Below are 55656 nucleotides of genomic sequence, written 5' to 3' on the forward strand. Positions count from 1 at the left end.
CATGGTTCTCCCGGCCGGGCCCTTTTCTTTATACCCACCCACAGGTCGTGTCGACCCGGCAATCACACGCGCCGACCTTCCGATCACGTGTCGGCTTCCGAATCACGCGTGTTGACCCTTCAATCACAAGTGTCGACTCCGCAATCACGCGATTCGGCCTCGCAATCACAGGTGTCGGGTTCGCAATCACGCGTGCCGACCCCGCAAACACACGAGTCGGCCCTTGCGAGCATGCGTGTGTCGGCCTGCCGGTGAGGTGTTCGGGTCTCGGATCACAGGTGCCGGCCTGCTGGCCAGGTGTCAGCTCCCGGATCATGGGTGTTGGCCTTCTGATCACAGGTGTCGGCTCGCTGGGTCAGGCGTGCCGACCGTGCAGCCGCGCGAGCTGGCTTCCCATCCCGCAGCCGTCCCTCCAGGTGCGCGAACCGGCCCTTCGGGTGCGTGAGTTCTGACTTCGATCCCGCGAGTCTCGTGTCCGGGCGCCGAGTGATGCCCGCCTGATCACGCGTGATGCCCCGCGGATCACGCGAGATGCCTCCCCAATCACACGTGATGCCCCTGTGAGCACGTGTGATGCCTCGCCTGTCACGTTGGCGAGCCGCGGAAGCCTCTCGCGCGGCGGCTGACCAGGCACGGCAAAGGCTGGCCTGATCCGCCGGGGCATGAAAAAGGGCCGGGAGCAGCAAGCTCCCGGCCCTATCTCAAAGCCAGACCAATCACTTCACGGCCGAGCCGGCCTGCCAGTCGGCCCAGGACTTGGACCAGTCGCCGTACAGGTCCCAGACCGGGAGCTGGGGGCCGCCCGAGTTGGTTACCTCCACTACGTCGCCCAGGCCCAGGTTCTGGAAGAACCACTGGGCGTTCGCCGCGTTCAGGTTGATGCAGCCGTGGGAGACGTTCGAGCTTCCCTGCTGGCCCACGCTGTTCGGGTTCTCGTGGACGAACTCGCCGTCGTTCGAGATGCGCTGGGAGAACTTCTCGTCGGAGCGGTACGCCTTCGGGTCGGGTGGGCAGACGCCGTACGTGCACGAGTCCATCGTGTAATTGGCCTGCTTGTCCGAAATGACGTGCGCGCCCAAATGCGTCGGGGTTGCGTCCTTGCCCATCGAGATCGGCATGGACTTCACCATCGCGCCGTTGTGGAAGATCTGCATCTGCTCGGTGTTCCCGTCCGCTTTCGCGATCCAGGAATCGTGCACCTTGTACGTCTCGGTGCGGTCCTCCGCGCCGAAGACGCCGTTGCCGAAATCGACGCCGTAGATCTTCGCCGTGACCTTCAGCGTGGTGCCGGCCTTCCAGTACTCCTTCGGCCGGTAGTGGACGTTCGAGTCGTCGATCCAGTACCAGCTGCCCTCCTGCTTCGGCGACGACTCCACCGTGAGGGCCTTCTCGACGTCCGCCTTGTTCTTGACGGCGATCTTGCCGAAGCTGAAGACGATCGGCTGGCCCACGCCGACACCCGTGCTCGCCACCGCGGACGGCGCCGGGATCAGGTTGGCGTTCGCCTGCTTCTTCGGGGCGACCGTGCTGATCTGGTTGTCCTGCTCGATCGGCTTCCCGTCGGTGCCCTGGGCGTGCGCGACGATCTTGTACGTCGCGCCGTAGCCGAGCGGCTCACTGGACGTCCAGCTGAGGGAGTCCGCCGCCAGCTTGCCGGCCACCGTCTTCCCCTTCGCGGTGTTGGTCACCGTGACGTCGATGAGCTTCCCGTTGGCCGCCTTGACGACGACGGGGGTCGCGGGGTTCACTCCTGTGCCGCCCGCCGGCTCGAACGTCACCGCCACCGGGGTCGCGGACGGCGCCTCGGATCCGGACGTCGGCGCTCCGCCGGCAGGCGAACCACCGTCGTCACCGGACGAGCAGGCGGAAAGCAGCAGTGCTCCGGCGAGAATCCCGGCCACCGAAAGTAAAGTCTTCTTGGGGAGCATATTGTCTCTTTTTGAGGAATTGGGATCGGCGGGCATTACCATCAAAACTACGCGATAGCGATGACGTCCTTGCGACCGCATCGGTGCATCGTCGTGACGTGGATCACGTGACGACCAGACCAGGAGCGCCGTAAAGCCCCGCACCGGACACCGCAATCCCCTCGAGGAACTCCTTCGCCGCGTCGTACGCCTCGGCCGCCAGCGCGTCCGTGTGGCCGAAGTCCAGCGGGTTCACCCGTGACGGCGCCGGCCCCGGCAGGTAGACCACCGGCACCTGGGACGCCGCGAGCGGCGCCTCCAGCACGGCCTGGTTCCGCATGCTGATCATCGCGGTGAACATCATCACCTCGGCGAACGTCCGCGGCGCACTCGGCAGCTTCCCGGGGAACGCGCAGTCGAACACCACCAGCGACTGCGCGCCCATCGCCAGCGCCTGCCGCATCGGCACGTTCGCGACGAGCCCGCCGTCGTACAGCAGCCGTCCTTCGTACGAGACCGGCGGGAAGATCCCCGGGATCGCGCAGCTGGCCAGCAGCGGCTCCAGGAGCGGCCCGGACCGGATCAGCAGCGGCTCGGCCGTGTCGACCTGCGTCGTGACGACGCCGAGCGGCAGCGCCAGGTCCTCGAACCGGCGATCGGCGCCGACGTGCTCGTTGATGATCCGGGTCAGCCCGCTGTTGGGGAACAGGTGCGTCTTGCTCTGCGTCAGCGTCCGGACCCGGCTCAGCACGCCGCCGGGGAACGCCTCGTCGCGCGTCATGTGCGCCCAGATCCCGCGCAGTCGCTCGATCGGGTCGTCGTGGGTCAGGGCCAGCACGGCCGCGTTGAGCGAGCCGACCGACGTGCCGACCGCGAGGTCCGGGGTGATCCCGGCTTCGGCGACCGCGCGCAGCATGCCGACCTGCATGGCGCCGAGACTGCCGCCACCGCCGAGGACGAAGCCGATCGGCCGGGGAAGATCCGCGAAACTCATACCGCCGAATGTAGTAAGCCCGACTTTCGCAGGTCGTGCCGGCCGTGAAGGCGGCGTTAACCTGCTGGACGTGGCCGAGCTGGAACTGCGCCATCTCAGGGCCGTCCGGGCGGTGGCCGACGGCGGCAGCGTGAGCCGCGCCGCGACCGTGCTCGGCGTCAGCCAGCCCGCCCTCACCGCGCAGCTCAAGCGCATCGAACGCATCCTCGGCGGCGACCTGTTCGTCCGCGAGCCCAGCGGGGTGCGCCCCACCGAGCTCGGCCGGTTCGTGCTCGCCCGCGCCGACGCCCTGCTGTCCGACATGCAGGCCCTCGTCGCCACCGCCCGGCGCCACGGCGAGAGCGTCGCGGAGACGCTCAAGATCGGGTACGTGCCGCTGCTCATCATCGGCCGGTTCATCGAAGAGCTGGGGGAGACGCTCGACGTCCAGACCTACGCCGAACCGGCCTCGCTGACGCTGCTGAAGCTGCTCTCGACCGGGCGGGTGGACGTCGCCCTGCTCGAACGGTTCGACGGGGCCGAGGCGCACCACTACTCCGGGCTGACCGTGCGGACCCTGGCGACCGAGCCGATCTTCGTCGGGATCGCGCAGGGGCACCCGGCCATCCAGGGTGGCGTCGTCGACCTCGCCGATCTGGCCGACGTCGACTGGATCCTGCCGCCGCCGCACGAGAACTGCGTGCGCGTGCGGTTCCTGCAGGCCTGCGCGGCCGCCGGGTTCACCCCGCGGGTGCGGCACTTCACGTCCGAGGCGGGCACCGCGGGCACGCTGATCGCGCAGGGTGCGGTGTGTCTCGCTCAGGCCGCGTCGGCGCCGCCGCCCGGGCTGGTCGCGCTGCCGCTCGCCGGGGACCCGCTCTGGACGACGCTGCTGTTCGCGACGCGGGAGGACGACGCCCGGACGCCGGTGACCGACGAGGTGTTCCGCTGCGCGGAGGTCGCGTACGAGGCGTCGAAGCACCGGAACCCGCACTTCGCGCGGTGGTGCCGGCAGCATCCGGAGGAACCGGGCGAACGGCTCGTCTCCGCCCGATAGGCGGCATAACGCCGGTGTTATCCCCGCTGGGATTACTGCCCGGCGCGGCAACGGGAGACGCTCGGCGAGTCCCCACCTGTTGCCGACAAGGAGCAACGAATGCACCTCAGACGATCAACGGCGATCGGCGTGCTGTGCGTGGCGCTGGCCGGCCTGTTCTCCCCGCCCGTGACGGCCGCGCCGCGGGCCGCCACCACCCTGGCCATCAGCCAGCTCGTCCAGGAGCAGAACCAGTGGTGCTGGGCCGCGAGCGGCCTGACCATCGCGCGGTTCCTGGGCTACGGCTCGAACGTCAGCCAGAACACGTTCTGCGACTACTCCCGCGGCTACCCGGCCGGCTCGCAGTGCCCCAACCAGGCCGGTGAGCTGACGTACGTGCAGCGCGGCTACCAGGCGCTCGGGCTGCGGCCCGGCACGGTGACCAGCGCGCTGAGCTTCGCGTCCGTGCAAAGCGAGATCGGGGCGCGGCGCCCGATCGAGACCGGCATCTACTGGACCGCCGGCGGCGGCCACGCCCAGGTCATCTACGGCTACGACACCAGCGGGCTCGTCTACTACGGCGACCCGTGGCCGAGCAGCCAGCGCTACAGCGCGATGGCGCACTCGAGCTACGTCCGCAACGGGCAGTTCCAGTGGGCCCAGTCCCTCTACCGGATCGGGGCGTGACATGAACGTCTTCCGCGGACTCGTCACCCTCCTCGCCGGCTCCGCGCTGGTGCTCGGTTTCGGTGGGACGGCTTCGGCTTCGGAGCCCACGAACACGGACGTCGCGGCGGCCAAGCAGGCCCTCGCCTCGGCGGACACGACGGCGAAGCTGTCGTCGTTCTTCGGCCAGCTCGACAAGCGGTCCGGTGTCGCGCGGGCCGATGTGGAGCAGGCGCCGAAGGTCGCCGGTGAGCCGTTGCGCGTCTACTCCCTCGACCCGGCGTTCGTCGCCGGGACGCCGGACGCGACGCCGGCGGCGTTCGCCTACTTCGCCGTGCGGACGCAGGCCTCGACGGGCCGCCAGGCGACGGTCTGGCTGACGCCGGAACCCGCCGGCTGGGCCGCGACCAACTTCACCACCGGGACCGAGGAGCTGACGTACCCGGCGCAGGCCCACGGGGACGTCGTGTTCACCGAGCCGCAGGTCAACGCGTGGTACCGGATCCGCGAGGGCCGGGTGCTGCCGCTCAACGACCCGGCGCGCTCGCGGGTCGGTGACGGCCTCGCGCTGCCGGCGTACCAGCAGCTGGTGCACCGGCTCTACGGCGACAAGCTGCCCGGTTCGGCGTACCGCGCGCAGGGCAAGCTCGGCGGGTACGACCTCGCTGCCCCCGCGCCGGCGCCGTCCGTGCCGGGCACCGGTTCCTGGCCGTTCGTCGCCGGTGGGGCGCTGCTGGCGCTCGGCTTGATCGGCTGGGCCACCGGCAGGGCGACGCGCGCCCGTCGCTGACGCCGGGAGGGTGCGGCCCGGCGTCTCGGGCCGCACCCTCAGGGGACGCGTTCGGGTTCGCGTTCGGCGGCGAGGGCCTTGCGCTTCTTCAAGCGCAGCAAGAAGAACACCGCGACCGCCGCCAGCACGCCGACCACGATCAGGCCGCCCGTGTTCAACGCGCCCTCGATGCGTTTTGCCGCTTCACCCAGGGCCGCGCCGATGCTGATGTGGACCAGCGACCAGCAGAACGCGCCCGCCGCGGCGGCCGGGAGGAACTTGCGGAACGGCAGTCCGGACGTCCCGGCCGCGGCCGGGGTCAGCGTGCGGATCACCGGCAGGAACCTCGCGAAGAACACCGCCCACGCGCCGCGGCGTTCCAGCACCGACGTGGCCTTGTCCCAGCCTTCGAGGCCGTACTTGCGGATCAGTTTCGTCTCGCGCAGGCGCGGCCCGAAGCGGCGGCCGATGACGTAGCCGAGGGCGTCGCCCGCGGTCGCGCAGAGCGTGACGACCGTCCACAGGGCCAGGAACCGCGCGACGGTGTTCGCGGTCGTCGCGGCGATGAGCAGCCCGGATTCGCCCGGGGCCAGGAAACCCAGCCCGATCGTGCACTCGGCGAACACCAGGCCGCCGGTCGCCGCGACGAGCCCCGGTTCCGGGAGTCCTTGCAGCCAGCTCAAGAGATCCGAAACCAGGGCCATGCGCGCCACTTTACCGATCCTTTAAGGTCGGTGGTGTGGCGTCGGTCACCGCGCCAGCAGCGACGCGGCTTCCTGGGCGGCAGGGCCTTCGACGGCGAGGTGCTGGAGGTTCTCCGGCAGGACCTCACCGCGGTGGGCCTTGGTCTGGGCGTAGAGCCGTCCCGCGCGGTACGACGACCGCACCAGCGGACCCGCCATCACACCGGCGAAGCCCATCGCCTCGGCGGCCTGGGAGTGCTCGACGAACTCCTCCGGCTTCACCCAGCGGTCGACCGGGTGGTGCCGCGGGGAAGGCCGCAGGTACTGGGTGATCGTCAGGATCTCGCACCCGGCGTCGACCAGGTCCTGCATGGCGGGAGCGACCTCGTCGGGCGTCTCGCCCATGCCGAGGATCAGGTTCGACTTCGTCACCAGGCCCGCTTCGCGCGCCTTGGTGATGACCTCGAGGGAACGCGCGTAGCGGAAGCCCGGGCGGATGCGCTTGAAGATCCGCGGGACCGTCTCGACGTTGTGGGCCAGCACTTCCGGCCGCGCCCCGAAGACCTCGGCCAGCTGCGCGGGGTCGGCGTTGAAGTCCGGGATCAACAGCTCAACACCGGTGCCGGGGTTCAAGTCGTGGATCTGACGGACGGTCTCGGCGTACAGCCACGCACCGCCATCGTCCAAGTCATCGCGAGCCACACCGGTGACCGTCGAATACCGCAAACCCATGGCCTGCACGGACTCCGCGACCTTCCGCGGCTCCGTCCGATCCAGCTCCGCGGGCTTACCCGTGTCGATCTGGCAGAAATCACACCGGCGCGTGCATTGGTCACCGCCGATGAGGAACGTGGCTTCGCGGTCTTCCCAGCATTCGTAGATGTTGGGACAGCCCGCTTCTTCGCAGACGGTGTGCAGACCTTCGCGGCGCACCAAGCCCTTCAGCTCGGTGAACTCCGGGCCCATCCGCACCCGCGTCTTGATCCACGGCGGCTTCTTCTCGATCGGCGTTTCGCTGTTGCGGACTTCCAGACGCAGCAGCTTCCGGCCTTCAGGCGCAGCACTCACGCCCTCAACCGTACGCCCGTCCGGACTACGCGGGGTCGGGGGTGATGCCCGTCAGCTTCGCGGTGAGATCCCACAACGCGGCCCCGATCGCCTCGCTGCGCGCGGGCGTCAGCGGGTTCACCTTGACGGGGTAACCCCGCAGGCCGCCGACCCCGCGCGGGCCGAGGTATTCGCCGCCTTCGACGCCGTCCGCGGTGGCCGCGTACAGCTGGGGGAGCGCGCCCATGCGGGGGCCCTGGGCCAGCAGGATCTCGCCGAGCCGGTTGCCGCCGCCGATCACGGCGCGCAGCACCGGGTTGCGGTACGAGCGGGCCATGCCCTGGCCGAGGCCGGTCCACGTGTAGCCGGGGTGGGCCGCGACGCTGAGGATGTCTTCACCGGCGGCACGCAGCCGGCGGTTCAGCTCGAGGGCGAAGACCTGGTTGGCCAGCTTCGACTGGCCGTAGGCGGCGCCCGGGTTGTAGCGGCGGTGCTCGAAGTTCGGGTCGGCGAAGTCGATGCGCGCGCCGGTCGCGGCGACGCTCGACAGGGTGACGACGCGGGAGCCGCTACCGCCGCGCAACGCGGGCAGCAGCAGCCAGGTCAGCGCCGCGTGGCCGAGGTGGTTGGTGCCGAACTGGGTCTCGAAGCCGTCGGCGGTCTTGCCGCGCGGCGTCATCATCAGCCCGGCGTTGTTGACCAGGACGTCCAGCCGGTCACCGGTGAGCTCGCGCACCGACGCGGCGGCCTCGCGCACCGAGCCGAGATCGGCCAGGTCCAGCTTGACGAGCTCGGGTGCGGCGCCCGACGCGGCCGCGCGCACCTGGCCCAGGGCCTTCGCGCCGCGTTCGGCCGAGCGGCACGCGAGGAGCACGCGGGCCCCCTTGCCCGCGAGCACCTCGGCCGTGCGGAGGCCGAGGCCGGAGTTCGCGCCGGTGACCACCGCGGTGCGGCCGGTCTGGTCGGCGATGTCGGCTTCGGACCAGCGCTGAGTCATGCGCTTACTTAACCCTTGTTACGCGCTCGGCGCGAGCAGGCGCCGCAGGTGTCCCATCACCGGGTGGCGCGGGCGGAGGGACTCCTGGCGGCTCGTGCGCAGCAGCGCCTCGAGCGCGTGTCCCACCTTGGTGATCTCGTCGGCGGGTTCGCGCGGGTCGGCGAGCCCGGAGGTGACGGCGAGCATGCGCAGCTCGCCTTCGTGCATGCGGCGCAGCGACGCGTGGCGCTCGAGACCGCCGTCGAGCACCGCGCGCAGCGTCTCGTGCTCGTCGACGGTGGCGCGCCAGGCGCGGGTGACGGCGTCGACGTGGTCACCCAGGCCGTCGGCGTCGTCCGGGTCGGTGACCTCGGTGCGCAGCCGTCCGCTCAGCACCTGCGTCCACTTGTACTGCAGGGCGGCGAGGACGTTCTCCTCACAGCCGAAGTGGTCCGCGGCACCGGGGACCTCGTCGAGCGGCAGCGGCGCGCCCGGGTTCCGGCCGCCCCGGCGGACGGTGGCTTCGAGGATTTCCTGACGTCGGTAGAAGTCGGTCCAGCTCATGGTTGTGGCTCCCCTTCCGTGGCGAGGGTCATACCGCGGGTCTGCGGCATACTCTCGGTACGGACCTGACACGGTGAACATACCATGGGTATGGAGAGATCCTCCGGGCGTAAAGTTGTGAAGGTGGCGACAATGAGGTCCAGGCGACTCGACTATTCCGAGTCGACGCGGTCGGCGCTGGTCGACAGCGCGGTGGAACTGATCACCAAACGCGGCTACGCGGGTACCTCGCTCGACGAGATCGCCAAACGCGCCCGGGTGACGAAGGGTGCGCTGTACCACCACTTCAGCGGCAAGCAGGCCCTTTTCGAAGCCGCGTTCGACTCGGTCGAAAGCCTCGTCTACGACCGCCTGGACAAGATCATGAACGGCGACGGCACCCCCTGGGAGCGGGCCCTCGCCGGCCTCAACGCGTTCATCCGCGCCTGCCTCGACCCCGCCTACCAGCGGATCGCCATCCACGAGGCGCCGGTCGTGATGGGCTGGGAGCGCTGGCGCGAGGCCGAGGAGCGGTGCAGCTTCGGGCTCGTGCGGTCGGGCCTGCAGTCGCTGATCGACGCCGGCGAGGTCGAGCCGGTGCCGGTCGAGGTCACCGCGCGGCTGCTGTTCGGCGCGCTGTCGAGCGCGGCCACCGAGATCGCCAGCTCGCCCGACCCGAAGAAGGTCGGCGCCGAGATCGAGGACGTGATCGTCCGCATGCTGGTCCGGCTGCGGCGCACCGACGGCGAAGAGGCCACTCCGTCGATAGGCTGACGCAGTGGACTTGAGGATCTTCACCGAGCCCCAGCAAGGGGCCAGCTACGACGACCAGCTGCGTGTCGCGAAGGCGACCGAAGCCGCCGGCTACGACGCCTTCTTCCGCAGTGACCACTACCTGAAGATGGGCTCGGCCGACGGCCTGCCCGGCCCGACCGACGCCTGGATCTCCCTGGCCGGCCTGGCCAGGGAGACCAGCCGGATCCGGCTCGGCACGCTCGTCACCGCGGCGACCTTCCGGCACCCCGGCCCGCTCGCGATCTCCGTCGCGCAGGTGGACCAGATGTCCGGCGGCCGCGTCGAGTTCGGTTTCGGCGCCGGCTGGTACGACGCCGAGCACCAGGCGTACGGCCTCACGCTGCCGCCGTTGAAGGAGCGCTTCGACCGCTACGCCGAGCAGCTCGAGATCATCACCGGGCTGTGGAAGACGCCGGCGGGGGAGACGTACTCCTTCAAGGGCGAGCACTACACGCTGACCGACTCGCCGGCGCTGCCGAAGCCCGCCCAGTCGCCGGCGCCGCCGGTGATCATCGGCGGCTCGGGCAAGAAGCGCACCCCGGCGCTGGCCGCGCGGTTCGCCGACGAGTTCAACCTCCCGTTCGCCGACCAGGAGACCGCGGCCGCGCAGTTCGCCCGCGTCGAGGCGGCGGCCCAGGAGATCGGCCGCGACCCGAAGGAGATCCTGCGCTCGGTGGCGCTGGTCGTCGGCGTCGGCCGCGACGACGCCGAGGTCGAGCGCCGCGCGTCGGCGATCGGGCGCGACGCCGAGGGGCTGCGCAAGAGCGGCTTGGCCGGCACGCCCGCCGAGGTCGTCGACCGGATCGGGCAGTGGCGCGAGAAGACCGGGATCACCCGCGTCTACCTGCAGCTGCTGGACCTGTCCGACCTGGACCAGATCGACCTCATCGCGTCCGAGGTCGCCCCGCAGCTGGACTGAGGTTCAAAGCCGTGAAGGCCACCTCGAGGTGGCCTTCACGGCTTTCAGTTCTGGAGGGCGAAGGTGACGCCTGCGGCCTGCGGGGCCTCGGGGCGCGGGAGCCAGCGGTCGTCGCTCACCGGGAGTTCGCCTTCGAGGGCCGCGAGGACGGCGTCGCGGGCCAGCGGCAGGACCGCTTCCACGCTGACGTCCTTCTGCAGCTCGTACGACAGGGACGTCACGCCCGCGTCGCGGATGCCGCACGGGACGATGCTGTCGAACGCGCCCAGGTCGGCGTTGCAGTTCAGTTCGAAGCCGTGCATGGTCACGCCGCGCTGGACGCGAATGCCGATCGCGGCGATCTTGCGCTCGATGCCGCGTTCGTCGGCCGGGATCCAGACGCCGCTGCGGCCCTCGACGCGCCCGCTGCGCACCCCCAGCTGGTCGCACACGTGGATCAGCGCCTCCTCGAGCCGCCGCACGTAGTGCACGACGTCGATCGGGTCGGCGAGCTTCACGATCGGGTAGCCGACCAGCTGGCCGGGGCCGTGCCAGGTGATCTTGCCGCCGCGGTCGACGTCGATCACCGGGGTGCCGTCCGTGGGCCGGTCTTCGGGCTCGGTGCGCTTGCCGGCGGTGTACACCGAAGGGTGCTGCAGCAGGAGCATCGTGTCGGGCGCGGTGCCGTCGGCCCGGGCCGTGAGGCTGCTCCGCTGGAGCTCCCAGGCCTCGGTGTAGTCGATCGTGCCGAGCTCCCGGACGTCGACGGGCTCGGTGCTGGCGCGGCAGGAAGTGCGGGAAGAACTCACGCGTCGAGGCTACGCCCGTCACCCGCCGGAAGCAGGCGCAAGGCACAGGCTGAGAGCAGCCCGACACCGGTCACGGCCAGCACCGCGCCGATCGTGTCGGTGACCCAGTGCACGCCCAGTACGACGCGGAAGACGGCGATCAGCACGGTCGCCACGACGACGGCGACCGCGACGCGCTTCACCAGCCGCGGCCACAGCCACGCGCACAGCAGCAGCACGACGAACCCGGTGCTCGCCACCGACGTCACGTGCCCGCTCGGGTAGCTCAGGTCCGGGTAGTCGCGGGGGCGTTCGCGCAGGAAGACCGGCTTGAACACCAGGCTGGTCAGCCGGCAGAGCACCAGCACGACCGCCAGCCGGACGCACAGGCCGACGTGCTCGCGGCGGCGCAGCGCCAGCGCCACCAGGGCCGTGCCGAGCACGAACGGGAGCACCGGCCCGAGGACGTCGCTGCCGGCCTGGGCGATCCGGCCGAGCGGCTGGGCGTAGACGCCGTGGAGGGCGTCGGCGACCGCGACGTCCAGGGCGAGCGGCTGCCGCGCGACGCTCAGCCCGAGCAGGACGAACGCGGCCGACAGCACCACGCCGACGACGAGCCAGCGCCGTACCCGGACGGTCATGCCGCGGCGAGCGCGCTGTCCAGCGTCGGGTGCCGGAACGCGTAACCGGAGTCTTCCAGCGCGGCCGGGACGGCGCGCTGCCCGAACAGCGCCATCTCCTCGCCGGCCTGGCCGAGCACCCCCTTGAGCGCGAACCCGGGCACGAACCACGGCGCGGGCCGGTGCACGGCGCGGCCGACCGCGCGGGTGAACTCGGCGTTGGTCACCGGCGCCGGCCCGGTCAGGTTCACCGGGCCGGACAGCGAGTCGTGCGTGAGGGCGTGGACGATCGCGCCGACCTCGTCCTCGAGGGCGATCCACGGCATGTACTGGCGGCCGTCGCCGAGACGCGCGCCCAGGCAGAACCGGAAGAGCGGGCGCAGCAAGCCGTACAGGCCGCCCTTCGACGACAGCACCAGCCCGGTCCGGATGTGGACGACCCGCGCGTCACGCGCCGCCGCCGTCGCCGCTTCCCAGCTTTCGCAGAGTTCGGCCAGGAAACCCTGTCCGCGCTTCGCCGATTCGTCCACAGTGGACGGTCCGGGATCGCCGTAGTAGCCGACGGCGGAGGCGTTCACGAAGACGCCGACCCCGTGTTCGGCGACGGCTTCGGCGAGCACCTCGGTCGGTTCTACCCGGCTGTCGATGAGCTCCTGCTTGCGCATCGCGCTCCAGCGGCCGGGAAACAGCGGCTTGCCACCCAGGTTGACGACGGCGTCGACACCCTCGAAGGCACCGTCGGTGATGGTGCCGGCCGGCGGGTCCCAGCGGTGTTCGCCCGCCGCCCGGGTTTCGCGCCGCACCAGCGTGCGGACGTCGTGGCCGTCGCGCCGCAGGCGTTCGCCCAGCGCCGATCCGATCAACCCGCTCGCCCCGGCGATCAGTACTCGCATGGGTCGATCGTCGCCTATCCGGTGCCCGGCCGCATTCCCGGCCCGGAAACGGCGATGGCCGCCACGGGAGTCCCGTGGCGGCCATCGCCGGGGTGAGTCAGAGACCGAGCTCGTCCTCGAAGTTGCCCTCTTCCAGACGCTGCTTGATCGTCATCAGGAAGCGGCCCGCGTCGGCCCCGTCCACCAGGCGGTGGTCGTAGGTCAGCGGGAGGTACGCCATCGACCGGATGGCGATGGTGTCGTTGCCGTCGGCGTCCGTCGCGACGATCGGGCGCTTGACGACCGCGCCCGTGCCGAGGATGCCGGACTGCGGCTGCACGATGATCGGCGTGTCGAACAGGGCGCCGACGCTGCCGATGTTGGTGATGGAGAACGTGCCACCGGACAGCTCGTCGGGCTTGATCTGGTTGGCCCGCGCCCGGCCCGCCAGGTCGGCGATGCGGTGCGCGAGACCGGCCAGGCTCAGCTCGCCGGCGTCGTGGATCACGACCGAGAGCAGGCCGCGCTCGGTGTCCACCGCGATGCCCAGGTGCACGGCGCCGTGGTAGGTGATCTCCTTCGTGTCCTCGTTGTAGGACGCGTTGACGTTCGCGTGCTGCTTCAGCGCCTCGACGGTCGCCTTCGCGAAGAACGGCAGGAACGTCAGGTTGACGCCCTCGCGCTCCTTGAAGGCACCCTTCGCGCGCTGGCGCAGCTTGGCGATCTTGGTCACGTCCACTTCCTGGACCTGCGTGAGCTGCGCGGCGATCTGCAGCGACTCGCGGGTCTTGGTGGCCGTGATCTGCCGGATCCGGCTGGCCTTCTGCACGGTGCCGCGCAGCGCCTGGACCTCCGGGGAGACCGAGACGGCCGTCGGGCGCGGAGCGGCCGGGGCCGAAGCCGCGGGAGCCTGCGCCGCCGGGGCGGCAGCGGCGGGCGCCGGGGCGGCCGCCTTCTGCTTCTCCTCGGCCGCGGCCAGGACGTCCTGCTTGCGGATCCGGCCGCCGACGCCGCTGCCGGTCAGGCTCGACAGGTCGATGCCGTGCTCCGACGCGAGCTTGCGCACCAGCGGCGTGACGTACGGGCCGTCCGCCGAGCTTTCCTTCGCCGCGGCGGGAGCCGGCTCGGCCTGGGGCTCGGGCTTCGGTTCCGGCTTGGACTCCTGGACCGGCTCGGGCTTCGGCTCCGGCTTGGGTTCCGGCTTCGGCTCGGGCTTGGACTCCTGGACCGGCTCCGGCTTCGACTCCGCCTTCGGCGCGGCGTTCGCGTCGCCGATCACGGCCAGGACGCCGCCGACCTCGACGGTCTCGTCCTCGCCCGCGCGGATCTCCAGCACCGTGCCGGCGACCGGCGACGGCACCTCGGTGTCGACCTTGTCGGTGGAGATCTCGAGCAGCGGCTCGTCGACCTCGACCGAGTCGCCGACCTGCTTCAGCCACCGCGTGACGGTGCCCTCGGTGACGCTCTCGCCCAGCTCGGGCAGCTTCACCTCGGTGCCTTCGCCACCGGCGGCCGGCGCGGTGTCCGGCTTGCTCGGCGCGCTGTCCTGTGCGCTCTCCCGGGCCTCGGGCTCGGGGGCCGATTCGGGCTCGGGCTCCGGCTCGGACTTCTGCTCTTCCTGCGCAGGGGCGGAAGACTCGGGCGCGCCGCCGGAACCGTCGTCGATCACGGCCAGCTCGGCGCCGACCTCGACGGTCTCGTCTTCGGCGGCGCTGATCTTCACGACCGTGCCCGCCACCGGGGAGGGCACCTCGGTGTCGACCTTGTCGGTCGAGATCTCGAGCAACGGCTCGTCGACCTCGACGGTGTCGCCCTCCTGCTTAAGCCACCGGGTGACGGTGCCTTCGGTGACGCTCTCCCCGAGCTCCGGCAGTGTGACGGAGTAGGCCATCGTTCGCTGACTCCTCTTTCAAGATTCTGCGTGGTCTGGATTCTGCTGGTGAGACGTCAGCTGTGCACGTGCAGCGGCTTGCCCGCGAGGGCGAGGAACGCTTCACCGAGGGCCTCGGTCTGGGTGGGGTGCGCGTGGATGAGCGGGGCGACGTCCTCGGGGAAGGCCTCCCAGCTGTAGATCAGCTGCGCTTCGCCGATCAGCTCGCCGACGCGGTCACCCACCATGTGTACACCCACGACCGGGCCGTCCGGGGCCTTGACCAGCTTGACCCCGCCGGAGGTCTTGAGGATCTGGCTCTTGCCGTTGCCGCCGAGGTCGTAGGTGAACGTGGTGACGTCCGAACCGTACTTCTCCTTGGCCTGCGACTCGGTCAGCCCGACCGACGCGACCTCCGGGTGCGAGTAGGTGACCCGCGGGATGCCGCTCTCGTCGATCACGCGCGGGGCGAGCCCGGCGATCTCCTCGGCGACGAAGATGCCCTGCTGGAAGCCGCGGTGCGCGAGCTGCAGGCCCGGGACGATGTCGCCGACGGCGTAGACGTTCGGCAGGTTGGTGCGCAGCCGGTCGTCGGTGAGCACGAAGCCGCGGTCGATCTTGACGCCGGCCTCCTCGTACCCGTGGCCGGCCGAGTTCGGCCCGCGGCCCACGGCGACCAGGAGCAGGTCGGCCTCGAGGGTCTCGCCGGATTCCAGCGAGACGCTCACGCCGTTGTCGTCCTGCTTCGCGCCGGTGAACCGCACGCCGGTCTTGAAGGCGATCTTGCGGCGGCGGAAGGCCCGCTCGAGCTGCTTGGAGGCGAACTCGTCCTCGTTCGGGACCAGCCGGGGCAGCGCCTCGACGATGGTGACGTCCACGCCGAAGGAGGCCCAGACGCTGGCGAACTCGACACCGATCACGCCACCGCCGAGGACCACGACCTTCTTGGGGACGTAGTCCAGGGCGAGGGCCTGCTCGCTGGCGATCACGCGGCCGCCGAGCTCCAGACCCGGCAGCGTGCGCGAGTAGGAGCCGGTGGCGAGGATGACGTTCTTGCCGGTGTAGCGGGTGCCGTCCACCTCGACGGTCGTGCCGCCGACGAACGTGCCGCTGCCCTCGACGAGGTTCACCTTGTGCGCCTTGGCCAGGCCCTGCAGGCCCTTGTACAGCCGGGAGACGATCCCGTCCTTGTACTTGTTGACCCCGGCGATGTCGATGCCCTCGAAGACGGCCTTGACGCCGACCGCCTCGGCTTCGCGGGTTTCGTCGGCGACCTCGGCTGCGTGCAGCAGGGCCTTGGTCGGGATGCAGCCCCGGTGGAGGCAGGTCCCGCCGAGCTTGTCCTTCTCGATCAACGTGACGGAAAGGCCCAGCTCGGCCGCGCGGAACGCCGCGGCGTAGCCGCCCGATCCGCCTCCCAGGATCACGAGGTCGGCGGAGGTGTCGGTCACTTCAATAACTCCTCGGCAAGCAGTGGGGTGATGCTCTGTCGTCGCCCGTTCCCGGTATAACCGCGCGCGCGACTCCGCCATCTTGTCACTACGCCGGACGGGGCTGCGACCTAGCCGGGTGTGCGACACCGACCACACGGGGAGTCCGGGATAATGAGGAGGCAAAGTACCTGGAGGAGAGGTGGTCGCGGTGGGGCTCTTCGACTCGCTGCGCAGGCGCGCCAAGGGCGGTCAGCGGGCCGGTACGCTGCGGAAAGCCAATTCGGACGACACCCGGCACCTCGAGGAGTGGGCGGCCACGCGGCGCGGGGTCGAGGCGTTCGTCGAGCCCAAGACCAACGTCACGGAGACCACAGTGGTCTTGGTCGCTCACGACGGCGAGTGGACCCGGCGGCGGATCGGCAGCCTGGAGTCGGCGCAGAGCTTCGGCCAGCGCCGCTCGATCCCGGTCTACGAGGTCGCGCGGATCGGCTACCCGAAGCGGATGCGCGAGTACACGGAGCGAAAGAAGCGCGGCCAGGTCTAGCGCACCCGTCGTGAGTGGCCAGGGCTTTTGGTGACCTGCCGGGTTCCGGCCGGCGGTCTGTGGCTGTCGGATCGTGGTCTGCCGTGGCTTGTCGTGAGTGTTTAGAAGGGTTAGAACCCTCCTAAACACTCACGACCGGTACCGGCGTGGCGCGTGTGACTTCTGGTGCGGGCGGGTTGGCCTGCGGTGTTCCGGTAGGGGGCCAGACGCTGGTCTGCTGGAACCGCCCTGAACTCTCACGACCGGCCGCGGCATACCTCAGAGGTCGATCCGGCCGACGACCTCGCCGTTGAAGGTCTGGCCGGTCGGCTTGAAACCCAGCCGCAGGTAGAAGTTCTCCGGGCCGCCCTCGGCCGGGAGCCACAGCACCGTCGCGGCCCTTTCGCCGCGTCGGCGGGCCTCGTCGAGGACGGCTTCCACGGCGAAGCGGCCGTAGCCGCGGCCCTGGACGCCGGCGCCGACGTTGAGCCGCCAGATCCCGCAGCGGAAGAAGTCCAGCTCCGCGCCGGGGTCGAACGCGCCCATCACGAAGGCGGCCGGCTCGCCGTCGGCGCGGATCAGCCGTGGCCAGGCGACCTCCGGCCGCGTGTAGGCCTCGGCGAGCGAGACGGCGACGGGCGCGACGAAGTCCTTCTGGTGCTCTTCGACCGCCAGCTGGCAAGTGGCCGCGACGTTCTCGGGAGTGATCTTCTCCACGGTGAGGGTGGTCACTGCGCCGACGCTAACAGGGTGGCGTGGTGTTCGAGCACCGCGCGGAACGACGGGTGCACGGTGGTGCCGAGCACCGGGTCGACCTCCACGACGTGCGACGCCGACAGCAGCAGCACCGCCGGTTCGGCCAGCAGCACCACGCCGTTCTCGGCGCGCAGGTCCGCCGTGCCGAGCAGGCGCGGGAAGACGACGTCGGCGGGCAGGCCGTCGCAGGTGCGCAGGAACTCGCGCAGGTCGCCGGGCAGCTCGACGCCGAGTCGTTGTTCGGCCGAGCGGATCGCCGCGGCCGACGCCGGGGGTGGCGCGGTGACCCCGCCGCGCAGGCGCAGGATCTCCGCGACCAGCTCCGGCATGGTGCCCAGGTCCGGCGGGTAGCGCTCGTTCAGCGCCGCGACCAGCGCGCCCGCGCCCGCCTCGGCCCAGCCGCCCAGGCCGAGCGGGTCCGCGCCGGCCACCAGGGCCGGGGCCAGGGCGCGGGTCGCCGCCAGCATCGCGACGTCGGGACGCGGGCCGGCCAGCTCGGCCCAGCGGGCGAGGTCGCCGTCGGCGAGCGCGGTGCGGACCTTGTCCGGCCGGGACGGCGCGACGTGCTTGACGACCTCGGCGATCACTCCGGGCGGGAGGACACCGTCGAGATCGGACACCGGACGGCGCAGGGACGTCATGTGCGCGCGCTCTTCGGCGTCGAGGTCCAGCGGCGGCAGGCCCTCGGCCCACGCGGGACGTCCGCCGCGGGCTTCGAAGAGCATTTCCCAGGCACGGGCCCGGATCGGGTCGCCGGCCAGTGCGCTGACGGGCCGTTCCGTGCGGGCCTGCCAGTGCGTCACCAGCCGGTCGGCCTCGCCGAGGGCGCCGGCGGTGGCGAGCAGCAGGGCCGCGTACCCGACCTGGTTGTCCACAGTGGACGAAGCGGCGGTCAGGATGTCCCTGACCGCCGCTTCGAGGTACTCGCCCGCGTCCACTCAGCCGTTGGCGGCGATGTCCGCCAGCACGGCGGCGATCGTGCGGACCGGGACACCGGTGCCGCCCTTGCCGGTGTAGCCCCACGGCGCGCTGGAGTTGAACGACGGGCCGGCGATGTCGATGTGCACCCAGTCGAGGCCGTCGGCGACGAACTCGCGCAGGAAGATCCCGGCCGCGAGCATGCCGCCCCAGCGGTGCCCGGTGACGTTGGCCAGGTCGGCCAGCCGCGAGTCGAGGTCGGCGCGCAGCTCCTCGGGCAGCGGCATCGCCCAGCCGTTCTCGCCGGTGGCCCGCATGATCGCGGCGACGCGGTCGCGGAAGTCGTCCGAGCCCATGACACCCGCGGTGCGGTTGCCGAGCGCGACGACCTGGGCGCCGGTCAGCGTCGAGGTCTCGATCAGGTAGTCCGGGTTCTCCTCCGCGGCGCGCACCATCGCGTCGACCAGCACGAGGCGGCCTTCGGCGTCGGTGTTGAGCACCTCGACGGTCTTGCCGCCGTACATGGTGAGGACGTCACCCGGGCGGTACGACGTCCCGGACGGCAGGTTCTCCGCCAGCGGGATGTGCGCCACGATCTCGAGCGGGTACTTCAGCTTCGCGGCCAGGACGACCGACGCGAGCACGCCGGCGGCGCCGGACATGTCCGAGGTCATGTGGTCCATGTTGGCGGCGGGCTTGAGCGAGATGCCGCCCGAGTCGAACGTGATGCCCTTGCCGACCAGCGCGACCTTCTTGGCGGCCTTGGCCGGCTTGTAGGCGATGCGGACCAGGCGCGGCTGGCGCGCGGAGCCGCCGCCGACACCGAGGATGCCGCCGAAACCCTTGCGCTTGAGGGCCTTCTCGTCGAGCACCTCGAACTCGAGGCCGTTGTCCTCGGCGAGTTTCTTGGCGCGCTCGGCGAAGGACGCCGGGTAGAGGTCGTTCGGCGGGGTGTTGATCAGGTCGCGGGCGGTGAGCACGGCCTCGGCGATGCTGCCGGCCGCCTTCAGCGTCGCCTTGTGGTCGCGGGACGTGCCGTCCGCGGGGCTGGCGAAGTCGACCTTCGCGACCGGCGCGTCGCCCTTCTCGGAGCGGTATTCGGTGAAGACGTACGAGCCGAGGATCGTGCCCTCGACGGCGGCCTGCAGGTCGAGCTCCGACAGCGTGACGAACGCGCGGTCGGTGCCGGCGAGCGCGCGGCCGGCGGCACCGGCGGCGCGGCGGACCTGCTCCGGGGTGACGCCGTCACCCTCCTTGCCCAGGCCGACGGCCAGGACGACACCGGCACCGAGCTTGCCCAGCGTCGGCACCTTGACGACCTCTTCGGCCTTGCCGCTCGCGCCGAGCGTGGCGAGCAGGCCGGCGAGCCGGCCGTCGAAGGCGGCGTCCACGGCCGCGGCGCCCGCGGCGAGCACGGGCCCGTCCTCGCCGGCCACGGTGCCGATGACGACCACGTCGGCGCGCGTCTTGGCCAGTGCCTCCCCGGTGTTGTCGGACAGGGCGAGCTTGGGCACGGTCACTTCTGGCTCCTCGCGCGTTCACGTGGTACCGGGCACCGGCCCGGTCGGGATCGTGAGCCATGCTAATGACAGGCGGACCAGGGGTGAACACAGGGAGAGGGAGGGCGGCGTGCGACTGGGTGGCGGGCTGCTGGTCGCGCTGGCGGCCGGCGCGGCGGGGGCGGGCTGGTGGCTGCTGGCCGGCCTGGTGCTGGCGGCGGTGGCCGCCGGGGGGACAGCGCGGGTACCGGAACCGGGGGACGCCCTGGTCGACCGGGTCGTCGTGGCCTCCGCACGGCTGGCCGAGATCGCCGTCTACGCGATCGCCTTCGGGGCCTACGTCTTCCCGCTGCACCGCGAACTCGCCGCGGCCGCCTTCGTCGTCGTGGTCGCCGGGGCCGGGTTCGCCGGGCTCAAGATCCCTACGTTCGTCGCACGCGCCGCGGGCGGGGTGCTCCTGGTGGGCGGTCTGGTCCTGGTCGCGCTCTGCGTGGCCGTGACGCCGGTTTCGACCGTCGGCGGCGGCCTGCAGCCGCCCGACTTCGCCGGGGTGCTCGTCGCGGCCGTGCTCATGCTGCCGTTCCTGCGGCCTCGCGGTCGCGAACACGCGGGGCTGCGGGTCCTGCTGCTCGGCGGGATCGCGGTGCTGGCCGCCTTCGCCGCGCTGTACCAGCTCGGTGCGGTCCGGCTCGGGCTGTCGCTGACGTCGCTGCGCGACCTGCTGTCCGCCGCCGACGCGGACTCGCTGCAGCCGGTGCTCACCGCGTTCGCCGTGGTGGCGACCGTGGTGCCGGCGCTCGCCGCGGGTGTCGAGGTCCGGACCCGGGCGGGCGGGCCCGGCCTCGCGGGCCTGGCCGTCGCGGCGGTGGCCGCGTACTTCCTGCCGGCGCTGCCGGTGCTCGTCGTCGCGGGACTGGCGACGGTGATCGAACTGCTACTGGGCGTGCGCGCCCGCCGGTACAGTGGGGCACGTGAGTGATCGACGCCGGCGGCCCGGGCAGACCGTGCTCGAGCGGTTCCACCGGCCGGACGGCTCGATCGGCCAGGTCCACCCGCTGCGCGTCCTCGAAGACGACGGCCGGGTCCTGCTCGGCTGGATCCCGGCGGGCACCCCGATCGTCGGCAGCAGGCTGGCGGACGGCCGGCACATGGCGGACGCGCCCCTGGAGCAGCGGTTCCGCATCCCGCGCGTGGTGGTCCCGGACTTCTGGCACCGCACGTCGAACCTGCGCCGGATCGCCGACGACGAATGGTCGTCGGTCTGGTGGTTCTTCGACGCCGACGGCCGGTTCACGAACTGGTACGTCAACCTCGAGGTCCCGCTCGGCCGCAGCCCGGGCGCGGTGGACCGGATCGACGGCGTGCTGGACGTCGTCGTCGAGCGGGACGGCACCTGGCGCTGGGACGACGAGGACGAGGCCGAGGTGGCGATCGACGCCGGGCGGCTCACCCCGGAGCAGCTCGACCGGCTGCGCGCCGAGGGCGAGCGGATCGGCACGCTGGCCGAGCGCGGCGCCTACCCGTTCGACGGGACGGGCACCGACTTCCGCCCGGACCCGGGCTGGCCGGCCCCGGAGCTGCCCGCCGGACTGCTGGAGGAGCTCAGCCCGCCGTCAGGATCAGGATCAGCGCCAGCACGGCGTTGACGACCGCGAGGATGACCACGGACTTCGTCGGGATCACCTTCGGGAACACCGTCTTGTCGTGGATGCTCCGCCACCACACGACGCCGAAGACGCCCGCGACGAGGCCGAGGAAGCCGCCGAAACCGCTGCTGAGCACGGCCCAGCCGACCATGCCGAGCAGGCCGACGCCGAAGGTCAGCAGCACCGCGGTCACGAACGTCTTGACACCGGCCCCGGCACCCGTGGCGCGGGGGACCGGCTCAGTGGAGTGAAAGGTCACGGCGTCATCCTAGAGTGATTACGGCGAGGGCGCGGGAGGCCAGGCCGGTCCGGAAAACAGATGGACATCCGACTAACGCCCTTCCGACCAACAGGTATTCTCTGCGCATGACCATCACGACGCAGTTCGCCACTGTCCCGCACTCGAGCCCTGCGAGCCAGGAACGCGTCGCGGAGGTACTCGCCGCCCCCGGTTTCGGGCTGTACTTCACCGATCACATGGTGACCGTGAAGTGGTCCAAGGGCGAAGGCTGGCACGACGCGCAGGTCGGCCCCTACGCCCCGTTCACCCTCGACCCGGCGACGTCGGTGCTGCACTACGGCCAGGCCATCTTCGAGGGTCTCAAGGCCTACCGCCAGCCGAGCGGCGCGATCGCGTCGTTCCGCCCGGACGCCAACGCGTCGCGGTTCCGGCAGTCGGCCGAGCGGCTCGCCATGCCGCAGCTGCCCGAGGAGCTGTTCCTCGAGTCGCTGCGCGAGCTGATCGCCGTCGACAAGCGGTGGGTGCCCACCCGCCAGGGTGACGCGCTCTACCTGCGGCCGTTCATGATCTCGACGTCCACCGGCCTCGGCGTCAACAGCCCCGCCGCCGACTACCTCTACACCGTCATCGCGTCCCCGGCCGGGTCGTACTTCTCCGGCGGCATCAAGCCGGTGAGCGTCTGGCTGTCCACCGAGTACGTGCGCGCGGCGCCCGGCGGCACCGGCGCGGCCAAGTGCGCCGGCAACTACGCGGCGTCGTTCGTGGCGCAGGCGCAGGCCGTCGAAAAGGGCTGTGACCAGGTGGTCTGGCTCGACGCGGTGGAGCGGCGCTGGGTCGAGGAGATGGGCGGGATGAACCTGTTCTTCGTCTTCGGCTCCGGCGAGAACGCCCGGCTCGTCACGCCCGAGCTGACCGGCTCGCTGCTGCCCGGCGTCACCCGCAAGTCGCTGCTGCAGCTGGCCGAGCGGCTCGGCCACAAGGTCGAGGAGCGCCGCATCTCCACCGAGGAGTGGGAGAAGGCGGCGGCTTCGGGTGAGCTGACGGAGACGTTCGCCTGCGGCACGGCGGCCGTCATCACGCCGGTCGGGCACGTCAAGCACGCGAACGGTGAATTCACGATCGGCGACGGGCAGCCGGGCACTCTGACGATGAAGCTGCGTGAAGAACTGACCGGAATCCAGGAGGGCACCCGCCCGGACCCGGACCACTGGATGATCCCGCTCGGCTGATTTGCCCAAGTCCGTGATGGCCACCTTGAGGGACTCAGAGTCCCTCAAGGTGGCCTTCACGGCATTCAGGGTCAGGTGGCGGTGGCGGGGATGAGCGGGCCGGAGACGCCGGCCTGCTCGTGCGTCGCCGTCTCGGCCAGGACGCGCGCGGCCATCGACAGCAGCGGCAACGCCGTCACCGCGCCGGTGCCCTCGCCGAGCCGGACGTCCAGCTCCAGCAGCGGGCCCAGGTCCAGGTGCTCCAGGGCGAGGACGTGCGCCGGCTCGGCCGTGCGCTGCCCGGCGACCCACCAGCGGCGGGAGCCCGGGGCGAGGTCCTCGGCGACCAGGGCCGCCGCGCAGGCGACGAGACCGTCCAGCACCACCGGCGTCCGCCGGGCCGCGGCCTGGGCCAGGAACCCGGCCATCGCGGCGATGTCGGCGCCCGCGGCGGTGCGCAGCAGGGCGATCGGGTCGGCGAGCACGACGCGGGCCCGGCGCAGCGCGTCACGCACCGCGGTGGCCTTGCGCATCCAGGCGTCGTCGTCGATGCCGGACCCGCGCCCGACCACGGCCACCGGCTCGGTGCCGGTCAGGGCCGCGACCAGCACGGACGCCGGTGTGCTGTTGCCGATCCCGAGGTCGCCGGGGACGAGCAGGTCCGCGCCGCCGTCGACCTCGGCGTCGGCGATCGTGATCCCGGCGCGCAGGGCGGCTTTGACCTCGTCGGCGCTCAGTGCGTCTTCGACGTCGATCGAGCCGGAGCCGCGGCGGACCTTGAACTCGCCGATCGAGCGGGTCGCCGGCGCCTCGGCGTCCACGGCCATGTCGACCACGCGGACGCTCGCGCCCGCGGCGGCGGCCAGCACGTTGATCACGGCGCCGCCGGTCAGCATCGTGCCCAGCAGCTGCGAGGTGACCTCGGCGGGATAGGCCGAGACACCCTTGGCGGCGATGCCGTGGTCCCCGGCGAAGACGACGACGCGCGGCCGGGTGAACGGCCGCGGCGGCGACTGGCCCTGGCAGGCCGCGATCCAGACGCCCAGCTCTTCCAGCCTGCCGAGCGACCCGGCGGGCTTGACCAGCTTGTCGTGGAGCGCGATCGCCGCGGACCGGGCGTGCTCGTCGGGCGGGGTGATCTCGGGGAACTCGATGTCGTCCGGCTCCACACCAGGCCCTTTCTCTTGCACGGCAACCCTGGCACCCAACCTACCGGGCCGCCGGAGAACGCCGGTGGGCCGTGCCGCGGAGGCTTCCGGCTTTCGTCGGCGCCGATGGGCCGGTGCGGCGGTGCGAGGTGGGCCGGTGCTGCAGGGCAGCGGTGGCCGGATGCCTCGGAGCGGGCTGCGGGTCTAGCGCGGCCCGCACGGCTCGCTCGCCGCGCGGGCTGCTCGGGTGGTGGCGTCCTTCGGCGCGACTGCACCGGGCTTTCCTCGCCGTGTGAGCCGGGATCCGTCGCTCCCAGTAGTCTCGCCGCTCGTGGAGAAGACTGCGGCCGCGGTGGTGCTGGCCAGCGGCGCGGGCACCCGCGTCGGCGCGAAGGTGAACAAGGTCTACCTGCCGCTCGCCGGGCGGCGGGTGGTCGCCTGGTCGCTCGACGCCTTCGCGCGCGTCCCCGGGATCGGCGTGCTGGTGCTGGTGATCCGGCCGCAGGACACCGAGCTGGCCCAGGAGGTACTCGCCGGCTTCGACGGCAGAGTCGAGGTCGTGCACGGCGGGGACACGCGGCAGGCGTCCGAGCTGAACGCGCTGCGCCACCTCGCCCCGCGCATAACAGGCGGCCGGGTCGACGCCGTGCTGCTGCACGACGCGGCCCGGCCGCTGGTCCACCCCGAACTGGTCGGTGCGGTGCTGGCCCGGACACGCGAGGACGGGGGGGCTGTGCCGGGCCTGGCCGCGGACGACGTCGTCGAGGTGGATGCCGGGCACCTGGTCGCCCAGGTGCCCGGCGCGATCCGCGTCCAGACGCCTCAGGGCTTCCGGGCCGGACCGCTGCTCGAGGCCTACGAACAGGCCGAACGGGAAGGTTTCGTGGGAACGGACACTTCGTCCTGCATGGAGCGGTTCTCCTCCCTGCCGATCCGGTGGGTCCCCGGTGCGCCCGAGAACCTGAAGATCACCTACCCCCACGACCTGGTCGTCGCGGAGCGGCTGCTCGCCCGCTAGGCACACGCCGGCGGCCCGCCGTCGTCCCCCTTCTCGTCGTCGAAGTCGAAGCCCGTGCCGGTCGGCCGGATCGTCACGTCCGCGCGGAGCTCCATCGGGATGTGGCACCCCGGCTGTGGCCGGAGTGCCTGCAGTGGCGCGCCGGGGGTGCCCGGCTCCGCCAGGGTCAGCGCCGCCCGCAGCGTCCAGACCGGGGTGGCGTGGTACTGCCACGTCACCACCCGCGGGCTGAACACGTCGGTACCCGGGAAGGTCGGCACCCGGTAGGCGCTGGCCCGGTGTTCGTCCCGGATCACGACCACGTCCGCGCAGGTCTGCCACTGGAAGACCGCCGCGTAGATCTCCGGCGCCTCCCGGCCGCCGAACAGGTGCAGCACCCATTTGCGGCGCCGGAGCTCCTCGAGCAGTTCCTCGAGGTCCGGGCCGCCTGATCCGGTGTGGGATGTGGGCGGGGACACACTTTCGAGGGTAACTTGCGTACTAGAGCGCAGTCCAGCGCGTGTACTAGTACACCTGGGTGGTTCTGAGCAGGGCTTTGAGGGAGACCCCCTGGCGTGCTAGAACACTTGTGCGTAGTCCTCGTGAGGAGCCGCCTTGCCCACCCTCGACCGTCCTGAGCCGCCGTACCTGCAGATCGCGGGCCGGATCCGTGACGACATCCTGTCCGGCCGGTTGCAGGAGGGCGACGCGGTGCCGTCCGCCCGCGAGATAGCGCGTACCTGGACCGTCGCGATGGCGACGGCCACCAAGGTGCTGGCCACCCTCCGTTCGCAGGGCCTCGTGCGCCCGGTGCGCGGGGTCGGCACGGTCGTCGACCGCGGCGGGCTGCACCGCAGCGCGCTCGACCGCAGCGCCGCGTCGGCGCGGACCGGCAAGATCTACCCGCCCGGCCACTACGCCGTGATCCGGTCGGCCGGCCTGGAACCCGCGACCGAGCGGGTCGCGGGCGCGCTGGGCCTGGAGGAGGGCGCCCCGGCCATCCGGCGGCGGCGCACCACCTACGGGCCGGACTCACGGCCGCTGTCGACGTCGACCTCGTGGTTCGACGGCGCGCTGTCGGCCAAGGCGCCGGCGTTGCTGGTGCCCGAGCGGATCGTCGAAGGCACGTCGGCCTACGCGGCCGTGCGGCTCGGCACGAAGATCACGGTCACGCAGGAACGGCACGCGGCGGGCCGGGCGGACGAGGTGGAGGCGGTCGAACTGGGGCTGCCCGCCGGGTCGCCGGTGCTGCTCGGCCGGAGCACCTTCCTCGCGGCCGACGGGACGGTCGTGGAATACGGTGAGTCCGCCGCGCTGCCCGACCACTGGGTTTTCCACGAGTACACGACTGAGGACGGCGAATGAAGCACATCCACGCGGGCAAGGTCCGTGACCTGTACGAGCTCGACGGCGACCTCCTGCTGGTCGCCACCGATCGCGTGTCGGTCTACGACGTCTCGCTCCCGACGCCGATCCCGGACAAGGGCAAGCTGCTCAACCAGCTGTCCGCGTGGTGGTTCGACCGGATGTCCGACGTCGTCCCGAACCACGTCGTCTCCGCGACCGACGTCCCGGAGGAGTTCGCCGGCCGGGCGATGCGCTGCAAGCCGCTGAAGATGGTCCAGGTCGAGTGCATCGCGCGCGGCTACCTCGCCGGGCTGGGCCTGCGGGAGTACCAGCGCGACGGCAAGATCTCCGGCGTTTCGCTGCCGCCGGGCCTGGTCGAGGGCGACAAGCTGCCTGAGCCGATCTTCACGCCGACGACGAAGATCTCCGACACCGGCCACGACGAGTTCATGACCTTCGACGAGGTCCTGAACGAGATCGGCGAAGACACCGCGAAGCGGCTTCGCGAGCTGACGCTGGAGATCTACGCGAAGGGCGCCGAACACGCCGCGACGCAGGGCGTCATCATCGCCGACACCAAGCTGGAGTTCGGGTTCGACGCCGAGGGCACGCTGACCCTGGGCGACGAGGTCCTGACGTCGGACTCGTCGCGCTTCTGGCCCGCCGACGAGTGGGAGCCGGGCCGCCCGCAGCACGCCTTCGACAAGCAGTACGTGCGCGACTGGTCGCGCAGCACCGGCTGGGACCAGACCCCGCCGGGGCCGGAGATCCCGGCGGACGTCGTCGAGCAGACGCGGCAGCGCTACACCGAGGTCTACGAGCGGATCACCGGGAAGACCTGGCCCCGTGGGTGAACCGCGCGGCTACGACCCGTACCGGCTGATCGACGACGTCGAGAGCCTGCTGGCCGAGCGCGGGTTCACCCCGGAGCGGCTCCCCGGCCGCGGCGGTGACCGCCTGGCCGGGGCGAGCCGCTTGTTGCGCGGCTTCGGCGTCGAACCGCGCGTTTCTCCGGAGGACGGCCTCGACCTGGACGGTCACGTGCCTTACCAGGCCCGGATCAACCAGGACTGAGGGGCGTCAGGGGCTCTTGGTGAGGCTCGCGTCGCGCTCGACGACGTCGCCGAGGACGTCGTCGATGGCGGTGAGCAGGTCGGCGTCGAGCTTCTTGCCCGCGGCCTGGACGTTGTCCACGACCTGCTCCGGGCGCGAGGCGCCGATGATCGCCGAGGCGACGTTCGGGTTCTGCAGCACCCACGCGACGGCCAGCTGCGCCATCGACAGGCCCGCCTGCTTGGCCAGCGGCTCGAGCTCGGCGACGCGCTTGAGGACCTCGTCGTCGAGGAAGCGGCGGACCATGTTGGCGCCGCCCTTCTCGTCGGTGGCGCGCGAGCCCTCGGGGAACGCCGCGCCCGGCTTGTACTTGCCGGTCAGCACGCCCTGCGCGATCGGCGACCAGACGATCTGGCTGAGGCCTTCGCGCTCGGAGGCCGGGACGACCTGGTCCTCGATGACGCGCCAGAGCATGTTGTACTGCGGCTGGTTCGACACGAACGGCACCTTCAGCTCGCGGGCCAGCGCCGCGCCCCGGCTGATCTGCTCGGCGGTCCACTCCGAGACGCCGACGTAGAGCACCTTGCCCTGGCGGACCAGGTCGGCGAAGGCGAGCATGGTCTCTTCCAGCGGCACGCTCCGGTCGAACCGGTGCGCCTGGTAGAGGTCGAGGTAGTCGGTGCCGAGCCGTTCGAGCGAGGCGTTCGCCGACTCGAGGATGTGCTTGCGGGACAGGCCCTTGTCGTTGGGGCCCTTGGGGCCGGTCGGCCAGAAGACCTTGGTGAAGATCTCCAGGCTCTCCCGCCGCTGCCCCTTCAGGCCGCGCCCGAGCACCGACTCCGCGGCGGTGTTCGCGTAGACGTCGGCGGTGTCGAAGGTGGTGATGCCGGCGTCGAGCGCGGCTTTGATGCAGGCGTGGGCCTGGTCCTCCTCGACCTGGGAACCGTGGGTGAGCCAGTTCCCGTACGAGATCTCACTGACGTTGAGGCCGCTGCGGCCGAGACGACGAAACTCCATGGCTGCAGCCTAGGCGGTAATCGTTTGCTTGGCTAACGACCTGGAGCGACTCCAGCTCAGTCCGGGTGTTCGTCCTTGGCCGGTGGTCGTTGGTCCGCTGGGGGGCCGGTTTCGATCTCGATGAACGGCATCTTGAGCCGGAACCGTTCGCCTTCCGGCCGCGGACATGCCCGCGATGCGGGACAGGACGACTTCGAGTGCCACGAGCAGCCCTCACCGCCGACGGGTCCCGGGGCAGTCGGGCGGAGCACCTTGCGTCGTGGTCGATCGGCTAAGAGGCATCCGATCAAACCTGCTGGACCAGGCAGACGGCTGGAAATCGAGCAGGACCCTCTCCGCGCGCTACCGCGCGTCCCGTTAGGCGAGAACGGCGGTGTGCTCCGGGCAGCGAAAAGCCGGGTGAGACGCGTCTCACCCGGCTTATCGAAAACCGCTCAGTTCGGGATCGGGTCGCCCGGCTTGAGCCGGGGCTTCGGGACCCGCAGGCGCCGGATCTGGGAGGCGCGGACGAAGGCGTACCAGCCCACCGAACGGCCGTTCACCGTCTCCTTGGGGTAGCGCTCGCGCACCAGCCGCGCGATCTTGCGGCCGTTCACGACGCCCTCGATGGCCATCACCAGCAGCATCGCCGTGCACAGCAGCGTGATGTACGACTGGACCTGGGGCAGCGGCACCAGCAGCGCGAGGAACACCAGGATGGCGAGCGGCATGAACAGGCCGAGCAGGTTGCGCCGGCTGTCGACCAGGTCGCGGACGTACGCCTTGACCGGCCCGCGGTCGCGCGGCAGCAGGTACTTGTCGTCGCCCGCCATCATGCGCTCGCGGCGGACCTTCGCCTCGGAGCGGCGGTCCTCCTTGCTCTGCGGGTTCGCCTTGCGCAGCTCCTTGTTGCGCTTCATCGCCTCACGCATCGTGGTCGGCGGTGGCGCGACCGGGCCGCGCCGCTTGGCCTCCGCTTCCCGCCGCTTCGGCGTGGCCTTGCCCTTACCGGGCGTGAACGACTTGCCGCCGACGTCGACGGCTTCGGTCGTGGCCGGCTCGTCGGCGGCGGTGTCTGTGGTGCTTCGGCGCAGGAACCTCACGTCACCAGGGTATTGCAGGCGTCACGCCGCCGTTCACCAGGTCGATCGATGTGCGACGATGGAGGGGGAACAGATCGGACGCGACGGGTGTTGGACGTAGGGCACCAGGAGTATCCGCAGTGAGTTCGAACCTATGAGGAGTGCCATGACGACCGCTGAGCACGCCGGCGCGACGCAGGCCGAGACCGCCGAGGAGACCCACGGCGTCACGCTGACCGACACCGCGGCTGCCAAGGCGAAGGCCCTGCTCGACCAGGAGGGCCGCGACGACATGCACCTGCGCATCGCCGTCCAGCCCGGTGGCTGCGCGGGCCTGCGCTACCAGCTGTTCTTCGACGAGCGCACGCTCGACGGCGACCTGTTCCGGGACTTCGACGGCCTCAAGGTCGCCGTGGACCGGATGAGCGCGCCGTACGTTTCGGAAGCCGTCATCGACTTCGTGGACACGATCGAGAAGCAGGGCTTCACGATCGACAACCCGAACGCGACCGGCTCCTGCGCCTGCGGCGACTCGTTCCACTGAGTCCCGCGCGCCGAGCCTGAGCACGGCGCGAGAAGGCCCCGCCTCCGAACGGAGGACGGGGCCTTCTTCGTTGCTGCGGGGTTTCGGGACGGCCGCGCCGGGCGGGCTCAGACGTACGCGTCGAGCTCCGCGACCTGGGCGTGGCACGCCTCGTCGACCTGCCACGGCGGCGCGGTGACCCGCGGCAACGGCACGTTGCCGGCGCGCAGCGTCGTCGGGATGAGGGCGCAGTCGGCGATCAGCTCGGACAGGGTCTCGGGTTCGGTGACGGCGTTCACGATTCGTAACGCTATTGATCGCGGCTCGACTGGTGAAGGAGTACCAGCCGGTAGTCTCGGGTGGTACGCGCGAACTACCCGGATGGGTCATGACCCAGGGGTAGCTTCGTGCCGTTTGCCGTGAGGTCGACCACAAAGGAGCAGCCGGTGGCAGACAGGGCCAGGATCGCAGTGTCCGGCAGTATCGCAACCGACCACCTCATGCACTTCCCGGGAAGGTTCGCCGAACAGCTGGTCGCCGAGCAACTCCACCGGGTGTCGCTGAGCTTCCTCGCCGACGACCTCGTGGTGCGGCGCGGCGGGATCGGCGCGAACATCGCGTTCGGCCTCGGCGTGCTGGGTGTCGCGCCGGTGCTGGTGGGCGCGGTCGGTGCCGACTTCGCCGACTACCGCTCGTGGCTGGAGCGCCACGGCGTCGACACCTCGGGCGTGCACGTCTCCGAGACCGCGCACACCGCGCGGTTCGTCTGCACCACGGACGAGGACCTCTGCCAGATCGCGACGTTCTACGCGGGCGCGATGGCCGAGTCCCGCAACATCGAGCTGGCCCCGATCGCCGCGCGCGCCGGCGAGCTGAGCCTGGTGCTCATCAGCCCGGACGACCCGGAGGGCATGGTCCGCCACGCCGAGGAGTGCCGCCAGCGCGGCTACACCTTCGCCGTCGACCCGTCGCAGCAGCTGGCCCGGATGAGCGGGGAGCAGGCGCGGACGTTCGTCGCCGGGGCGAAGTACCTGTTCAGCAACGACTACGAGTGGGAGCTGCTGCTCCAGAAGACCGGCTGGACCGAGGCCGACGTCCTCGACCAGGTCGGCGTCCGCATCACGACGCTGGGGGAGAAGGGCGTCGAGATCGTCGGCAAGGACGGCGTCGCCCTGCAGATCGGCGCGGTGCCCGAGCGCGCCAAGGCCGACCCGACCGGCGTCGGCGACGGCTTCCGCGCGGGCTTCCTGGCCGGCCTCGACGGCGGTCTCGGCGTCGAGCGGTCCGCCCAGCTCGGCTCGCTCATCGCGGTGCTGGTGCTGGAGACGGTCGGCACCCAGGAGTGGACGTTCGACCGCGCCGACGCGCTCGCCCGCATCGGCGAGGCCTTCGGGCCGGACGCCGCCGACGAGATCTCGGCGGTCCTGCCGGCCTGACCGGCACGAAAAGGCCCCCGCACCACCGGTGCGGGGGCCTTTCGCGTCAAGACCGTCTACAACGGACGGTCAGAGCTTGACCGGGTACACCGGCTCCGGGATCTCCGGCTTGATCCGGTGCTCCACGAAGATGCCGTGCCACAGCATGAACACGATCAGCGCCCACAGCTGGCGGCTGCGGTCCAGCTGGCCCGCCTTGTGCTCTTCGAGCAGCGCCAGGATCGCCTTCTTGTCCAGCAGCTCCTCGGTCTTCGAGTCGCTGATGATGCCCTTGGCCCAGTCGTACATCTCGTTGCGCAGCCACAGCCGGATCGGCACCGGGAAGCCGAGCTTGCGGCGGTTCAGCACGTGCGCCGGGATGATCTTCGCCAGCGCCTGGCGCAGCGCGTACTTCGTCGTGTTGTGGGCCAGTTTCTGGTCCAGCGGAATGGAAGCGGCGACCTTGAACACCTCGGCGTCGAGGAACGGCACCCGCAGCTCGAGCGAGTTCGCCATGGTCACCTTGTCCGCCTTGACGAGGATGTCGCCGCGCAGCCAGGTGTAGAGGTCGACGTGCTGCATCCGGGCCACCGGGTCCCAGCCGCGCGAGACGTCGTACCAGGGCGCCGTGACGTCCTTGAAGCCGACGCCCTCCTGGTAGGTCTTCAGGACCTGGCGCAGCTGGTCGTCGCGGAAGTTGCGGGCGTTGCCGTAGTAGCGGTCCTCCAGCGGCAGCGCGCCGCGGCGCAGCAGGTCCTTGCCCCGGGTGCCCTCGGGGATCTTCGTGGAGACCTTGCCGATCAGCTTCCGCATGCCGTCCGGGATCTTCTCGAACGGCGCCAGCGAGATCGGCTCGTTGTAGATCGTGTACCCGCCGAACAGCTCGTCGGCGCCTTCACCCGAAAGGACCGCCTTGACGTGCTTGCGGGCCTCGCGCGCGATGAACCACAGCGGCACGAGCGCCGGGTCGGCCACCGGGTCGTCGAGGTACCAGACGATGAGCGGCAGGGCCTCCATCATCTCGTCCGCCGACACCGTGCGGACCACGTGCTTCACGCCGATCGCGGCGGCCGACTCGGCGGCGACGTCGACCTCGGAGTACCCCTCGCGCTCGAACCCGGTGGTGAAGGCGATCAGGTTCGGGTTGTGCTCCTTGGCCAGCGTGGCGGTGGCCGTCGAGTCGATGCCGCCCGAGAGGAACGCGCCGACCGTGACGTCCGGGTCGGAGATCATGTGCTTGCCGACCGAGTCGCGCATCACGTCGGCGATGCGCTCGTACAGCGCTTCGGCCTCGGCGGCGCCGTTGACCGGCTTGGTCGCGAACTGCGGGTGGAAGTAGCGGGTGAACTTCACCTCACCGCCGGGGACCACCTCGAACGACGTCCCGGACTCGACGCGGCGGATCGCGGTGTGCAGCGACTCGGGCTCGGGCACGTACTGCAGGACCAGGTAGTGCTGCAGCGCCTTGCGGTCCAGCTCCTGCGCGACGCCCAGGGTGTCCGACAGCTCCAGCAGGCTCTTCTTCTCGCTGGAGAACGCCACGCCGCCGGGGCCGGCCGAGTAGAACAGCGGCTTGATCCCGAACGGGTCGCGCGCGCCGAAGACCCGCTTCTCCTGCGAGTCCCAGATCATGAAGGCGAACATGCCGCGGAGCCGCTTCACCCAGTCGGCGCCGAGGTAGTGGTAGCCGGCCACGATGGCCTCGCCGTCACCCTCGGTCTCGAACTTCGCGCCGTGCTTCTCGGCGAGCTCGGCCCGCAGCTCCTGGTAGTTGTAGATCTCGCCGTTGAAGTTCATCGTGTACCGGCCCGGCGCCTCCGGCGGCCCCCAGACCAGGGGCTGGTGGGAGTGCTCGACGTCGATGAAGGCGAGCCGGTTGAAGCCGTAGACGACCTCGGCGTCGGCCCACGTGTCCTGCTCGTCGGGGCCGCGGTGGCGCTGGCAGCGCATCGCCGCGCCGACGGCGTCACGCGCGTTCGCCGCACCGGTCTCGGTCGCGCAGATCAGTCCAAGCAGGCCGCACACGGGTACTCACACACCTTCAGGGGTCTTCGCGGGGCTGGGGAGCGCCCAGTATGCCGGGCGCGCCGTGGCGAGGACCACGCGCGTCGAGTGTTACCCCTTGGTCAGCGGACCACGCCAACTCGGCTAGGCTCCGCCCTGTCACAAAGATCGGTCGTAGGAGGCTCTGGGTGAAAGGGCGAGGCGCAGTGGGAAAACCCGAGCGCACCCCGGGTAAGCGGACCGTGCGCGTTGCCGCGCTGGCCGTGCTGGTCGCGCTGACCGCGACGGGCTGCTCCGGCGACGAGATCCTCCGGTTCGGCTGGCCGGTGGGCGTCACGCAGCAGGCCGACCAGATGCGCAACCTCTGGACCTGGACCGTGGTCGCGGCGCTGGTCGTCGGCGTCATCGTGTGGGCCCTGATCTTCTGGACCGCGACGTTCCACCGCAAGAAGAAGACGGTGGACGGCGAGCCGGAGGAGCTGCCCCGGCAGTTCCAGTACAACATCCCGCTCGAGCTGTTCACGGTCGTCGTCCCGACGATCATGGTCGTCGTCCTGTTCTTCTTCACCGCGACGACGGAGAACAACGTCCTGAAGAAGATCGACAACCCGGACGTCAAGGTCCAGGTCGTCGCCTTCCAGTGGAACTGGGAGTTCAAGTACGAGAACGACACCGCGAAGAAGGCCGACGGCCAGCAGGTCAGCACGGTCGGCTCCTCGGGTGAGATCCCGCTGCTGGTGCTCCCGGTCGGCAAGGTCGTCCAGTACGACCTGCTCTCCACGGACGTCATCCACTCGTTCTGGGTCCCGGAGTTCCACTTCAAGCGGGACGTCATGCCGAACCCGGACAAGAACAACCAGGACAGCTCCTTCCAGAACACCATCGACCGCGAAGGCTCCTTCGTCGGCCGCTGCGCGGAGCTGTGCGGCACCTACCACTCGGTGATGAACTTCGAGGTCCGCGCCCTGTCTGCGGACAAGTTCGACCAGTACATCGCGCTGCGCAAGCAGGAGAACCCGGCCACCGGCCAGTCGTTCACCGCGTCCGAGGCGCTGGCGAAGATGAACTGCGGCGAGCTGTGCACCCCGCACGCGGTGACCACGCAGCCGTTCAACACCGACCGCACGGCGCGCACCGCGTCGAACTGACGCCAGCAGACAACAGGAGTAGGAAAGACCCATGAAGGTCGAAGCGCGGATTTTCTTCATCGTGGCGATCTTCGCCGTGGTCATGGCGGCCGTGTACTGGGTGATGACCGCGACGCTGACGTTCGACAAGCACGCGGAGCCGGTCGGCATCGTGGCGCTGTTCCTCACCGGCGGGCTCGCGTTCCTCGCGGGCAGCTACATGCAGTTCGTCGCCCGCCGCATCGAACCGCGCCCGGAGGACCGCGAGGACGCCGAGATCAGCGACGGTGCCGGTGAGCTGGGCTTCTTCAGCCCGGGCAGCTACTGGCCGGTCAGCATGGCGGCCACCGCCGCCCTGGCCGCCCTCGCGCTGGCGTTCTTCCACATCTGGCTGCTGGTGATCGCCCTGGTCGCGCTGCTCATCACGATCGGCGGGCTGGTGTTCGAGTACCACACGGGTCCGTCCCACGACTGATCTCAGGCTTTGCTGACCGGCCGTCACGCTGCTCGACAGCGGGGCGGCCGGTTTTCGTGCGCCGGGGTGCCATGGCGGCGGCCAGCACCGCGAGCATGCCGACGGCCTCCGGCCAGGCCGGGCGGTGGCCGTAGAAGGCGATGTCGACCAGCACGGCGACCACCGGGTAGACGTAGGACAGCAGCGCCACCGTCGTCGTGGGCAGCTTGCCGATGCTGGCGTAGATCAGCACGTACATGAGCGCGGTGTGCACCGTGCCGAGCAGCACCAGCCAGAGCAGCCCCGACGTCGTCGACGGCAGCGGCGTCACCAGCAGCACGGGTGCCAGCACCAGCGCGCCCACCGTGGTCTGCACGGCCGCGAGCAGGTGCGGCCGGATGTGCTTCAGCTGCTTCGCGACGAAGGACGCGCCGGCGTAGAGCACGGCCGCGCCGAGCGCGAGGCCGATCCCGGCGAGCCGCACCGGCCTGCCGTCCTCACCGTGGGCGGACAGGGAGATGAGTGCCACACCGCCGAACGCGATCCCGGCCCGGACCAGGGTGCTCTTCGCGAACTTCTCGCCGAGGAACGCCGCCGCCAGACCGACCAGGATCAGCGGCTGGGTGTGGTAGACGACCGTGCTGACCGAGATCGACGACAGCGCGTAGGAAGCGAACAGCAGTACCCAGTTCCCGACCAGGAAGAGCCCGCCCAGCACGGCGAGGCCGAGGTCGCGGCGCGTCGGCCGCCAGGCCTGCAGCCAGCCGCGCGCGAGGCACCAGAGCACGAGCAGCGTCCCGCCGACGAAGCAGCGGGCGAAGGCCACCGCCGGTGCGGCCGCGCCGCTTTCGAGGACGACCGCGCCGATCGTCCCGGACATCGCCATCGCCGCGGACCACTGGAGCAGCGGGCGGGTTTCCGAATTCATCATGGCAACCACGTTCGTCGCGGACGTCGCGCACGACCAGTGTCAGAGATGACAACGGCCGCAAAACTTGTGACACACTCGGCCGATGGACGTCAACCGGGTCGCGGTGGTGCTCGCCGACCACGTTTCGCCGTTCGAGCTGGGCGTCGCCTGCGAGGTGTTCGGCACCGACCGCAGCGCCGACGGCATCGAGGGCTGGGACTTCGCCGTCTGCTCGCCGGGCGGCGCGCCGATCGCCAGCTGGTCGGGGTTCGGGCTGGCCGGGCTGGCCGACCTGGACTTCGCGGCGTCGGCGGACCTGCTGATCGTGCCCACGTGCGCGCCCCGGACCGCGCCGCCACCGGCGCCGGTGCTGGACGTCCTGCGCGACGCGGCCGCGCGGGGCGCGTGGGTGGCGGGGTTCTGCGCGGGCGTGTTCACGCTGGGGTACGCGGGCCTGCTCGACGGCCGCCGCTGCACCGTCCACTGGGTGTACGAAGCGGAGTTCCGGGACCGGTTCCCGACGGCGCTCGTGGATCCCCAGGCGCTGTACGCGGACGACGACGGCATCCTGACCAGCGCGGGCACGGTCGCGGCGGTCGACCTGTGCCTGCACCTGGTCCGCAGGCTGCGCGGCGTCACGGCGGCGACGACGCTGGCCCGCCGCATGGTGGCGGCGCCCTTCCGCGCCGGCGGCCAGGCCCAGTTCGTCCAGGCTCCGGTGCCGTCCTTGCCGGACGACTCGGTGGTGGCCGAAGCGCTGGAGTGGGTGGAGCGGCGGCTGGACCAGCCGTTCACGGTGGCGGAGCTGGCCCGCCGCAGCGGCCTGGGGGAGCGGACGTTCCTGCGCCGCTTCTCGGCCGCGACGGGCACCACCCCGCACCGCTGGCTGACCGAGCGCCGCCTGGACCGCGCCCAGGCCCTGCTGGAGGAGGGCCGGCTGTCGGTGGAGGACATCGCGGTGGCGTGCGGCTACGCGTCGGCAGCCGCCTTGCGGCACCAGTTCACCCGGTTGAGGGGCACGAGCCCGACGTCGTACCGCACGGCCTTCCGCGGCTGACGCGTCCGGCTACTGGAACGCGATCCAGCGGTCCAGCAGGGCCGCTGCCGCTCCCGAATCGATGGCCTCGGCCGCTCGCACCAAGCCCGCTCGCAGGTCGTCTTCCAGGGACGCCGAGAAGCCCGTGAAGGCCGCCAGGGCCGCCGCCGCGTTGATCAGGACCGCGTCGCGGACCGGGCCCGGCTTGCCGCCCACCAGCTCGCGGACCACTTCCGCGTTCGCCGCCGCGTCGCCGCCGCGCAGGTCCTCCGCCGTCGCCCGGGGAACGCCCACCGAGGCCGGGTCGAAGGAGCGCTCGGTGACCTCGCCGCCGTCGACCACCCAGATCGTCGACGTCGTCGTGGTGGTGATCTCGTCGAGGCCGTCGTCGCCGCGGACCACCAGGGCCCGCGTGCCGCGCCGGGCGAAGACCTCGGCCAGCACCCGCGTCTTGTCCTGGTAGGCGCAGCCGATCAGGGCGCTGCCCGGCTGGGCCGGGTTGGTCAGCGGGCCCAGCAGGTTGAACGTCGTCGGCACGCCCAGCTCGGACCGCACCGGGCCCGCGTGGCGCAGGGCCGGGTGGAACGCCGAGGCCAGGAAGAACCCGACGCCGACCTCGGTGAGGCTGCGCCGGACCTCCTCCGGCGGCAGGCTGATCCGCACGCCGAGGGTCTCCAGCACGTCCGCCGCCCCGGACTTCGACGACGCGCTGCGGTTGCCGTGCTTGGCCACCGGCGCGCCGGCCGCCGCCGTGACGATCGTCGCCATCGTCGAGATGTTCACCGAGTTCGAGCCGTCGCCGCCGGTGCCGACGATGTCGACGGCCGGGGTGTCCAGCTCGACGCGGCGGGCGTGCGCCAGCATCGTCGCGGCCATGCCGGCGATCTCCGCGGGCGTCTCGCCCTTGGCGCGCAGCGCGACCGCGAACCCGGCGATCCGGGCCGGGCTCGCCGCGCCGCTCATGATCTGGTCCATCGCCCACGCCGTGTCGTCCTCGGACAGGTCGACGCGTGCGATGAGCTGCTTGAGCAGCGGCGGCCAGGTGCGGGGGACCGGGGTGGTCACCGGGCTCAGCCGTTCACGACGGGGACCCGTCGCGCGCGCAGCACGTCGGCGACGGTCTCCGCGGCGGTCAGCGGGTCCAGCGGGTGCACCAGCACGGCGTCCGCCTGCGACCAGGTGGCCAGCCACCGGTCGTCCCGCCGCCGCACGGCCACCACGATGGGCGGGCAGACCGTGTTTTTGCCGGCCCGGCCCGCCCCCGCCCCGATCTCGGCCTTCAGCTGGCGGCACAGCCCGATGCCGCCGGTGGGCTGGGCCTCGCCGTCCAGGATCGCCAGGTCGACGTTCCCGGCGTCCACCTCGGACAGCACGTCGGCGATGCCGGCCGCCTCGACGTAGTCCACGCGGCCCACGTCGGCCGCCGGGCGCCGGCCGACCGCGTTCACGATCGCCTCGCGCACCTCCGCCTTGTGGCTGAACACCAGAACCCGCATCGACTGCTCGGCCATTGAGCGCGCCTCCGTTTCGTCACCAGCTTGCTGCTCGATCGTATCGGCCGAGACCGACATCACGCGGGCGCCTCCGGCTGGAGCGCGTCCCAGCCGAGAGCGTCGCCGCCCAGTCGTTGCGCGAGGCCCGCCATCCGGGACCGTTCCTGGGCGCAGTGGAGGGCGTCGAGCACCTGGACGCGGACCGCGAGCACCCGCGTCAGACCCCCATCGGGTGACTCTTCTCGCAGCTCGTAGCCGTCCTGGGCGAGGACCGCCGCCGCCTCGGCCAGCCGGCCCGGCGGGAGCAGCAGGTGGTGCCGCAGAACGGCCGGTGCCGCGCTGACCCAGGAGGGTGAACCGGCGAGCACGGCGGAGTCCGCGACGACCGGGTCGAAGGCCTCGGCGACGATCTTCAAACCCGGCGTATCAGGCGTCAGAACAGCGGTTTCGCCCTTCTTGACCAGGTCACGCAGCCGGTCGAGTAAACCCATGAGTAGCTCTCACCTTCCCGGGCATCCGGTGTGATCGGTAACGCAGACGGCTCGCCGTGGACCCACCCGGCGGAGCGGTGGTGCGAGAGGACATAATGCGACGCGTGACAACGGCAGCTCCCACCATCAGTCAGCGGGTTCACTCGCTGAACCGGCCGAACATGGTCAGTGTCGGCACCATCGTGTGGCTGTCCAGCGAACTGATGTTCTTCGCCGGACTCTTCGCGATGTTCTTCACCGTCAAGGCGCAGAACTCCACCGGCGCGTGGCCACCACCGCTGCACGGCGAACCGTTCCACCTCAACGTGACGTACGCGATCCCGTTCACGGTGATCCTGGTGCTGTCGTCGCTGACGTGCCAGTTCGGCGTGTTCGCCGCCGAGCGCGGTGACGTCTACGGGCTGCGCCGCTGGTACATCATCACGTTGATCATGGGCGCGATCTTCGTCGGCGGCCAGGCCAACGAGTACCACAACCTGGTGGAAGAGGGGATGACGATCCCGTCCGGCCCGTTCGGCACGGTCTTCTACCTCGCCACCGGGTTCCACGGCCTGCACGTCATCGGCGGGCTCATCGCCTTCGTGTACCTGCTCATCCGCACCAAGCTGAGCAAGTTCACGCCCGCCCAGGCCACGTCGGCGATCGTCGTGTCCTACTACTGGCACTTCGTCGACATCGTGTGGGTCGGCCTGTTCGGTGTGATCTACCTCCTGCCGTGAGGCCCGCACCGCCAGCCGCCACCACCTTCTCCATCGGCCTGAACTGACAGCAAGGGTTGCCGCAAGATGACCACCAGCACCAAGTCCTCGGAGCGCCGCTACCGCGCGCGGTCGAAGCTGCGGAGGCGGTTCGCCGGCCTGCTCGCGCTCGGTATCGCGCTGGTGGGCGCCGGCGCCCTGTACGCCGTGTTCGCCCCCGAGCCGCAGACCGCGCAGGCCCAGGGCACGCCGGCGCAGCTGCGCCTCGGCGAGCAGGTCTACAACAACACCTGCATCGCGTGCCACGGCGCGAACCTCGAGGGCGTGCAGGACCGCGGCCCGAGCCTCATCGGCATCGGTGACGCCGCCGTGTACTTCCAGACCTCTTCGGGCCGCATGCCCGCCGCGCGCCAGGAGGCGCAGGTCGAGCGCAAGCCGCCGAAGCTGAGCGAGGCCGAGATCGACGCGGTCGGCGCCTTCATCCAGGCGCACGGCGGCGGCGCCCAGCGTCCCGCCGAGAAGGGCGAGGCCCTGCGCGGCAGCGACCCGGCCCGCGGTGGCGAGCTGTTCCGCCTCAACTGCGCCTCGTGCCACAACTTCACCGGCCGCGGCGGCGCGCTGTCGGCGGGCAAGTACGCGCCGAACCTGGACCCGGCCAGCGAAGAGCAGATCTACACCGCCATGCTCACCGGCCCCCAGAACATGCCGAAGTTCTCCGACCGGCAGCTTTCGCCCGAGGAGAAGAAGGACATCGTCGCCTACGTGAAGTCGGTGTCCGACGGCAACAATGACCCGGGTGGTAACGGCCTCGGCGGGGTCGGCCCCGCTTCCGAGGGCGTCATCGCCTTCATCGTCGGGATCGCCGCGCTGATCGGCGTGACGTTGTGGATTGGATCGAAGGCATGAGTGCCGAGGGGCCTAAGCCGCCGACGGAGGCGGAGCTGGCGGACATGGACCGTGACCAGCTGCTCAAGCTGGGCGGCCAGCTCGACGGCGTCGAGATCGCCGAGTACCCGACCCCGTGGCCCGTGGAGGGCACCCGGGCGGAGAAGCGCGCCGAGCGCCTGGTCGCGTTCTGGTTCGCGCTGTCCGCGGTGGCCGGGCTGGCGTTCGTCGTCTCCCTGATCTGGTGGCCGTGGCAGTACGAGGCGCCGGACAACGAGAGCGGCCACTTCTGGTACAGCCTGTACACCCCGATGCTGGGGCTCACGCTCGGCCTGGCCATCCTCGGCCTGGGCATCGGCGTGATCCTGTACACGAAGAAGTTCGTGCCCGCCGAGGTCTCGGTGCAGGAGCGCCACGACGGTGACGGCAAGGGGTCGGCCGAGGTCGACCGCGCCACGATCCTCGCGCACCTGGCCGACGCCGGGAGCCGCAGCACCATCGCCCGCCGCTCGCTGATCAAGCGCTCGGCCATCGCGGGTGCCGGCACGCTGGGCCTCGCGGCCGCCGCGCTGCCGCTCGCGTCCTTCATCAAGAACCCGTGGAAGGACACCGAGGGCCGCGACTCCCTCTGGCACACCGGCTGGCAGCCGAACTTCCCCGGCGAGAAGGTCTACCTGCGCCGCAACACCGGCAAGCCGCTGGAAGAGGGCCAGGAGGTCAGCCTGGTCAAGGCCGAGGACCTCGACGCCGGCGCGATGGAGACGGTCTTCCCGTACCGCGACTCCGAGAAGGACAAGCCGGAGCTGCTGGCCGCCGCGCTGACCCGGGTCGACAACCCGGTCATGCTGATCCGCCTGCGCCCGACCGACGCCACCAAGGTGGTCAAGCGGTCCGGCCAGGAGGACTTCAACTTCGGCGACCTGTACGCGTACACGAAGATCTGCAGCCACGTCGGCTGCCCGACCTCCCTGTACGAGCAGCGGACCAACCGCATCCTGTGCCCGTGCCACCAGTCGCAGTTCGACGCCCTCCACTACGCCAAGCCGATCTTCGGCCCGGCGACCCGTCCGCTGGCCCAACTACCGATCACGGTGGACGAAGAGGGATACTTGATCGCGCGAGGCGACTTCATCGAGGCCATCGGTCCGGCCTTTTGGGAGCGTAAGTCATGAGTTCACTCACCACGCCGACCAAGGGGTCGAGCCCGGTCGAGAAGGCGCTGGGCACCGCCGCGAACGACGCCGATCAGCGGTATCGCCTGGCCAAGGGCCTGCGGCACCAGATGAACAAGGTGTTCCCGACGCACTGGTCGTTCCTGCTGGGCGAGATCGCGCTCTACAGCTTCATCATCCTGCTGCTCACCGGGGTCTATCTGACGCTGTTCTTCGACCCCTCCATGCAGGAGGTCATCTACCACGGCAGCTTCAAGAACATGCAGGGCCTGGAGATGTCCCAGGCGTTCCGCACGACGCTGGACATCTCCTTCGACGTGCGTGGTGGCCTGTTCATGCGGCAGCTGCACCACTGGGCCGCGCTGATCTTCGTCGCGTCGATGGCCGTGCACATGCTGCGGGTGTTCTTCACCGGCGCGTTCCGCAAGCCGCGTGAGGCCAACTGGGTGATCGGCGGTCTGCTGCTGGTCCTGGGCTGCTTCGAGGGCTTCTTCGGGTATTCGCTGCCGGACGACCTGCTCTCGGGTACCGGGATCCGGGCGACGCTGTCGGGGATCGTGCTGTCGGTGCCGGTGATCGGGACCTGGATCCACTGGGCGTTGTTCGGTGGGGAGTTCCCCGGCGACCAGATCATCCCGCGGTTGTACACGCTGCACATCCTGCTGCTGCCGGGCATCATGCTGGCGCTGGTCGGGGCGCACCTGGCGCTGGTGTGGTACCAGAAGCACACGCAGTTCCCGGGGGTGCGCCGCAAGGAGACCAACGTCGTCGGCGTCCGGATCATGCCGTACTTCGCCCTCAAGGGCGGCGCGTTCTTCACGCTGGTCATCGGCGTGCTGGCGCTCATGTCGGGCCTGTTCCAGATCAACCCGGTGTGGAACTTCGGGCCGTACAACCCGGCGCAGGTGTCGGCCGGTTCGCAGCCGGACTGGTACATGGCCTGGGCCGACGGCATGCTCCGGATCTGGCCCGCGTGGGAGGTCTACCTCGGGAACTACACGATCCCGGCGGTGTTCTTCCCCGGCGCGATCGGCATGCCGGTCCTGATCGGCCTGTTCATCAGCTACCCGTTCCTCGAGCGGAAGCTGTCCAAGGACACCGCGTACCACAACCTGCTCCAGCGGCCCCGGGACGTCCCGGTCCGCACGGCGCTGGGCGCGATGGCGCTGGGCTTCTTCATGGTGATCGAGCTGTCGGGCTTCAACGACATCATCGCCGACCAGTTCGACATCTCGCTGAACGCGACGACGTGGGCCGGCCGCATCGGCGTCCTGCTCGTGCCGCCGGTCGCCTACTACCTGACCTACCGGCTCTGCCTGGGCCTGCAGCGGGCCGACCGCGAGGTGCTGGAGCACGGCGTCGAGACGGGCATCATCAAGCGGCTGCCGCACGGTGAGTTCATCGAGATCCACCAGCCGCTCGGCGGCGTCGACAGCCACGGCCACGCGATCCCGCTCGAGTACCAGGGCGCGTCCGTGCCGAAGAAGATGAACAAGCTGGGGTCGGCGGGCCACGCCGTCCCGGGCACGTTCTGGTCGCCGGACCCGGCCGAGGAGACCGTCGCGCTGGAGCGGGCTCATGGCAACGGTCACTCGAACGGCAACGGGCACTCGAACGGTCGCGCGGAGATCGAAAGCGCCGAGACGGCGTCGGAGCGCTCCGACCACTAGGCGGTACTGACGCTGAAGGCCACCTCCCCGGTCGGGAGGTGGCCTTCAGTGCGTTTCCCGCAGTCGGGTGACGGTCTTCCCGGCCCGGGAGACTCGGGTCTCGGGCTTCTTGGCCTCGTCGACCCACTTCGTGTATTCGCGCTGGTGGGAGGGCGGCAGGGCCTCGAACAGCGCGGCCGCGTCCGGGGCCGCCGCGAGCGCGTCGGCCAGCTCCGGCGGCAGGTCCGGGCTCACTCCTCGGCCCCGATCGAGAAGGCCGACTCGGTGTCGGCGCGGGAGTACGAGCGGAACGCGATGTGCGTGACGGTGTCCAGCACCCCCGGCACCTTCCCGATCCGCCCGGGAATCAGATCGGCCAGGTCCTCGTGCGCGGCGACCTGCACGGTGGCGATGAGATCGACGTCCCCGGCGCACGAGTAGACCTCACCAACACCATCGAGGTCGGCGATCGCCTGCGCGGCGTCCGGGATCGCATCCGCCTCTACCTGGATCAACACGATCGCGGTGATCACCTGGGTCCTCCAACACTCGTCTGTGGGTATCGCCCGCGATCCTAGTGAGCCCGCCCGCGCGCCCGCTGAACGATCCTCGACGTGCTGCGGGACGGCGAGCGCTCTGTGGGCGAGCCTGCTGCGTGAACCCGGGCTCGTGACGGTGCGGATCGCGGCCGAGCGCGGGGTGGGGCTCCGAGCCCTGGGTTCCTGGCTGCAAGCTCCCGTGAAAGTCCGGGCAGCGCTGAGCGCGTTACGGCAGGCCGCCGGTTAAGGCGGCTCACTGGGGCCTCCCGCGGAGGTGATCGAGGGCCTGCCCTGCCCTGTCCTGACTCGGGGTGGGCTCTGAGTGCTGGTTTCCGGCTGCGAGGCCGGTGGCGCCGCGCAGCCGGGATGTCCCGCCGAAGACCCCGGCTCTCAGCCGACGTGTTCCAGGGAGTGGGCCTCCGTGACCAGGTCCAGCCATGCCCGCCACCCGGCGACCGTCGTCGGTTCGGACCACGGGCGGGTCGTGCGGACCAGGCGGACTCCCGGGCGGGCCAGCCACCTCAGCAGCACCCCCACCTCCTCCGGAGGCGCGCCGTGCAGGGGGCCCGGGTCCGGCATGACCGTCTCCGCCGAGGCCACCAACGCCTCGACCACCGGCATCGGCGGCACCCCTCGGCGCGCGACGCCCGCCGAGGCGAGCCTGCCGTAGCGGATCACCGACAGCTCCCAGCCGCCCGCGCCGTCCGGGCCTGCTGCGATCAGCTCGCCGATCGAGGCCAGGGCCGCCTGGCGGTGGGCTCGGCCCAGGACCCTGATCAGGCCGGCCAGCTCGTCGCGGTGGCGGGCCGCCTGCTCGTAGTGCCGGCCCTCCGCCAGCCGCTCCAGGTGGGCCGCCGCGGCGTGCAGCGGGGCGCCGTCCAGGCCCGCGATGAGCCCCGAGACCGACTCGACCGCCGGGCCGTACGCCTCGACGCTCTGCCGGCCCGCGCACGGCGCCCCGCAGCGGCCCAGCTCGGCCAGGACGCACGGGGTGCCGCTGGGCGCCTTCGGCGAGATCCGCTGCGTGCACGTCCGCAGGCCCGAGGCGCCGGCCAGGGTGTCCGCCGTCGTGCGGGCGTCGGCCTGGTTGCGGAACGGCCCCAGCACCCCCGGGCGGGGGAGCCGCACCACCGACAGCCGGGGGAACGCCTCGTCGGTGAGGCCCACCCACCAGCCCTGGTGCCGGTTCTTCGAGCGCCGGTTGTAGGCCGGCCGGTGGGCACCGATCAGCCGCAGCTCCCGCACCTCGGCCTCCAGCGAGTGCGCGCACACGACGTGGTCGACGCGCTCGGCCAGCGCGACCATCTCCCGGATCCGGCTGCGCCCCTCCGAGCCGGTGAAGTACGTCCGCACGCGCCGCCGCAGGTCCTTCGCCGTGCCGACGTAGAGGACCTCCTCCTTCGGCCCCCGGAACAGGTAGACGCCCGGCGCGGCCGGAAGGTCCGCTGCCAAGTGCCGTTTCGCGCGCTGGGCCACCGTGACCTCGGGCAGGTAGCCCATCAGCTCTTCGAGTGAATGGACGCCCAGGTTGCCGACGCGCTCCAGCAGCCCGTGCAGCACGTCGACGGTGGCGCGCGCGTCGTCCAGCGCCCGGTGCGACGGCCGGGTGCGGGCCCCGAACAGCAACGACAGGGCCAGCAGGTTGTAGCGGCCCACCTCGTCACGCGGGATCACCCGCCGGGCCAGCCGGACCGTGCACACCACGGTCGCCTTCGGCCAGACGTACCCGTGCCCCTCGCAGGCCGCGCGCATGTGGGAGGTGTCGAACCCCGAGTTGTGCGCCACCAGCACCGCCCCGCGGATGAACTCGAGGAACGCCGGCAGCACCTCCTCGATCGGCGGCGCGTCGTAGACCATCGCCTGCGTGATGCCCGTGAGCGAGACGATCTGCGGCGGGATCACCTTCCCCGGGTTCACCAGGGTCGCGAACTCGCCCAGCACCTGGCCGCCGCTCACCTTCACCGCGCCGATCTCGGTGATCTCGCTGGCCCCGGGGCCCGCCCCGGTCGTCTCGAGGTCGAACACCACGAAAGTCGTGTCCCGCAACGGGGTTCCGAGCTCGTCGAACGCGAGCTGTGCCTGGACCGGACGCATGGCCGCGACCCTAGAGGCCACCTCCGACAATTTTCGGCGACGGGCTGGTCGCGGAGGGTTCGCATGGCGTGCGACGCGGGATCCGGGGCCGGGGCCTACCCTGGACCAATGCACCCGCAGCCGCTCGTGCCGGAGCCGCCCGGGGACCACGCCGGTCCCTCGGGTGTCGCGCCGCGCCCGGAGCAGGCGGGCGACCCCGGCGAGCGGCCCGAACCCGCCTCCTGGCCAGCCCTGCCGGAGCCGGTCCGCGACCGGATCGCCGAGCTGGCCGCGGCCGCCGTCGCCAAGCTGCCGAACACCGACGTGCCCCGCCAGCTGCGGCCCGTCGCCAAGTTCGCGCCGGCCAAGCGCGCCAAGCTGGGCGGGGCCGCGCTGCTGGCGGCGCTGGGCGAGTCGTCCCAGTTCCGCACGGCCGTCATCGAGTGGCTGCGCGAGCACCGCACGGACGCCCTCGACCCCAACGCCGCCGAGTCGGTCGCCGCGGCGGCGGCCGCCGTGCTGCTCGGCGAGTCCGGTGCCGCCGGGCGCGTCCGGCTGGTCGCGAAGAACGCCGAGGAGAACTCGCTGCGCGCGGAACGGGACGCGGCGCTCGCCCGCAGCCAGCGGTTCGAGGCCGAGCTGATCCAGGTTCGCGCCGAGCTCGCCGAGGCGAGGGCGTCCGCCGCGAGTGTTCGTGGCGAGCGTGAAGGCGAAGTCGAGAAGCTTCTGAAACGGCTGCGCGAGCAGGGTGTGCAGCTCCGCCAGGCCAAGGACGCGGCCGAAGTGGCGTCCGCGGAGGCCGAACGCGGTTCCTCCGCGCGTGCCGAGGAGATCGCCGCCCTCAACGCCCAGCTCGCGCGCGAACGCCAGCGCGTCGCGAACGAGCACAAGCGCGCCGAACGCGCGGTCGCCGACGCCGAGATCGCCCGCCAGTCCGCGCGCGAGGCCCGGGAAGCCGACGAGGTGCGGCTGGCCCTGCTCGTCGACACGATCGACGGCGCGGTCACCGGCCTGCGCCGCGAACTGGCCCTGGGCGCCCGCGGCGCCCGGCCGGCGGACATGGTCCGCGGCGCCAGCTCGGGCCTCGGCCAGGGCGGCAAGATCGCCGACGTGTCCACCTTGGACCGCTACCTCGCGCTGCCCAACGTGCACCTGATCGTCGACGGGTACAACGTCACCAAGACCGGCTACCCCGAGCTCGCCCTGGCCGACCAGCGCGACCGCCTGATCCACCAGCTGTCCGCGCTGGCCGCGCGGACGTCGGCCGAGGTCACGGTGGTCTTCGACGGCGCCGGCGTGCTGTCGGTCCCGGCCTCGGTGCCGCGCGGGGTCCGGGTGCTATTCTCCGACCGCGGCGTGCTGGCCGACGACGTGATCCGCAACCTGGTCGCGGCCGAGCCCGCGGGCCGGCCCATGGTGGTCGCGACCTCGGATCGCGCGGTGGCGGATTCGGTGCGTGGCGGTGGGGCGCACCCGACGCCGTCCGCGGTGCTGGTGACGCGCCTCAGCCGCGTCTGAACCAGCCTTGGGCCGCCCTCCGGGGCGGTGGACGCTCGGATCCGGCTGCGAGCAGGCAGGTTGCCGGGTGTCCACTCTGCTCGAAGGCGGTTGTGGCGCCGTCCGTGGTGCTCGTGTCGCGTCTCAGCCGCGTCTGAGGTCTCCGTGCCCCCGGGGACCCGATCGGGTGAATCGGGGGCGCTGGGGGCGATCTGGGCGCCGGAAACTGTCGGTGGTGCCGCCTAACGTGCGGGGCAGCTGTTCCGACGTGAGGAGGACCACATGACCGGCACCCCCGAGTTGTCCGAAGTGGACGTCTCGCACATTTCCGTATCCGACATCGAGAACGTCGTGGTGGATTGCGACCGCTGCGTCGTGCGCGGCATCTCCTGTCACGACTGCGTGGTGACCGTCCTGCTCGGCGCGCCGCCCGCCGTCGTGTGGGACGCCGACGAGCGCCGCGCCGTGGACGCGCTGGCCGAGGCGGGGATGGTGCCCCGGCTCCGTCTGGTGGAGGGACCGGCTTTGCGCACCGCCTGAGACGGCCGTTTCGTGTCGGCGCGCCGAGTGGTCGATCGGATCAGGTGAACGGTCGGTAGTCGAAAAGGCGAAGGGAATATCCCCAGCGTGTAACGCCCATCACATGTTTTCTCCCCTGCTGGTCCGATGGTGTTTAACGGCGTCACGCAGAGTTTTTGCGCCGGGGGTGGTGGACGTGGTGGCGGTCTTTTCGTAACCTGTCCGAGATCTCGTGGCCCCTGGCCGTCGATGTAGGCGGCGACGCGAGATTGCCGCCGGACGCAGCTTTGTCGGGAAGCTGGGAGCCGGAACCACCATCGCGCGCTTCACCTGTTGCGGGAAACCTGTTGCGGGAGAACACGAGCGATCGGCGGGACGAGCGGCGAAGAGGAACCCCCGACCTCTTCGTGCCCCGGTCCCCCTCGGCGGCCGAGACGCAAAGGAGACCCGCGCGACCGTGCAGTCGCATCCAGTCAGGCGCGTGGTGTCAGGTGCCCTCGCCGCGGCTTCGGTGATCACCCTCGTCACCCTGGCCCAGCCGTCGGCCACCGCCGCCCCCATCCCCGTTCTCCAAGCCCCGCCCACCGGTTCGGACGCGCTCGCGCAGTACCGCGATCTCGCGGCCCAGGCCGAGAAACTCAACGAGGACCTGCTCAAGGCCCAGGACGACCTGAAGGCCAAGCAGGGTGACCTCGACAAGGCCACCACCGACGTCAACGCGGCGAAGGACCAGGCCGCGGTGGCGAGCGCCAACCAGAAGAAGTACCAGACCGAGGTCGACAAGTTCGCCGGCGCGTCGTTCACCAGCGGCGTCCAGCTGAACAAGCTGTCGGCGCTGCTGGCCGGGACGTCCACGCAGGACTTCCTGGACCGCTCCTCGGCGCTCGAGGTCATCGCGACCGAGAAGAACGGCGCGATGGGCAACCTCACCGGCGCCGTCCGGCAGGCCACGGACGCCGAGACCAAGGCGAGCGACGCGGCGAAGCGGGCGACCGACGCCCGTGACGCGGCGGCGAAGCTGACCTCGGACATCCAGGCCAAGCAGAAGTCGCTGAACGACCAGATCGACCAGCTCAAGGCGGCCAACAAGAGCCTGAGCGCGCTCGACAAGGCCGCGCAGCGCGACACGGGCTCCGCGCCTCCGGGGCTCAAGGCCCCGACCGCGGACGCCCAGACCGCACTGGACGCGGCCCTGAGCAAGCTGGGCAGCGCCTACGTCTGGGGTGCCACCGGGCCGAGCACGTTCGACTGCTCGGGCCTGATGCTCTGGGCGTACAAGCAGGCCGGCATCACCCTGCCCCGGTCCAGCCGGGAGCAGTCCACCTTCGGCGCCGCGGTGCCGCGGGACCAGCTCCAGCCGGGCGACCTCGTGTTCTACTACTCGCCCGTTTCGCACGTCGGCATGTACGTCGGCAACGGCAAGATGGTGCACGCGCCCGACACCGGTGACGTCGTGAAGATTTCGCCGCTGCAGAGCCAGTACGCGGGAGCGCGACGCCCGACGTCGTGACCCGTTGAGAGCACGTGAAGGGGCGGTACCGCACACGCGGTGCCGCCCCTTCGCCGTGTCATCCGAGGCTCCGCCTCGGGCCGGGGGCTTCGCCACCCGGACCCCCGAACGAACAGAGGTGGCGGCCGCTAGCCTCTGGGGCGTGCTCAAGACCCTGCTCGTGACCAACGACTTCCCGCCGCGGCCCGGGGGGATCCAGAACTACCTGAACTCCCTCGCCACCCGGCTGCCGGCGGACGACCTGGTCGTCTACGCGCCGTCGTGGGAGTCGCGGACGGGATCGCACGAGGAGTTCGACGCCGAGGCGCCGTTCGAGGTCGTCCGGCACCCGACGTCGCTGATGCTGTCGACGCCGGACGTGCTTCGCCGGGCGAAGCAGATCATGCGCGCACGGGACTGCGAAGCCGTCTGGTTCGGGGCCGCCGCGCCGCTGGCGCTGCTGGGGCACCCGCTGCGCCAGGCCGGAGCACGCCGCATCGTCGCGTCCACGCACGGCCACGAGGTCGGCTGGTCCATGCTCCCGGGCTCGCGCCAGGCGCTGCGGCGCATCGGCGACACCGTGGACGTCGTCACCTACGTCAGCCGCTACACCCGCGGCCGGTTCGCCGCCGCGTTCGGCGCGATGGCCGGGCTGGAGCTGCTGCCGTCCGGTGTGGACACCGAGCTGTTCCGGCCGGACCCCGGCGCGCGCGAGGAGATCCGCGCCCGGCACGGCCTCGGCGACCGGCCGACCGTGGTGTGCGTGTCGCGGCTGGTCCCGCGCAAGGGCCAGGACCAGCTGATCCGCGCGATGCCGAAGCTGAAGGAACGGGTGCCCGGCGCCGCGCTGCTGATCGTCGGCGGCGGCCCGTACCGCAAGCGGCTGACCGAGCTGGTCACCGAGTACGGCGTCGAGCGCGACGTCGTCATCACCGGCTCGGTGCCGTGGGCCGAGCTACCCGCGCACTACACGGCCGGCGACGTCTTCGCGATGCCCGCCCGCACCCGCGGCCGGGGCCTCGACGTCGAAGGCCTCGGCATCGTCTACCTGGAGGCCTCCGCGACCGGCCTGCCGGTGGTCGCGGGCAACTCCGGCGGCGCGCCCGAAGCCGTGCTGGACGAGGTGACCGGGCACGTCGTCGACGGCCGGGACGTCGGCCAGCTCGGCGAGACCGTCGCCAGCCTGCTCGCGGACCCGGTGCGGGCCCGCCGGATGGGTGAGGCGGGGCGCGCGTGGGTGACGGAGAACTGGCGCTGGGACGTGATGGCGGACCGGCTGTCCGGTTTGCTGGACGGCGAGCCGGTGGCCGCCGTCCGCTGAGACCGAGCCGTCAGGGCGTGTAGAGCGCCGGGTGCCGCGGGTCGTCGACGCGCACCACGACGTCGGCCAGCGCACTCGGGTCGGCTTCCTCCTCGTAGCGTTCGTAAGCCGGGACCGCCCAGGCGTCCGGCACCCGGCGGCGCAGCGCGGCGGGGGAGAGCCACAGGTGCACGGCCAGGTCGAAGGCCAGACCCGCACCCAGCAGCAGCTCGCCGTCGACGATGACGACACCGCCCTTGGGCACCGCCACGCGGGCGGCGCGGGTCGCGCGGTCGCGTTCGGCGTCCCACAACGAGGGCAGGATCTCGCCGGAACCGCGGCCGGCCAGGGGATCGAGCACCTCGCGGCGGAGAGCGCCGAGGTCGAGCCAGTCGGTGTAGCGGGCGTCGGGGTTCGTGCGGCCGTGTTCGAAGCGCAGCGACGCCGGGCGAAGGAAGTCGCGCGCGGACACGCGCAGGGCCGCGCGGCCGCGCAGGCGCAGGGGCTCGACCAGGGCGTCCGCGAGTTCTGTGGTTTCCGTCGCACCCGCCGCGCCGTCGATCGCGACCGCGATCCGGGGGCGCTCGGTGAGCGCGCCGATGCGCTCGGTCAGTTCTTCGGCCAGGACGGCGGGGGAAATCGGGCGGTAGCGCACGGGAAGAGATCCTCCACCCGGACCGGGGACGGTTTTCGTCGTACCCCGATGGGATGATGCGGGCATGACTTCTTCAGTCAACTCTCCGACGGGCAAGACCGCCGAAGTCGGTTGGAACATAGGGGTTTCCCGCACCCTGCCGCACTCCGGTGCGGAGGTCTGGGACTTCCTGGTCAGCCGGGAGGGCGTCGCCATCTGGCTGGGCCCCGGCGTCGAGCTGCCGCGGGAAGCGGGCGCGGAGTACGAAACCGAAAACGGCACGGTCGGCGAGATCCGCAGTTTCGTGGCCGGCGACCGCGTCCGGCTCACCTGGCGGCCGCAGGACTGGGACCACGACTCCACGGTCCAGGTGCGCCTCAGCGGCTCGGGGGCCAAGACCACGCTGCGGTTCCACCAGGAGTGGCTTTCGGGCGCGGAAGAGCGCGAGGAACAGCGGGCATACTGGCAGGACGTGACCGATCGCGTGGTGGCGGCACTCGCCGAACGCTGACGCGGTCGACTTCCAGGGGGAAGCATGACGACGGTGGAAGTGGCCGAGGACTTCGCGCAGGACGCGCACCTGTTCGCCGAGCTGCTGCGCGGGGGCGGGCCGGTGCGCCGGGTCCGGATGCCGCGTGGCCTGGGCTGTTACATCGTGACGGACTTCGCGCAGGCCCGGGCGCTGCTGGCCGACTCCCGGCTGCGGAAGGACAGCCAGCGCGCGCACGCGCTGTTCGAGTCCAAGCTGCCGTCGGGGGCGACCACCCAGGGCGGCTTCGAGGACTCGCTGGGCCGCCACATGCTCAACATGGACCCGCCGGACCACTCGCGGCTGCGCAAGCTCGTCAACAAGGCCTTCACCGGCCGGACGGTGGCGCGGCTGCGGCCGCGGATCGAGGAGATCACCGCCGAGCTGCTCGACGCGCTGGCCGGGCGGGAGCGGGCCGACCTGCTGCCGTCCTTCGCCGCGCCGCTGCCGATCACGGTGATCTGCGAGCTGCTCGGCGTCGCGGCCGAGGACCGCACGGAGTTCGCGGACTGGTCGAAGACGCTGCTGAGCGCGTCGGAACCGGAGGACGCGCAGGCCGCGGCCCAGAACATGTTCGGCTACCTGACCGCTCAGATCGCGCAGAAGCGCGCCGAGCCGGCCGAGGACCTGCTGTCGGACCTGGTGCACGCGAGCGACGACGGCGATTCGCTGTCCGAGCCCGAGCTGCTGTCGATGGCCTTCCTGCTGCTGGTCGCCGGGCACGAGACCACGGTCAACCTGATCGCCAACAGCGTGCTGGCGCTGCTTCGCCGGCCGGAACAGCTCGCCCTGCTGCGCGACGACCCGTCGCTGCTGCCGAACGCCGTGGAGGAGTTCCTCCGCTTCGACGGGCCGATCCACCTGGCCACGCTGCGGTTCACCGTGGAGCCGGTCGAGGCGGGCGGGGTGACGATCCCGGAGGGCGAGTTCGTGCTGATCTCGCTGCTGGGCGCCAACCGCGACGAGGCGCGCTACGCCGAGCCGGACAAGCTCGACATCACCCGCGCCGCGGGCGGCCACCTGGCCTTCGGGCACGGCATCCACTACTGCGTCGGCGCACCGCTGGCCCGCCTGGAGGCCGAGATCGCCCTGGGCGGCCTGCTCGCGCGGTTCCCGGACATCACCCTGGACGCGAAGCCGGACGAGCTGGTCTACCGGCCCAGCTCCCTGATCCACGGCCTGGAGTCCCTGCCGGTCCGGCTGCGCTGATTTAATCGGCGGATGGACTCCGCCGACCTCCTCGCCCTGGACGCCCAGCACGTGTGGCACCCGTACGCGCCGATGCCGGCGAAGGTGCCTTCGCTGCTGGTGTCCGAGGCGAGCGGGGTGCGGCTGAAGCTCGCCGACGGCCGGGAGCTGGTCGACGGGATGTCGTCGTGGTGGTCGGCGATCCACGGCTACCGGCACCCGGTGCTCGACGCCGCGCTCGCCGGGCAGGCCGGGCGGATGAGCCACGTGATGTTCGGCGGCCTGACGCACGAACCCGCGATCACCCTGGCGAAGACGCTGGTCGACCTGACCCCGGACGGGCTGGAGCACGTCTTCCTCTGCGACTCCGGCTCGGTGTCGGTCGAGGTCGCGGCGAAGATGTGCCTGCAGTACCAGCGTTCCCGCGGGTTGCCGGAGAAGCGCCGGCTGCTCACCTGGCGCGGCGGTTACCACGGTGACACGTTCACGCCGATGAGCGTCTGCGACCCCGACGGCGGCATGCACTCGCTGTGGCGCGGGGTGCTGCCGGAGCAGGTCTTCGTACCCGCGCCGCCGTCCGGCTTCGACACCCCGCCCGATCAGTCCTATGTGGACATGCTGGGCGAGGAGATCGCGCGGCACGCCGGGGAACTGGCCGCGGTGATCGTCGAGCCGGTGGTGCAGGGCGCCGGCGGGATGCGCTTCCACCACCCCGCCTACCTGCGCGCGCTGCGGGGGCTGACCGAGGCGCACGGCGTGCTGCTGATCTTCGACGAGATCGCCACCGGGTTCGGCCGCACCGGCGCGCTGTTCGCCGCCGAGCACGCGGGCGTGACGCCGGACGTGCTGTGCCTGGGCAAGGCGCTGACCGGCGGTTACCTGAGCATGGCCGCGGCGCTGTGCACGCCCGAGGTCGCCGACGGCATCTCGCGCGGCGCGCTGCCGGTGCTCGCGCACGGCCCGACGTTCATGGGCAACCCGCTCGCCTCGGCGGTCGCGAACGCGTCCCTCGGGCTGCTGGCGGACGGGGCCTGGCAGCGGGACGTCACCCGCGTCGAGAATGGCCTGCTCGACGGCCTCGCCCCGGCCCGCGACCTGCCGTCGGTGGTCGACGTGCGGGTGCTCGGCGGGATCGGCGTGCTGCAGCTCGACCACCCGGTGGACATGGCCGTGGCGACCGACGTCGTGACGGCGCAGGGCGCGTGGCTGCGGCCGTTCCGGGACCTGGTCTACGCGATGCCGCCGTACGTCACGAGTGACGCCGATCTGGGTGTGATCACCGCCGCCATGCTGGCGGTGGCGGAGAAGGCGTGATCACCCGCAGGAGACGCCGGGGCCGTGTAAACGTTGGATTTCAGCACATCGGGTGTGACCGCGCGCACAACGAGACCCGAAGGGGCCTCATCGTCGCTGAGCGTGCAAACCCAGGATCCACACCACGCGAACGGCGGAGTCGGCCAGTGTGAAAGGGCGGCTGCACGGAGCTGATCCCGTACCCAGGTAAACGCGAGAAATGCTTGCATAGCGGACTTTTCGCGCGGTATCGGCGATCCTGCCCCCATGATCGAGATCGTTCGTGGAGAGCACGACACCGGACCCCCGTCCCGCACGCCGTTCCTGGAGAACCTCAAGCACGACCTGCCCGCTTCGATAGTCGTTTTCCTCGTCGCCGTACCGCTTTCCCTCGGCATCGCGCTCGCCGCCGGGGCCCCCGTGCTCGCGGGACTCGTCTCCGCCGTCGTCGGCGGCCTGGTCGCGAGCGTCTTCGGTGGATCGCCGCTGCAGGTCAGCGGCCCGTCCGCCGCCCTCACCGTGGTGCTGGCCGACACGATCGCCACCCACGGCTGGCCCGTCACCTGCGCGATCACCGTCGCCGCCGGCCTGCTCCAGATCCTCTTCGGCCTGACCCGCACCGCCCGCGCCGCGCTCGCGGTGTCGCCGGCCATCGTGCACGGCCTGCTGGCCGGCATCGGCGTCACCATCGTCCTGGGCCAGCTGCACGTGGTCTTGGGCGGCACCGCCCAGGGCTCGGCGCTCGCCAACGTCGTCGCGTTGCCGGCCCGGATCGCCGCGCACCACGACCAGGCCGTGCTGATCGGGGTCGTCACCCTCGCCGTGCTGCTCGCGTGGCCGCGGCTGCCGAAGCCCGTCCGCCGCGTGCCCGCGCCGCTGGCCGCGATCGCGCTGGCGACCGGCCTGTCCGTCGCGACCGGCATGGTCCTGCCGCGCGTGGACCTGCCCGCCGGGCTGCCGTCGCTGCACGTCGTGCCGCGGCTGCCCGACGGCGGCTGGGGCGGGTTCGCCCTCGCCGCCGTCACCATCGCGCTGATCGCCGGCCTCGAGAGCCTGCTGTCGGCGGTGTCGGTCGACAAGCGCCGCGGCGGGCCGCGCACCGACCTCGACCGCGAGCTGGTCGGGCAGGGCATGGCGAACGTCGCCGCCGGCGCGCTCGGCGGGTTCCCGGTCACCGGCGTCGTCGTGCGCAGCATGACCAACTACGAAGCCGGCGCGCGCACCCGGATGTCGGCGATCCTGCACTGCGCCTGGATCCTCGCCGCGTGCCTGCTGCTCACCGGGACGCTGCGGCTGATCCCGCTGGCCGCGCTCGCCGGGCTGCTGGTCTACGTCGGGACGAAGCTGGTCAACCCGGCCGCGCTCAAGGACGTCCACCGGCACGGCGACCTGCCGGTGTACGTCGTCACGCTGGCCGGCGCGGTCGCGGTCAACCTCCTCACCGGCGT

The 55656-nt window shown here is 71.3% G+C and carries 59 protein-coding genes (1 of these 59 only partly in view); 30 read left to right on the forward strand and 29 right to left on the reverse strand.

Features of this window, described 5'->3' with window-relative positions:
• Positions 1-716: 716 nt before the first annotated feature.
• Together VA596_RS34065 and VA596_RS34070 are read right to left on the reverse strand one after the other, a co-directional pair.
• Entirely contained in the window at positions 717-1928 is a 1212-nt protein-coding gene (locus tag VA596_RS34065) for a L,D-transpeptidase (protein ID WP_323332508.1), read from the reverse strand.
• Between the two features lie 103 nt (positions 1929-2031).
• Positions 2032-2901: a patatin-like phospholipase family protein gene (locus VA596_RS34070; RefSeq protein WP_323332510.1), complete on the reverse strand. Its 870-nt coding sequence runs from the start codon at positions 2899-2901 to the stop codon at positions 2032-2034.
• Positions 2902-2971: 70 nt separating this feature from the next.
• Here VA596_RS34070 and VA596_RS34075 point away from each other — a divergent pair, with 70 nt between their 5' ends.
• From VA596_RS34075 to VA596_RS34085, 3 genes are all read left to right on the forward strand, one after another.
• Positions 2972-3937, forward strand: coding sequence for a LysR family transcriptional regulator (locus VA596_RS34075; protein WP_323332511.1), 966 nt, complete (start codon positions 2972-2974; stop codon positions 3935-3937).
• 99 nt (positions 3938-4036) lie between these two features.
• Complete coding sequence (locus VA596_RS34080; RefSeq protein WP_323332513.1) at positions 4037-4603, forward strand: papain-like cysteine protease family protein; 567 nt, start codon at positions 4037-4039, stop codon at positions 4601-4603.
• A gap of 1 nt (position 4604) precedes the next feature.
• Positions 4605-5372, forward strand: coding sequence for a hypothetical protein (locus VA596_RS34085; RefSeq protein ID WP_323332514.1), 768 nt, complete (start codon positions 4605-4607; stop codon positions 5370-5372).
• A gap of 38 nt (positions 5373-5410) precedes the next feature.
• Here VA596_RS34085 and VA596_RS34090 read toward each other — a convergent pair whose 3' ends face one another.
• Genes VA596_RS34090 through VA596_RS34105 form a run of 4 tightly spaced genes read right to left on the reverse strand, consistent with a single transcriptional unit; the run spans position 5411 to position 8621 of the window.
• The gene (locus VA596_RS34090) at positions 5411-6055 is read right to left on the reverse strand and encodes a DedA family protein (RefSeq protein ID WP_323332515.1); all 645 of its coding nucleotides are present in this window, start codon (positions 6053-6055) and stop codon (positions 5411-5413) included.
• Positions 6056-6100: 45 nt separating this feature from the next.
• Complete coding sequence (gene lipA / locus VA596_RS34095; RefSeq protein ID WP_323332517.1) at positions 6101-7102, reverse strand: lipoyl synthase; 1002 nt, start codon at positions 7100-7102, stop codon at positions 6101-6103.
• 25 nt (positions 7103-7127) lie between these two features.
• Complete coding sequence (locus tag VA596_RS34100) at positions 7128-8078, reverse strand: oxidoreductase (protein ID WP_323332519.1); 951 nt, start codon at positions 8076-8078, stop codon at positions 7128-7130.
• Positions 8079-8096: 18 nt separating this feature from the next.
• A complete protein-coding gene (locus VA596_RS34105; protein WP_323332521.1) occupies positions 8097-8621 on the reverse strand; it encodes a hypothetical protein in 525 nt (174 codons plus the stop codon).
• A gap of 132 nt (positions 8622-8753) precedes the next feature.
• On the opposite strand from VA596_RS34105, the gene VA596_RS34110 reads away from it, so the two are divergent.
• Positions 8754-9374, forward strand: a complete 621-nt coding sequence (locus tag VA596_RS34110) for a TetR/AcrR family transcriptional regulator (protein WP_323332523.1) — start codon at positions 8754-8756, stop codon at positions 9372-9374.
• A 4-nt stretch (positions 9375-9378) separates the two neighbouring features.
• The gene (locus VA596_RS34115) at positions 9379-10314 is read left to right on the forward strand and encodes an LLM class F420-dependent oxidoreductase (RefSeq protein ID WP_323332525.1); all 936 of its coding nucleotides are present in this window, start codon (positions 9379-9381) and stop codon (positions 10312-10314) included.
• Between the two features lie 44 nt (positions 10315-10358).
• Here VA596_RS34115 and lipB read toward each other — a convergent pair whose 3' ends face one another.
• The 5 genes from lipB to lpdA form a co-directional block, all read right to left on the reverse strand.
• On the reverse strand, positions 10359-11102 hold the full coding sequence (gene lipB / locus VA596_RS34120; RefSeq protein WP_323332527.1) for a lipoyl(octanoyl) transferase LipB: 744 nt from the start codon (positions 11100-11102) through the stop codon (positions 10359-10361).
• Complete coding sequence (locus VA596_RS34125; RefSeq protein ID WP_323332528.1) at positions 11099-11722, reverse strand: phosphatase PAP2 family protein; 624 nt, start codon at positions 11720-11722, stop codon at positions 11099-11101. Before VA596_RS34125 ends, lipB begins: the two co-directional genes overlap by 4 nt.
• Entirely contained in the window at positions 11719-12594 is an 876-nt protein-coding gene (locus tag VA596_RS34130) for a TIGR01777 family oxidoreductase (protein ID WP_323332529.1), read from the reverse strand. Before VA596_RS34130 ends, VA596_RS34125 begins: the two co-directional genes overlap by 4 nt.
• A 97-nt stretch (positions 12595-12691) precedes the next feature.
• Positions 12692-14464: a 2-oxoglutarate dehydrogenase, E2 component, dihydrolipoamide succinyltransferase gene (gene sucB / locus VA596_RS34135; protein WP_323332531.1), complete on the reverse strand. Its 1773-nt coding sequence runs from the start codon at positions 14462-14464 to the stop codon at positions 12692-12694.
• Between the two features lie 56 nt (positions 14465-14520).
• Positions 14521-15894, reverse strand: a complete 1374-nt coding sequence (lpdA, locus tag VA596_RS34140; protein ID WP_323332533.1) for a dihydrolipoyl dehydrogenase — start codon at positions 15892-15894, stop codon at positions 14521-14523.
• 181 nt (positions 15895-16075) lie between these two features.
• Between lpdA and VA596_RS34145 the strand changes: the two genes are divergently transcribed.
• Positions 16076-16420 carry an oxidoreductase gene (locus VA596_RS34145; protein ID WP_323332534.1) on the forward strand — a complete coding sequence of 115 codons (345 nt, stop codon included), beginning with the start codon at positions 16076-16078 and terminating at the stop codon, positions 16418-16420.
• A 258-nt stretch (positions 16421-16678) separates the two neighbouring features.
• Here VA596_RS34145 and VA596_RS34150 read toward each other — a convergent pair whose 3' ends face one another.
• Genes VA596_RS34150 through VA596_RS34160 form a run of 3 tightly spaced genes read right to left on the reverse strand, consistent with a single transcriptional unit; the run spans position 16679 to position 19593 of the window.
• Entirely contained in the window at positions 16679-17131 is a 453-nt protein-coding gene (locus VA596_RS34150; RefSeq protein WP_323332535.1) for a GNAT family N-acetyltransferase, read from the reverse strand.
• A complete protein-coding gene (locus VA596_RS34155; RefSeq protein ID WP_323332537.1) occupies positions 17128-18093 on the reverse strand; it encodes an SMI1/KNR4 family protein in 966 nt (321 codons plus the stop codon). The genes VA596_RS34150 and VA596_RS34155 overlap by 4 nt, the downstream gene beginning before the upstream one ends.
• Positions 18094-19593 carry a leucyl aminopeptidase gene (locus VA596_RS34160; RefSeq protein ID WP_323332538.1) on the reverse strand — a complete coding sequence of 500 codons (1500 nt, stop codon included), beginning with the start codon at positions 19591-19593 and terminating at the stop codon, positions 18094-18096.
• Positions 19594-19702: 109 nt separating this feature from the next.
• Between VA596_RS34160 and VA596_RS34165 the strand changes: the two genes are divergently transcribed.
• Both VA596_RS34165 and VA596_RS34170 read left to right on the forward strand, forming a co-directional pair.
• Complete coding sequence (locus VA596_RS34165; protein ID WP_323332539.1) at positions 19703-20551, forward strand: hypothetical protein; 849 nt, start codon at positions 19703-19705, stop codon at positions 20549-20551.
• On the forward strand, positions 20544-21218 hold the full coding sequence (locus tag VA596_RS34170; RefSeq protein WP_323332541.1) for a DUF402 domain-containing protein: 675 nt from the start codon (positions 20544-20546) through the stop codon (positions 21216-21218). Before VA596_RS34165 ends, VA596_RS34170 begins: the two co-directional genes overlap by 8 nt.
• Here the strand turns inward: VA596_RS34170 and VA596_RS34175 are convergent.
• Entirely contained in the window at positions 21175-21477 is a 303-nt protein-coding gene (locus VA596_RS34175; RefSeq protein ID WP_323332543.1) for a hypothetical protein, read from the reverse strand. The two genes, VA596_RS34170 and VA596_RS34175, sit on opposite strands and share 44 nt — an antisense overlap.
• Positions 21478-21584: 107 nt before the next feature.
• Between VA596_RS34175 and VA596_RS34180 the strand changes: the two genes are divergently transcribed.
• Positions 21585-22688 carry a branched-chain amino acid aminotransferase gene (locus VA596_RS34180; RefSeq protein ID WP_323332544.1) on the forward strand — a complete coding sequence of 368 codons (1104 nt, stop codon included), beginning with the start codon at positions 21585-21587 and terminating at the stop codon, positions 22686-22688.
• 71 nt (positions 22689-22759) lie between these two features.
• On the opposite strand, the gene cobT is transcribed toward VA596_RS34180, so the two are convergent.
• Complete coding sequence (cobT, locus tag VA596_RS34185; RefSeq protein ID WP_323332546.1) at positions 22760-23836, reverse strand: nicotinate-nucleotide--dimethylbenzimidazole phosphoribosyltransferase; 1077 nt, start codon at positions 23834-23836, stop codon at positions 22760-22762.
• 310 nt (positions 23837-24146) lie between these two features.
• Here cobT and VA596_RS34190 point away from each other — a divergent pair, with 310 nt between their 5' ends.
• A complete protein-coding gene (locus tag VA596_RS34190) occupies positions 24147-24833 on the forward strand; it encodes an IspD/TarI family cytidylyltransferase (protein ID WP_323332548.1) in 687 nt (228 codons plus the stop codon).
• Here VA596_RS34190 and VA596_RS34195 read toward each other — a convergent pair.
• On the reverse strand, positions 24830-25291 hold the full coding sequence (locus VA596_RS34195; RefSeq protein ID WP_323332550.1) for a hypothetical protein: 462 nt from the start codon (positions 25289-25291) through the stop codon (positions 24830-24832). The two genes, VA596_RS34190 and VA596_RS34195, sit on opposite strands and share 4 nt — an antisense overlap.
• Positions 25292-25427: 136 nt before the next feature.
• Here VA596_RS34195 and VA596_RS34200 point away from each other — a divergent pair, with 136 nt between their 5' ends.
• Genes VA596_RS34200 through VA596_RS34210 form a run of 3 tightly spaced genes read left to right on the forward strand, consistent with a single transcriptional unit; the run spans position 25428 to position 27233 of the window.
• Positions 25428-26177, forward strand: a complete 750-nt coding sequence (locus tag VA596_RS34200) for a GntR family transcriptional regulator (protein WP_323332552.1) — start codon at positions 25428-25430, stop codon at positions 26175-26177.
• Positions 26174-27013 (forward strand): phosphoribosylaminoimidazolesuccinocarboxamide synthase, encoded by an 840-nt coding sequence (locus tag VA596_RS34205; protein ID WP_323332554.1) that lies wholly within the window; start codon positions 26174-26176, stop codon positions 27011-27013. Before VA596_RS34200 ends, VA596_RS34205 begins: the two co-directional genes overlap by 4 nt.
• Positions 27006-27233: a hypothetical protein gene (locus VA596_RS34210; protein WP_323332556.1), complete on the forward strand. Its 228-nt coding sequence runs from the start codon at positions 27006-27008 to the stop codon at positions 27231-27233. The genes VA596_RS34205 and VA596_RS34210 overlap by 8 nt, the downstream gene beginning before the upstream one ends.
• A 6-nt stretch (positions 27234-27239) precedes the next feature.
• Here the strand turns inward: VA596_RS34210 and VA596_RS34215 are convergent, their stop codons facing one another.
• A complete protein-coding gene (locus VA596_RS34215) occupies positions 27240-28229 on the reverse strand; it encodes an aldo/keto reductase family protein (protein ID WP_323332558.1) in 990 nt (329 codons plus the stop codon).
• Positions 28230-28663: 434 nt separating this feature from the next.
• Positions 28664-29311, reverse strand: coding sequence for a DUF3043 domain-containing protein (locus VA596_RS34220; protein ID WP_323332560.1), 648 nt, complete (start codon positions 29309-29311; stop codon positions 28664-28666).
• Between the two features lie 145 nt (positions 29312-29456).
• On the opposite strand from VA596_RS34220, the gene VA596_RS34225 reads away from it, so the two are divergent.
• Complete coding sequence (locus VA596_RS34225) at positions 29457-29834, forward strand: HesB/IscA family protein (protein ID WP_247062697.1); 378 nt, start codon at positions 29457-29459, stop codon at positions 29832-29834.
• A 107-nt stretch (positions 29835-29941) separates the two neighbouring features.
• On the opposite strand, the gene VA596_RS34230 is transcribed toward VA596_RS34225, so the two are convergent.
• Positions 29942-30112 carry a hypothetical protein gene (locus tag VA596_RS34230; RefSeq protein ID WP_323332562.1) on the reverse strand — a complete coding sequence of 57 codons (171 nt, stop codon included), beginning with the start codon at positions 30110-30112 and terminating at the stop codon, positions 29942-29944.
• Between the two features lie 147 nt (positions 30113-30259).
• On the opposite strand from VA596_RS34230, the gene VA596_RS34235 reads away from it, so the two are divergent.
• A complete protein-coding gene (locus VA596_RS34235) occupies positions 30260-31249 on the forward strand; it encodes a carbohydrate kinase family protein (protein WP_323332564.1) in 990 nt (329 codons plus the stop codon).
• Positions 31250-31318: 69 nt separating this feature from the next.
• Here the strand turns inward: VA596_RS34235 and asnB are convergent, their stop codons facing one another.
• Positions 31319-33253 carry an asparagine synthase (glutamine-hydrolyzing) gene (gene asnB / locus VA596_RS34240; RefSeq protein ID WP_323332565.1) on the reverse strand — a complete coding sequence of 645 codons (1935 nt, stop codon included), beginning with the start codon at positions 33251-33253 and terminating at the stop codon, positions 31319-31321.
• 185 nt (positions 33254-33438) lie between these two features.
• Here asnB and ctaC point away from each other — a divergent pair, with 185 nt between their 5' ends.
• Both ctaC and VA596_RS34250 read left to right on the forward strand, forming a co-directional pair.
• On the forward strand, positions 33439-34380 hold the full coding sequence (gene ctaC / locus VA596_RS34245; protein WP_323332567.1) for an aa3-type cytochrome oxidase subunit II: 942 nt from the start codon (positions 33439-33441) through the stop codon (positions 34378-34380).
• A gap of 31 nt (positions 34381-34411) precedes the next feature.
• Positions 34412-34834: a cytochrome c oxidase subunit 4 gene (locus VA596_RS34250; protein ID WP_323332568.1), complete on the forward strand. Its 423-nt coding sequence runs from the start codon at positions 34412-34414 to the stop codon at positions 34832-34834.
• On the opposite strand, the gene VA596_RS34255 is transcribed toward VA596_RS34250, so the two are convergent.
• Complete coding sequence (locus VA596_RS34255) at positions 34782-35744, reverse strand: DMT family transporter (protein ID WP_323332570.1); 963 nt, start codon at positions 35742-35744, stop codon at positions 34782-34784. The genes VA596_RS34250 and VA596_RS34255 overlap by 53 nt on opposite strands.
• Before the next feature lie 82 nt (positions 35745-35826).
• Here VA596_RS34255 and VA596_RS34260 point away from each other — a divergent pair, with 82 nt between their 5' ends.
• Positions 35827-36780, forward strand: a complete 954-nt coding sequence (locus tag VA596_RS34260; protein WP_323332571.1) for a GlxA family transcriptional regulator — start codon at positions 35827-35829, stop codon at positions 36778-36780.
• Positions 36781-36789: 9 nt separating this feature from the next.
• On the opposite strand, the gene trpD is transcribed toward VA596_RS34260, so the two are convergent.
• The 3 genes from trpD to VA596_RS34275 are packed head-to-tail and all read right to left on the reverse strand — an operon-like array spanning position 36790 to position 38743.
• Positions 36790-37824: an anthranilate phosphoribosyltransferase gene (trpD, locus tag VA596_RS34265; protein ID WP_323332573.1), complete on the reverse strand. Its 1035-nt coding sequence runs from the start codon at positions 37822-37824 to the stop codon at positions 36790-36792.
• A gap of 5 nt (positions 37825-37829) precedes the next feature.
• Positions 37830-38270 carry a hypothetical protein gene (locus VA596_RS34270; RefSeq protein WP_323332575.1) on the reverse strand — a complete coding sequence of 147 codons (441 nt, stop codon included), beginning with the start codon at positions 38268-38270 and terminating at the stop codon, positions 37830-37832.
• Positions 38271-38329: 59 nt separating this feature from the next.
• A complete protein-coding gene (locus tag VA596_RS34275) occupies positions 38330-38743 on the reverse strand; it encodes a hypothetical protein (RefSeq protein ID WP_323332577.1) in 414 nt (137 codons plus the stop codon).
• 95 nt (positions 38744-38838) lie between these two features.
• Between VA596_RS34275 and ctaE the strand changes: the two genes are divergently transcribed.
• From ctaE to qcrB, 4 genes are all read left to right on the forward strand, one after another.
• Positions 38839-39462: an aa3-type cytochrome oxidase subunit III gene (gene ctaE, locus VA596_RS34280; protein WP_323332579.1), complete on the forward strand. Its 624-nt coding sequence runs from the start codon at positions 38839-38841 to the stop codon at positions 39460-39462.
• A gap of 66 nt (positions 39463-39528) precedes the next feature.
• Positions 39529-40347: a cytochrome bc1 complex diheme cytochrome c subunit gene (qcrC, locus tag VA596_RS34285; protein WP_323332580.1), complete on the forward strand. Its 819-nt coding sequence runs from the start codon at positions 39529-39531 to the stop codon at positions 40345-40347.
• Positions 40344-41498 carry a cytochrome bc1 complex Rieske iron-sulfur subunit gene (qcrA, locus tag VA596_RS34290; protein WP_323332582.1) on the forward strand — a complete coding sequence of 385 codons (1155 nt, stop codon included), beginning with the start codon at positions 40344-40346 and terminating at the stop codon, positions 41496-41498. Before qcrC ends, qcrA begins: the two co-directional genes overlap by 4 nt.
• Positions 41495-43168 carry a cytochrome bc1 complex cytochrome b subunit gene (gene qcrB, locus VA596_RS34295; protein WP_323332584.1) on the forward strand — a complete coding sequence of 558 codons (1674 nt, stop codon included), beginning with the start codon at positions 41495-41497 and terminating at the stop codon, positions 43166-43168. The genes qcrA and qcrB overlap by 4 nt, the downstream gene beginning before the upstream one ends.
• 45 nt (positions 43169-43213) lie before the next feature.
• On the opposite strand, the gene VA596_RS34300 is transcribed toward qcrB, so the two are convergent.
• From VA596_RS34300 to VA596_RS34310, 3 genes are all read right to left on the reverse strand, one after another.
• Positions 43214-43402: a YdeI/OmpD-associated family protein gene (locus VA596_RS34300; RefSeq protein ID WP_323332586.1), complete on the reverse strand. Its 189-nt coding sequence runs from the start codon at positions 43400-43402 to the stop codon at positions 43214-43216.
• Complete coding sequence (locus VA596_RS34305; protein WP_323332588.1) at positions 43399-43680, reverse strand: Lrp/AsnC family transcriptional regulator; 282 nt, start codon at positions 43678-43680, stop codon at positions 43399-43401. Before VA596_RS34305 ends, VA596_RS34300 begins: the two co-directional genes overlap by 4 nt.
• A 396-nt stretch (positions 43681-44076) precedes the next feature.
• A complete protein-coding gene (locus VA596_RS34310) occupies positions 44077-45780 on the reverse strand; it encodes a DEDD exonuclease domain-containing protein (protein ID WP_323332590.1) in 1704 nt (567 codons plus the stop codon).
• A gap of 108 nt (positions 45781-45888) precedes the next feature.
• Between VA596_RS34310 and VA596_RS34315 the strand changes: the two genes are divergently transcribed.
• The 4 genes from VA596_RS34315 (at position 45889) to VA596_RS34330 (ending at position 50585) form a co-directional block, all read left to right on the forward strand.
• Positions 45889-47277 carry an NYN domain-containing protein gene (locus VA596_RS34315; RefSeq protein WP_323332592.1) on the forward strand — a complete coding sequence of 463 codons (1389 nt, stop codon included), beginning with the start codon at positions 45889-45891 and terminating at the stop codon, positions 47275-47277.
• 261 nt (positions 47278-47538) lie between these two features.
• On the forward strand, positions 47539-47796 hold the full coding sequence (locus VA596_RS34320) for a hypothetical protein (protein WP_323332594.1): 258 nt from the start codon (positions 47539-47541) through the stop codon (positions 47794-47796).
• A 436-nt stretch (positions 47797-48232) separates the two neighbouring features.
• Positions 48233-49285 (forward strand): C40 family peptidase, encoded by a 1053-nt coding sequence (locus tag VA596_RS34325; protein ID WP_323332596.1) that lies wholly within the window; start codon positions 48233-48235, stop codon positions 49283-49285.
• Positions 49286-49427: 142 nt separating this feature from the next.
• Entirely contained in the window at positions 49428-50585 is a 1158-nt protein-coding gene (locus VA596_RS34330; protein ID WP_323332598.1) for a glycosyltransferase family 4 protein, read from the forward strand.
• Positions 50586-50595: 10 nt separating this feature from the next.
• Here VA596_RS34330 and VA596_RS34335 read toward each other — a convergent pair whose 3' ends face one another.
• Entirely contained in the window at positions 50596-51219 is a 624-nt protein-coding gene (locus VA596_RS34335) for a nucleoside/nucleotide kinase family protein (RefSeq protein ID WP_323332600.1), read from the reverse strand.
• 64 nt (positions 51220-51283) lie between these two features.
• Between VA596_RS34335 and VA596_RS34340 the strand changes: the two genes are divergently transcribed.
• The 4 genes from VA596_RS34340 to VA596_RS34355 form a co-directional block, all read left to right on the forward strand.
• Entirely contained in the window at positions 51284-51709 is a 426-nt protein-coding gene (locus VA596_RS34340) for an SRPBCC family protein (RefSeq protein ID WP_323332602.1), read from the forward strand.
• 24 nt (positions 51710-51733) lie between these two features.
• A complete protein-coding gene (locus VA596_RS34345; RefSeq protein ID WP_323332604.1) occupies positions 51734-52936 on the forward strand; it encodes a cytochrome P450 family protein in 1203 nt (400 codons plus the stop codon).
• A gap of 12 nt (positions 52937-52948) precedes the next feature.
• Entirely contained in the window at positions 52949-54229 is a 1281-nt protein-coding gene (locus tag VA596_RS34350) for an adenosylmethionine--8-amino-7-oxononanoate transaminase (RefSeq protein ID WP_323332605.1), read from the forward strand.
• A gap of 246 nt (positions 54230-54475) precedes the next feature.
• On the forward strand, positions 54476-55656 hold the 5' portion of the coding sequence (locus VA596_RS34355) for a bifunctional SulP family inorganic anion transporter/carbonic anhydrase (protein WP_323332606.1). It continues 1054 nt past the right edge of the window; only the first 1181 of its 2235 coding nucleotides appear in the window; the start codon lies at positions 54476-54478; its stop codon lies off the right edge, out of view.

This window comes from Amycolatopsis heterodermiae, from assembly GCF_034929455.1.
In the GTDB taxonomy this organism is placed as follows: Bacteria; Actinomycetota; Actinomycetes; order Mycobacteriales; family Pseudonocardiaceae; genus Amycolatopsis; species Amycolatopsis heterodermiae.

Excerpts from the sequence above, each read along its gene's own strand:
- VA596_RS34065 (WP_323332508.1), bottom strand. The coding sequence starts at position 1,928 with ATGCTCCCCAAGAAGACTTTACTTTCGGTGGCCGGGATTCTCGCCGGA.
- VA596_RS34070 (WP_323332510.1), bottom strand. The coding sequence starts at position 2,901 with ATGAGTTTCGCGGATCTTCCCCGGCCGATCGGCTTCGTCCTCGGCGGT.
- VA596_RS34080 (WP_323332513.1), top strand. The coding sequence starts at position 4,037 with ATGCACCTCAGACGATCAACGGCGATCGGCGTGCTGTGCGTGGCGCTG.
- VA596_RS34085 (WP_323332514.1), top strand. The coding sequence starts at position 4,605 with ATGAACGTCTTCCGCGGACTCGTCACCCTCCTCGCCGGCTCCGCGCTG.
- VA596_RS34090 (WP_323332515.1), bottom strand. The coding sequence starts at position 6,055 with ATGGCCCTGGTTTCGGATCTCTTGAGCTGGCTGCAAGGACTCCCGGAA.
- VA596_RS34100 (WP_323332519.1), bottom strand. The coding sequence starts at position 8,078 with ATGACTCAGCGCTGGTCCGAAGCCGACATCGCCGACCAGACCGGCCGC.
- VA596_RS34105 (WP_323332521.1), bottom strand. The coding sequence starts at position 8,621 with ATGAGCTGGACCGACTTCTACCGACGTCAGGAAATCCTCGAAGCCACC.
- VA596_RS34110 (WP_323332523.1), top strand. The coding sequence starts at position 8,754 with ATGAGGTCCAGGCGACTCGACTATTCCGAGTCGACGCGGTCGGCGCTG.
- VA596_RS34125 (WP_323332528.1), bottom strand. The coding sequence starts at position 11,722 with ATGACCGTCCGGGTACGGCGCTGGCTCGTCGTCGGCGTGGTGCTGTCG.
- VA596_RS34130 (WP_323332529.1), bottom strand. The coding sequence starts at position 12,594 with ATGCGAGTACTGATCGCCGGGGCGAGCGGGTTGATCGGATCGGCGCTG.
- sucB (WP_323332531.1), bottom strand. The coding sequence starts at position 14,464 with ATGGCCTACTCCGTCACACTGCCGGAGCTCGGGGAGAGCGTCACCGAA.
- VA596_RS34180 (WP_323332544.1), top strand. The coding sequence starts at position 21,585 with ATGACCATCACGACGCAGTTCGCCACTGTCCCGCACTCGAGCCCTGCG.
- VA596_RS34205 (WP_323332554.1), top strand. The coding sequence starts at position 26,174 with ATGAAGCACATCCACGCGGGCAAGGTCCGTGACCTGTACGAGCTCGAC.
- VA596_RS34215 (WP_323332558.1), bottom strand. The coding sequence starts at position 28,229 with ATGGAGTTTCGTCGTCTCGGCCGCAGCGGCCTCAACGTCAGTGAGATC.
- VA596_RS34225 (WP_247062697.1), top strand. The coding sequence starts at position 29,457 with ATGACGACCGCTGAGCACGCCGGCGCGACGCAGGCCGAGACCGCCGAG.
- VA596_RS34250 (WP_323332568.1), top strand. The coding sequence starts at position 34,412 with ATGAAGGTCGAAGCGCGGATTTTCTTCATCGTGGCGATCTTCGCCGTG.
- VA596_RS34255 (WP_323332570.1), bottom strand. The coding sequence starts at position 35,744 with ATGATGAATTCGGAAACCCGCCCGCTGCTCCAGTGGTCCGCGGCGATG.
- VA596_RS34260 (WP_323332571.1), top strand. The coding sequence starts at position 35,827 with ATGGACGTCAACCGGGTCGCGGTGGTGCTCGCCGACCACGTTTCGCCG.
- VA596_RS34270 (WP_323332575.1), bottom strand. The coding sequence starts at position 38,270 with ATGGCCGAGCAGTCGATGCGGGTTCTGGTGTTCAGCCACAAGGCGGAG.
- VA596_RS34275 (WP_323332577.1), bottom strand. The coding sequence starts at position 38,743 with ATGGGTTTACTCGACCGGCTGCGTGACCTGGTCAAGAAGGGCGAAACC.
- ctaE (WP_323332579.1), top strand. The coding sequence starts at position 38,839 with ATGCGACGCGTGACAACGGCAGCTCCCACCATCAGTCAGCGGGTTCAC.
- qcrC (WP_323332580.1), top strand. The coding sequence starts at position 39,529 with ATGACCACCAGCACCAAGTCCTCGGAGCGCCGCTACCGCGCGCGGTCG.
- qcrA (WP_323332582.1), top strand. The coding sequence starts at position 40,344 with ATGAGTGCCGAGGGGCCTAAGCCGCCGACGGAGGCGGAGCTGGCGGAC.
- qcrB (WP_323332584.1), top strand. The coding sequence starts at position 41,495 with ATGAGTTCACTCACCACGCCGACCAAGGGGTCGAGCCCGGTCGAGAAG.
- VA596_RS34310 (WP_323332590.1), bottom strand. The coding sequence starts at position 45,780 with ATGCGTCCGGTCCAGGCACAGCTCGCGTTCGACGAGCTCGGAACCCCG.
- VA596_RS34315 (WP_323332592.1), top strand. The coding sequence starts at position 45,889 with ATGCACCCGCAGCCGCTCGTGCCGGAGCCGCCCGGGGACCACGCCGGT.
- VA596_RS34320 (WP_323332594.1), top strand. The coding sequence starts at position 47,539 with ATGACCGGCACCCCCGAGTTGTCCGAAGTGGACGTCTCGCACATTTCC.
- VA596_RS34340 (WP_323332602.1), top strand. The coding sequence starts at position 51,284 with ATGACTTCTTCAGTCAACTCTCCGACGGGCAAGACCGCCGAAGTCGGT.
- VA596_RS34345 (WP_323332604.1), top strand. The coding sequence starts at position 51,734 with ATGACGACGGTGGAAGTGGCCGAGGACTTCGCGCAGGACGCGCACCTG.
- VA596_RS34350 (WP_323332605.1), top strand. The coding sequence starts at position 52,949 with ATGGACTCCGCCGACCTCCTCGCCCTGGACGCCCAGCACGTGTGGCAC.